Origin of the sequence: Desulfuromonas soudanensis, assembly GCF_001278055.1 — a bacterium.
Classification (GTDB): Bacteria; Desulfobacterota; Desulfuromonadia; order Desulfuromonadales; family WTL; genus Deferrimonas; species Deferrimonas soudanensis.
The window spans coordinates 2742408-2797781 of record NZ_CP010802.1 but is presented as its reverse complement, the minus strand read 5'-3'; the positions used below and the strand labels follow the sequence as shown (position 1 = coordinate 2797781).

Genomic DNA, 55374 nt, shown 5'->3' with positions numbered 1-55374 from the left:
TGCAGCCGATTCTGGCGCGCCATTTCGACGGGCGCTTTTTGATCATCAGCGAAAAGGAGTGACATTGTGAGACGGGTCAAAAACGGCGATACGGTGAGCATCCGCTACATCGGCACCCTCGACAACGGACGGATCTTCGACAGCACCGAGGATGCGGGGGCGCTCCGCTTCACTCTCGGCGCCGGCGAGGTCTTTCCCGCCCTCGAGGCGGCGGTTTGCGGTCTGGCCGTCGGCGAGGCGAAGAACGTGCTGATTCCGGCCTCAGAAGCCTACGGTCCGCGGCGAAAGGAAAACATGAAAGTCTTCCGACGAGAGCGCCTCCCCGCCGGTTTCGAACCGAAGGTCGGCCAAACGATGCAGATCCGCCTCGGCAGCGGCGAGGAGTTGGTGATGCGGGTGGTTTTGGTCGACGAAAAAGAGGTGACTCTCGACGGCAACCACGCCCTGGCCGGGCTCGACCTGACCTTCGCCCTGCAGGTCGAGAAGATCGAGTAGACTTTGCAGATTTCGACGCCGAGGGGTCGAAACCCCGCGCCGCCCCGGCCCCTCCGATTCTCCATGCTGCTGTAATCGTTGAGCGGAAAATCCGATTCCGAGCTCTCGAAAATATCCCTATCGCCCGGCGTCGAACTCGACTATAGTTTGCCGTCTGCGCCCCCTTTTTCGGCTTTGCCGCAAGGGGGTGCTTTTCGTTGCAGGGAGGTCGGATGGGGATTGAAACGACGGCGGATGTGCGCGCCCGGCTGATCGCCGGGAACCGGCAGGAATACGGCGAGGGGTACGAGGCCCTGAGATTTCCTTCTCCCGACGAGGCGCAGCGGGCAACCGAGCGCCGTGAAGGAGTGCTCTCCGGTCTAAAGGGGCGCGTGGAGAGCGGCTTCGGCGGCACCAAGCTCGACTGCGCCGACCTCTCTCCCGGCTGCCGGATCTGCACCGAGGGGGGCTGGTCCTGCCTCTTCATCAGCGGCCGCTGCAATTGCAGCTGTTTCTACTGCCCCACCTCCCAGGATGTCACGGGAGTGCCGACCACCAACGCCGTGGAATTCCGCACGCCCGCCGACTATGTCGGCTATCTGGAGCGTTTCGCCTTCGCCGGCGCCAGCATCAGCGGCGGCGAACCCCTCCTCACCCCGGCGCGCACCCTCGCCTTCGTCACGGCGATCAAGAAACGCTTCGGCGACGGACTCCACCTCTGGCTCTACACCAACGGCACCCTGGTCGACGGCGAGATCCTCGCCCGGCTCCGCGATGCCGGCCTCGACGAGATTCGCTTCGACATCGGCGCCACCGACTACCATCTGCACAAGCTGCGTCTGGCCGTCGGCGTCATCCCCACCGTCACCGTCGAGATTCCCGCCGTCCCCGAAGATCTCCCGCTCCTCAAAGAACGGATGATCGAGATGAGAGAAGCCGGCGTCGATTACCTCAACCTCCATCAGCTTCGGCTGACCTCCCACAACTACCCCCACCTCGCTGCGCGCGATTACACCTTCCTTCACGGCGAGAAGGTCACCGTCCTCGACTCCGAGCTTGCCGCCCTCGAGCTCCTGAACTTCTCCATCGATCGAAAACTCGGCCTGCCGGTCAACTACTGCTCCTTCGTCTACAAGAACCGCTACCAGGGTCGCGCCGGGCGCCTGCGCAACGCCCCCTTCCTCCTCAAGGGGCATGAAGTCCTCACCGGCAACGGCTACATCCGCACCCTGACCCTTCTCGGCGCTCCCGAAGCCGTCGCACGGCAGGGGGAGATCTTCCGCGAGATGGGGGGAGATTCCGCCCTCTGGAATTCCGGGACCACCAAGGAGCGGCTCCTCTTCAGCCCGCTCCTCTGGCCCCTGGTGGAGTTCGGCGACTGCCGCCTCCTGATCGGTTACGCGGCGGCCCGGCAGCTTTCGGCCATGACCTATCGCAATCCTTACGTCTCCGTCAGAGTCGGCGAAAGCAAACAGGTCGTCATCGAACGGTCCCGGATCGGACGAGAGTTCGAACTTTCCGACGGCGAAATCGCCGCCTTCGCCGGGGCGTTTCTCGGTGAGGGCAGGGGCCAGGGTGGGGTATTCGAGGGGACACTCTCGGAACTTGCCGGGTACGAACGGACCCCCGAGGGGTTGCAGGACTATTACTGACCGCAGGGTCTGGCTTAATTTTTAATTGTAGGAGCGCCTTTAGGCGCGATAGATCGCGGCTGAAGCCGCTCCTACAGGGAACCCTGTCACCAATCTCAAAAAACAATATTGCCCAAAAGCACCGAGACATTATCGGAACCATTATTCGCCACGACTAAATCGAGGGTTCCGTCGCCATTCAGGTCGCCCATGGCCACGGAATAAGATCCAATTCCTGTACCGTAATCGACTGCGGCCGTAAAGCTCCCTTGGCCGTTGCCCAGAAGCACAGAGACACTACCAGCATATATATTCGCTGTGGCTAGATCGATGATACCGTCGCCATTCAAATCGCCCATGGCCACGGAAGGAGCACGTTCAACACTATAATCGACTACCGCCGCAAAGGTGCCGTCGCCGTTGCCCAAACTCACAGAGATATTCTCTGAATACTCGTTCGTTCCGGCTAGGTCGAGGTCTCCGTCACCGTCCAGGTCGCCCATGACCACGGAAAAAGGTCTACTTCCAATGCCGTAGCCGTAATCGACCTTCGCCGCAAAGCTCCCGTCGCCGTTGCCCAGAAGTACAGAGATATTATCTGAAATACGGTTCGCTACCGCCAGGTCGAGGATGCCGTCGCCGTCCAGGTCGCCCAGAGCCACGAAACATGATCCACTTCCTGCCACGAAATCGACCGCCGCCGCAAAACTTCCGTCGCCGTTGCCCAGAAGCACCGAGACTTTATCGGAAAGACTGTTCGCTACAACCAAGTCAAGGTCTCCATCCCCATCAAGGTCGCCCATGGCCACGCAATAAGGTCCTAATCCTGCGTCATAAACGACCGCCGCTGCAAAACTCCCGTCGCCGTTACCCAGAAGTACCGAGACTTTATTGGAAAGACCGTTCGCTACTACCAGGTCAAGGTCTCCGTCGCCATTAAGGTCGCCCATGGCCAAGGAAAAAGGACCCTCCCCCGCGCCATAATCAACCGTCGCCGCAAAACTTCCGTCGCCGTTGCCAAGAAGCACGGAGACATTATCAGAACCATTATTTGCTACAGCCAGGTCGAGGTCTCCGTCGCCATTAAGGTCGCCAATGGCAAGGGACAAAGGTCTACTTCCTGCGGCGTAGGTGACCGCTGCCGCAAATGCTTCATCGCTGGCTGTCGGCTCGGTGTTGTCTCCTCCGCCACAACCTGACAAAATAAATAAAAAAATTATTAAAACAGCTAAACAACGCATCCTCTCCTCCTCCTTTGATTAAATTGTTATTCGGATAAATACACCCATTGTCAAAAGCGAAGACAGGTGTCAGCGTTCTCCACTAAGCAGACTACGATGGAAGGGGGCAACGCTATCTTCGGCAACCCGGCTATCTCTAAAAAAGTCCGTGGTGTCGGTTGGATTCTCGAGATGGTGTTTTCTATTCGGGAAGCATCCATGTTTATTCGTCCGTGTTCACCCTTGGGTTATACGCCACCATTTCTAACTGTTGGCCCAGAAAAACTTTTATCCTCGTAACATTCCTCGACAGAAGTATAAGAATCTCGAACCAATGATAAGTTGCAAAGCTTCTTTTTATATTTCATTCTGTTCTCACACGTATTATCAATTTTAAAGGCCTGCTCTTTTTCGAAACACGATTGGACGTTTTCATTTCCGAAATCATCTGTTTCAGCAAGGTACATGCAGTAATCCGCAACCCAATGAAGAACGTCCCCTTTGGCCGGGCACTCATTTTCATTTGCAGAACAGCAAAGAGGCACAAGTAGAAGAATTGTTAGAAAGACGAAAATTTTCATATTCGGCTCCATTTTTAGCGTATATCAGATTAAGAGTTTTTGCGACGCGGAGCAGCTCTATGGAATTTTTAAAGATATTTTTGTGAGCGGCCGCTAAAGATCCTATTCGTTTTGATCATCTTTGACAACGCAGAAGTGCCTCCTCTCGCTTTTTCAGGTAGGCAGTGCGGTTCGACTGCGTAGATTGGATGATCGATGGTGTTTTTTGCTGTTCGAGACGACCGGATTCCTTTCCTCCGGCATGGGTAATGAGTTTGGCAGGTTCTTTTTAAATGTAGGAGCGCCCTTAGGCGCGATTGATCGCGGCTGAGGCCGCTCCTACAGGGTCGGCGCCCTTTGCATGTTTAACCGCCGGAGCAATAGATGTTCTGGTTGGTTAGTTCATTGAGATGATGGTCAAAAGGGCCGGAATTAATTTTCCTGAATCCGTGAGCAATAATCTCGCATCGTGATTTTCCTCCAGAAAAGTGAGTTCGGGAGGCTGGGGCTGTACAAATTTTGAAAAACCGGCTCTCTGAGAGCCTCTGTAACCTCCGCTCTTTGGCAGTTTGTCCGCTACGCACCGGTTTGTGCCGATTTCAGGACGAGTTCGGCTGTGAACACTGCGGTGCCCGGGTTTTTGCCAGGTCTGTTGGCCGAGAGAGTGGCCTAACCGTAGGCCAGGCGCCGATAGACCCGGTCGAACGCCGCGAAAGAGAGCCCGCTGTGGCGGCTGAAGCGCAGGTACAGCCGGTGACCCGTGGCGATCAGGCGCGCAGCCAGGTACATCAGCTCCTGGATGACGGTCTTGAGTCGCCGTCGTTTGGCGCTGTGTCGCACCGGGGTTTTGTCGCCCAGCAGGCCGAGCTGGCCGATGAAGCGCAGGATGTTGTAGGCGAGCGCGGCGCAGGCCATGACCAAGCTGTTCACCTCGAAATTTTCTGCGGGGAGCCGCTCCAAATCCATGTCGGTCTTGAGTTCGCTGTGAAACTGTTCGCTGGTGCCGTGATCCTCGTAGAGGGTGATGATCTTCTCGGCCGGCAGCTTCAGGGAGGTCCACCAGCCTTCCATCTCGATGTCGGGCTCCAGCAGCAGCTGCCCCTTCTTGTCGATAGTGCGCTCGATGACGCGCACGACCCGGCGGCAGGTGAGCTCCCGTTTCGTGCCGACCTCGTCGGTCCACTGATGGGTGTCCCGGACGCTCAGCAGCGCCACCCGTTTACCCGGGCGCGGCTCGCTGATGCGGCCTTCGGCAAAGGCCCGCCGATGCCAGAGCGTCTTGCCTTGCCCCCGGGGATTCCATTTGAGGATGTAGTCGACCCGCTCGTGGCCGGCCAGTTCGATTCGGGTCTCCCAGGCATCGTGGGCCGAGTCGATCCGCACCAGAAGTGGTTCGGCCGTCAGCTTCAGGGCCTTGTGCAGCACCCGGGCGAGAAAGGGGATAAAGTTCTTCTGGCTGTGCTGGGAGCCCTCGCGGTGCTCGATCTCCAGCAGCCACCCCTCCAGGGCCAGATAGGCGGCGATCGGGGCAAAGCCGTCGAAGCCCATGTAGGTGCGCGAGACGCCCTGCTTCTTGGTCCCGGAGTTGTCCATCGTGAACACGTCGATGTCCAGCGGCACGTGACCGGTAGCCAGGGCCGAGAACAGCGCTCCGGAGTTCTGCAGAAACTCGGTGACGCTGTAGTTGACGATGGTCCGAAACGCCTGGGCGTGCTCCTTCATGCGCTGGCGCAGGGTCGGTTCGGAAGGGACCTCCGCAAGGCCCAGAGCGTCGCGGAAGAAACGATCCTGGCGGAAGCCTTCGATGGCCGCGAAGTCGCTCTTGCCGAGACAGAGCAGCCCGATGTAGCCGCGCACCACATCGGCGTGGGCGATGGCTCCCTTTTTCAGTTTGGACACCCCGTATAATAGCTTGGTCAAAGGGGTGTAGCGGTTCAGACACAGCCCGATCAGAGCGGCGCCAGAGTGGGAGGTGTAGAACTCGTCCTCGGATTTCTCGATGATGAAACGCTTCATGGAATTCACCCGCCAAGTGAGATGTTGACGGGTTGCATGCTAGCAATAATTGACAACAAATTCAATGACTTGAATGCATTGGATGGCTAATTTATGACTATAATCTCACGGATTCAGGATTTTGTGAGATGAATTAGTCGAGGTACTATGGTTGGACGTTTCGACGACAGGGTATCGGGAGGGGAAAATGGCTGAGGACGGAAAAGGTGAGGGGAAGGAGCTGGCAGAAGGTCTGTGGATCATCCGCCGCCGTCGCCGGTATCTCTGGGGGCTGCTGCTGGTCTATATCCCGGCGATTTGGGTCTCCCTGGAGGTGACCGGCTCCGATCGCAAGACGGCCTACGTCTTTGCCGTCTGGTTCGTTCTCGTCTTCGCCGCCATTCTTGCCGCCGCCGTGGTCCGCTGCCCGCGCTGCGGCAACCCCTTTCACCTCAGCGGCGTGCTGCCGATGTTTTTTCGCTCTTGCCGCCACTGCGGACTCGGACTCGATGCCGACCGGAATAAATAATATTTTTCAGGGCCGTCCATTCCTCCTCATATTAATCCTTCCCCGTTCCCAATCCTAACGACGTGTTTTCAGCACCACGAATTTTGCATTGCCGGCGACCACCGTGCAGTTGCCGAAGAGCCGCTTGAGCTTCACGTGATAGCCGAGGTGGCGGTTGCCGACCACCCGCAGCTCCCCCCCTTCCCGCAAAACCTCCTTCGCCTCCCGGAACATCCGCCAGGCGATCTGGTCGCCGACGACGTTCTCCTGGTGGAAGGGGGGATTGTTGAGGATCAGATCGGCACTGCCGCGGGGAATTCCCGCCAGGGCGTCGGTGACGCGGAACTGCGCCTGGCGCTCCCCGAAGGCGGCGCGAAAGTTCTCCTCGGCCGAGGCCACCGCCATGAACGATTCGTCGGTGAAGACCAGGTGCGCCCGGGGATTGCGCCGGGCCGCCGTCACCCCGAGGACGCCGTTGCCGCAGCCGAGGTCGACAATCGTCTGCTCCTCGCTGGAGGCCGGGAGGTGGTCGAGGAAAAAGCGGGTGCCGATGTCGAGGCGCTCCCGGGAGAAGACTCCGGCGTGGCTGACGATGAGGTCACCGGTCTCCTCGAGCCGGAAACGGAGAGGGAAGGGGGAGGTTCCCGGGTCGAGGGCGGGATCGGGGGAGGAGAAGATCAGGCGCGCCTTCTTGCGGGCCAGGGAGGTCGTCGTCGGGCCGAGGATGCGCTCGAAGAGGGCGAGGGTGGAGGTGTGGATCGCCTTGGCCATCCCGGCGCCGATGATCCGGGTGCCGGGGTGAAGATGGGGGCGGAGGCGAAAGAGCTGATCCTCGAGGAGGGCGAGGGACTTGGGGATCTTGATCAGCACCAGGTCGCAGAGCCCCTCCGGCGCCTCCAAGGATGTCAGGAGGCGGACGCTCTCCGGGGGGAGGGCGCAGTCGGCGAGGTTGGCCTCCGTCCCGCGGTGGGCGAGGAAGGAGTCGGAGAGCATCCAGGGGCGATGGCGCGCAAGGGGGACCGTGAGGGCGCCGAAGGCATCGTTTGCGATCAGGAGAGGACCGGAGCCGGGGAGGCCTTCTTCAAAAAGGTGCTGCAGCAGATACTCGTCGGCGGCGTCCCAGGCCCGCAGGGGGTCCCGGGTCTGGCGGGGGTAGCGTCGCAGCGGGAAGGTCCCCTGGGGAACAATCAGTCTGTCCATGGCCTCTGCTTGGGTGAACGGGTGTCCGGCAGCACGTCCTGCTCAGAGAGATTTGGGAAGCTTCAGGCCGCCTTCGGGGAGGAAGGAGGCGAGATCGGCGGGGAGGGGGGCGTCAACGGCGAGGCGGGAGCCGGTGAAGGGGTCGGTAAAGGCCAGACGCCGGCAGTGGAGAAAAATGCGCGGCAGTCCCGGGGGGCAGGGACCGCCGTAGCGGCGGTCGCCGAAGATCGGGTGACCGATGTCGGCGAGCTGGCGGCGGATCTGGTGCTGGCGCCCGGTGTGCAGGCAGAGTTCGAGGAGCGAGGCCGATTCGCTGCGTGCCAGGGCGATAAAGGTCGTCAAGGCTTCCTTGTGCGTCCCCTTGGCCGGAATCATCGACGCCAGTTCGCCGCTGCCGGCCGTCTTGCCGCTGGCCAGGGCCAGGTAGTATTTGTCGACCTCCTGGCGGATGAAGAGTTGGCCGAGTTCGCCGCAGGAGAGCTTCCCCTTGCCGAAGAGGACCGGCCCCGAGGTTTCGAGGTCGAGGCGGTGGATCGGCGCCACCCTGAATTTGTCTCCCCGCCGGGCCAGGAGTTCGGCGACCCGGGCGGTGAGGTTGTCCCCTTCATGGCCGACGCCGGAGTGGATCGCCAGCCCGGCGGGCTTGTCGACGATGAGGATCTCGCGGCTTTCGAAGAGAATCTGAATTCCGGTGTCGGCGATGGCCTCCGGGGCGTCGAGAAGCTCCTGCAGACGCCCGCTGGCCGGGAGATTCACCAGGGCCCCGGCGGCGAGGTGATCGCCGGCGGCGAGGGGCCCGGCGGCACCGAGGACCTTCCCCTTTTTCAGGAGCTGGCGCAGGTAGGCGGAAGGGGCAGCGGGGATCCGCCGCTGCAGAAAATCGAGGGCGGTCAGGCCGGATTCGGTCGGTTCAACAGTCAGTGTTTTCATGGCGCCGAGAATACCCTTTGCCGCCCCGAAGAGCAAGGGGATTGCAAGGAGTCCGAACTAGCCCTGATCGCTCTTCAGGGCATCGCGGATCTCCCGCAGGAGCAGGATCTCTTCGCTCGGTTTTGCCGGTTCCGGCGGTTTGGCCTCTTCTTTTCGTTTCAGTCTGTTGATCCCCTTGACCAGCAAAAAGACGGCGAAGGCGATGATGGCAAAATCGATGAGCGTCTGGAGGAAGGAGCCGTAGTTGAGGGTGGGGGCGCCGGCTTCCTTGGCTTCGGCGAGGGTGGCGAAGGTCCTGTCCCCGAGATTGATGAAGAGTCCGCCGAAGTTGACGCCGCCGAGGAGGCGGCCGATCGGCGGCATGACGACATCGCTGACCAGAGAAGAGACGATCTTGCCGAAGGCGGCGCCGACGATGATGCCGACGGCCATGTCGATGGCATTCCCCTTGACGGCAAATTCCTTGAATTCCTTCATCATCCCCATGATCGCCTCCCCTGTGAGCAGTTTTTGGATCTTCCTGAAATTGTAGGAAGCATACTGGGTGTTGGAAAAAGTTCAATCTCTTCGAAAACTTCTTGTCGCCGGGGTAGGGGGCTTTCCTTTGAGGGCGCGACCTTCTAATCCCTGCCGCTGCGAACCAGGGCGAGAAAACCGGTCATCCCTTCGACGGCCAGGGCCTGTTCCACCATCGTCCCCTTGTAAAAGGTGCTCGCCAGGTCGGAGAGGATCTCGAGCTGGGCGCCGTCATCTTCGCGGGGGGTGAGAATCAGGCAGAGGATGTGGGCCGGTTTGCCGTCCGGGGCGTCGAAGTCGATCCCGGACGGAGAGAGGCCGACGGCGACCACCGGGCCGCCGAGACCGGGGAGGCGGGCATGGGGGGCCGCTACGCCGTTGCCGAGGCCGGTGGCCATGATGCGCTCCCGGGCCAGAACCGCCTCGGTGACTTTTTCGCGGTCGAGCCGGGCGCCGTCGGCGGCGATGGCGGCCAGCTCGCCGATGGCAGCGGTGCGGTTGGTGGCGGCGAGGGAGCGGATAAAACGGCCCGAGTCGAGAAAGTCGATGAAGCGCCGCGGCCTCTTCAGGCGCAGAATGCGCTGCATCATCGGTCCGCTGAGGAGGGAGGTGGCCAGGGCGATGACCACCAGGGAGACGAAGAGGCGCTGGCTGATGAGGCCGACCTGCAGGGCGAGGACGCCGAGGATGATCCCCATCGTCCCCTGGGCGCTCATGCCGAAGCCGATTCCCCAGGCCTCCCGCCAGGGGACGCCGCCGAGCCGGCCGCCGAGGAGGGAACCGAGGACCTTGCCGATGACGGCGATGAAGAAAATCATCAGGGTCAGCAGCGGGTCGAAGTGGCTGGCAAAGTCGATGCGCAACCCGATGCTGGCAAAGAAGAGGGGGGCGAAAAAGAAGGAGATGAACTGGTCGATGGTGGTCCGGGTCCGCTCGCGGAGGTGGGACGAATGGCCGATGGCGACTCCGGCGAGAAATGCGCCGAAGATGGCGTGCACGCCGAGCCACTCGGTGAAGGCGGCGGAAAAGAGCGCCAGGGAGAGGGCGAAACCGAGGACGCCCCCCGGCCAGCTCGTGTAGGCCTGGATCCAGGGGAGGATGCGGTGGATCAGCCAGGGAATCACCGTCAGCATCGCCGCGGTAAAGGCCAGGGTCGCCCCGACGGTGACGCCGAGGGAGAGGCCGTTGCCGTGGCCGGTCCCGAGGAGCCCGAGAATCATGGCGAAGACGAGCCAGCCGGCCAGGTCGTTGAGGACTGCCGCCGCGACCACCGTCACCCCGAGATCGCTGCGGTAGATGCGCAGGTCCATGAGGATCTTGGCGATGATCGGCAGGGCCGAGATCGACAGGGCGGTGGCGAGGAAGAGGGCGAAGGCGAGGCGGTGGGCCCCCGGTTCGTAGCCGAAGGAACCGGGGAGAAACCAGGCGGCGGAAAAGCCGAGGGCAAAGGGGAGGGCCATGCCGAAAAGCGCGACGCCGACGGCGGTCTTCCCCTGGCGCCAAACGGTGGAGAGATCGATTTCGAGACCGGCCACCAGCAAAAAGAGAGCGATGGAAAGGGTGGTCAGCCCCTGCAGGACGTAGGCGCCCCCCCCGGTGGCCGGAAAGAGGAAGGCGAAGAGGTCCGGAGCCAGGGTGCCGAGGCCCGTGGCGCCGAGGAGTATCCCGGCGAGAATCTCACCGATGACCGCCGGTTGCCCGGCGCGGCGGGAAATTTCGCCGAGGAGGCGGGCGCAAAAGAGCATGACCCCGAGGGCGAGGAACATGCCGGTGATTTCCCGGGGAGAGAGGGTGTCCATAAGACCTCGGCGGGGTTAAGGGGGGAAGGGAGCGCCACGGTTTCGAATCATAGCAGTCGCCACCCATTTTTTCCAGCAGGATGTCCTGGGTGCTCAGGGAGGCGGCAGCGTCTGCTTGTTTAATGGGCAATTGACCCTCTCCGGCGGACGGTAAAGGTGGCCGACGCCGGCGACACCCCCCGGCCGGACTCATGTTTCGGGGAGTCGAGGGAGTTGGCACGTCCCCTGCTATAAGGAAAGTCGTCAGGCGATTCATCGGGTACGACGGCGTACCCCTGGCAGCTTACGGCAATGACGCCCGCGGGAACCTTTTCCCGGCGGGTTTTTTTGTTCGGACAACATCTTCAACTGCGGCGCCACGGCGGAGCCGCAATGGGCAAGGAAGCCTCATCCGGATCGTCCGGGTGGGGCTTTTTTTATCGACACGAACGCCGGCTGACTCGGACACATCAATGCCGCTGCCGCTTCGGGAACAGTCAGCGATCGTCGTCACCCGACAGTTATCGAGAAAGGAACAAGACCATGGCTGAGAAAAAACTGCGTCAGATCGCAATCTACGGCAAAGGCGGCATCGGCAAATCCACCACGACCCAGAATACCGTGGCGGGACTTGCCTCCCTCGGCAAGAGAATCCTGATCATCGGCTGCGACCCCAAGGCCGACTCCACCCGCCTGATCCTCCACGCCAAGGCCCAGACCACCGTCATGGACAAGGTCCGGGAACTCGGCACCGTCGAGGATCTGGAGCTCGATGATGTCATGAAGCGCGGTTACGGCGAAATCATGTGCGTCGAGTCGGGGGGCCCCGAGCCGGGCGTCGGCTGCGCCGGCCGCGGCGTCATCACCGCCATCAACTTTCTCGAGGAAGAAGGCGCCTACACCCCCGACCTCGACTACGTTTTCTATGACGTCCTCGGAGACGTCGTCTGCGGCGGCTTCGCCATGCCGATCCGCGAGAACAAGGCCCAGGAGATCTACATCGTCGTCTCCGGCGAGATGATGGCCATGTACGCCGCCAACAATATCTGCAAAGGGATCGTCAAGTACGCCGCCAGCGGCAGCGTGCGCCTGGCCGGCCTGATCTGCAACAGCCGCAACACCGACCGCGAGGCCGACCTCATCGAGGCCCTGGCCGCCAAGCTCGGAACCCAGATGATCCACTTCGTTCCCCGCGACAACCAGGTGCAGCGCGCCGAGCTGCGCCGCATGACCGTCATCGAGTACTCCCCCGAGCACAAGCAGGCCCAGGAGTACCGCGAACTGGCCCGGAAGATCTCCGAGAACACCATGTTTGTCATTCCGACTCCCCTGGAGATGGAAGACCTGGAAGAGTTGCTGATGGAATTCGGCATCATGGAAGCCGAAGACGAGTCGATCGTCGGCGTGGCGGAGAACGCGTAGGGGCGACGCATGCGTCGCCCTGGGCAAGGCATGCCTTGCCCCTACGGGGAATTACGGAACCTCGACCAATTCAGGAGTATCCCATGTCTGAGAGAAAGCCCATTGCGGGCGTGACCAAAGAAAAAACCGAGAAGCTCATCAAGGAGACTCTGGCTGAAATGCCGGCCAAGGCGGCCAAGAAGCGCGCCCCGCACCTCGGCGCCAATGAGCCTTCCGCCTCTCCCTGCGCCGTCAAGTCGAACAAGAAGGTCGTCCCCGGCGTCATGAGCCAGCGCGGCTGCGCCTACGCCGGCGCCAAGGGGGTGGTCTGGGGGCCGATCCGCGACATGGTCCACGTCTCCCACGGCCCCATCGGCTGCGGCGTCTACAGCTGGGGAACCCGGCGCAACCTGATGCAGGGGATTCCCGGCGTCACCTCCTTCCCCATGGACTTCACCTCCGATTTCCAGGAGCGGGACATCGTCTACGGCGGCGACAAGAAGCTCGAGAAACTGCTGCAGGAGGCCGACGAGCTCTTCCCCCTCAACAAGGGGATGTCGATTCTCTCCGAGTGCCCCGTCGGCCTCATCGGCGACGACATCAACGCCGTCGCCAAGAAGATGGAGGCCGAACTCGGCAAGCTCGTCGTCCCCTGCAACTGCGAAGGGTTCCGCGGCGTCTCCCAGTCGCTGGGACACCACATCTCCAACGACTCGATCCGCGACCACATCATCGGCAAGTTCGCCTTCCCCGATCCAGTCGGCCCCTACGATGTCGCCCTGATCGGCGACTACAACATCGGCGGCGACGTCTGGGCCGCGAAGCCGATCCTCGAAGAGATCGGCCTCAACGTCAAGAGCGTCTGGACCGGCGACGGCGAGGTGGAGAAGATCGGCGCCACGCATCAGGTCAAGCTCAACCTGATCCACTGCTACCGCTCCATGAACTACATGTGCAAGGTCATGGAAGAGAAGTGGAACATCCCCTGGCTCGAGTACAACTTCTTCGGTCCGACCAAGATCGAGGAGAGCCTGCGCGCCATCGCCGAGCGCTTCGACGACACCATCAAGGCCAACGTCGAGAAGGTGATTGCCAAGTACAAGCCGGTCATGCAGACGGTCCTCGACGAATACAAGCCGCGCCTCGAGGGGAAGACCGCCATGCTCTTCGTCGGCGGTCTCCGTCCCCGGCACACCATCGGCGCCTACGAGGACCTCGGCATCCAGATCACCGGCGCCGGTTACGAGTTCGCCCACCAGGACGACTACGACCGCACCGCTCCGGAGATGGCCAGGGGGACCCTGATCTACGACGACGTCTCCGAGTTCGAACTCGAGAAGTTCGTCGAGGAGCTCAAGCCCGACCTCGTCGGCTCCGGAATCAAGGAGAAGTACGTCTTCCAGAAGGCCGGAATCCCCTTCCGCCAGATGCACAGCTGGGACTACTCGGGCCCTTACCACGGCTACGAGGGGTTCAAGGTCTTCGCTCGCGACGTCGACATGGCGATCAACTCACCGACCTGGAAACTGGTGAAGAGCCCTTTTTAAATCCAATTCGTCTCAGGCAAAGCCGCGAAGACGCAAAGAAAACCAGAAGTGGTTTTATAAACCTAAAGGCCCGACCTTGATCCTCTTTGCGACTTTGCGTCTTGAGAGAGCAACGCGAACGGGCGTGAGAATGACCAAAAAGGAGTTAAAGCCATGAGCGCTGAAGCAGCAGTGAAAATAGTGACCGAGCACTCGCCCGAAGAAATCGCGCGGGTCAAGGAATGGATCAATACCGAAGAATACAAGGAAAAGAACTTCGCCCGCGAGGCGCTGGTGGTCAACCCGGCCCATGCCTGTCAGCCTCTCGGCGCCCAGATGGTCGCCACCGGCTTTGCCGGGGCGCTCCCCTTCATTCACGGATCCCAGGGGTGTGCCTCCTACTTCCGCAGCACCTTTTCCCGTCACTTCCGTGAGCCGGCAGCGGCGACCTGCGATGCCATGACCGAGGACGGCGCCGTCTTCGGCGGCCAGAACAACCTCTTCGAGGGGCTGGAGAACGCCTACGCCCTCTACAAGCCGAAGATGATCCCGGTCTTTACCACCTGTATGCCCGAGGTGATCGGCGACGACCTCACCGCCTTCATCAAGAATGCCAAACTCCAGGGACATCTTCCCGAGGAGGTGCCGACCCCCTACGCCAACACCCCGAGCTTCAACGGCAGCCACATCCACGGTTACGATTCCATGCTTAAGAGCATCCTCGAAACGTTGACCGAAGGAAAGAGCATCGAGGGGAAGTGCACCGGCAAGCTCAACCTCATCCCCGGCTTCGACGGCAACACCGGCAACCTCCGGGAGTACAAGCGGATTCTCGAGCTCTTCGGCATCCCCTACACCCTGATGGCCGACATCTCCGAAGTCTTCGATACCGTCTGCGACGGCACCTACCGTCTCTATCCCGGCGGCACAAAACTCGAGGATGCTGCCGAGTCGGTCAACGGCAAGGTGACCATCGCCCTGCAGAAATACTCCACCACCACCACCATGAAGTGGATCGAGGAGACCTATACCGGCGAAAAGGTAACGATTCCGATGCCCTTCGGGATCAAGAAGACCGACGCGTTCCTGATGAAGCTCTCCGAGCTCTTCGGCAAGCCGATTCCGGAGAAGCTCAAGGAAGAGCGCGGCCTGGCCGTCGACGCTCTCACCGATGCTCACCAGTACCTGCACGGGAAGAAGTTCGCCCTTGCCGGCGACCCCGATTACCTCATCGGCCTCGTTTCTTTTCTGCTGGAGATGGGGGCGATCCCCTACCATATCCTCTGCTCGCGCACGACCAAGAAGTTCGAGAAGGAGATGAAGGCGCTCCTGGCCACCTCTCCCTTCGGCGCCCAGGGGAAGGTCTACATCAACAAGGACCTCTGGCACATGCGCAGCCTGCTGGTCACCGATCCCGTCGACGGCATCATCGGCGACACCCACGCCAAGTGGGCGGCCCGGGATGCCAGGATCCCCCTCTTCCGCATCGGCTTTCCGATCATCGACCGGGTCAACCTCCACCGCAATCCGGTGGTCGGCTACCAGGGGGCGGTCAACATCCTGACCATGATCGCCAACAAGTTCCTCGATATCAAGGACGAGACCTGCGAAGACCAGTGGTTCGAGATGATGCGCTAAAACTTGCAACCAACCACAGAGGCACAGAGTCACAGAGGAGGTTCAAAAAACCAGGATCGTAGGCCTTTGTTTCAGGCTTTAACAAAAAACCGGGTTAAAGGGTTTCCTCTGTGTCTCAGTGTCTCTGTGGTGAAAGGTTTTAAGATGGTTAGAACGCGCCGCTTCGAAATCATCGACGGTAACAGAAAGCGAGGTCTGTACATGAAAGTCGCATTCGCCAGCACCGACAGAATCCACGTCGACGAACATTTCGGCCGTGCCGAAGTCTTCTACCTCTGGGAGATCGGGCCCGAGGAGGCGGAGTTTTCCGGAATGGTCCAGGTCCGCACCGAAGGGGACGACGAGGCCGACCGCATCGAGGCCCGCTGTGCCGGCCTGAGCGACTGCGCCCTGGTCTACGTCGCCGAGATCGGCGGCCCGGCCGCGGCCCGGCTCGTGGCCAAGAAGATCCACCCCATCAAGAGCAAGGAGCGGGAACCGATCACAGTGGTGGTGAAAAAACTCCAGGAGGTGCTGCGCGACACCCCTCCTCCCTGGCTGCGCAAGGCGATGCTCAAAAACGAGCGCCCGGCCTTCGTCTCGTAGGGGCTCAATTCATTGGGCCATGGGCGTGATGAATCACGCCCCAACACATTAATCCTTAAGGAGAATCACCATGGCATATTTGACCGGGAAAACCCGCGGGGGAGCCGACTGGACCCCGACTTTTGCCGAGGCCATCGACCCGGCCAAGTGCATCGGCTGCGGCCGCTGCTACAAGTCCTGTTCCCGCCAGGTCCTCGGCCCCGAAGACCTGATCGATGAAGAGACCGATTCAACCCGCATGATCATGACCATCGTCAAAACTGACAATTGCATCGGCTGCGCCGGCTGCGGCGTCGCCTGCCCGAAGAAGTGTTTCAGCTTCAAGCCGATGGCCGTCTAATACTCTGTTCACCACAGAGACACTAAAGACACAGAGGAAACCCTCTAACCCGGTCTTTTGTTCAAGCCTGAAACAAAGGCCTGCGATCCTGGTCTTTTGAACCAACTCTGTGACTCTGTGGTCGTCAACTGGGAGAATATCATGCGCATCGCCGTCGCATCCAAATCCGGCACCGAAGTCGATCAGCACTTCGGCCATGCCGAGCGCTTCCTGATTTACGATTTTCACCGAGGGGAGGCGAAATTGCTCGAGGAGGTCGCCGTCGAAAAATACTGTTCCTTCGACGAGGGGCATCCGTTCCGCAAAAATCAGTTCATGGCCATTGTCGAGGCCGTCGCCGGCTGCAAGGCGGTGATCACCGCCATGATCGGCGACTACCCGCGGCAGGAGCTGGTCAAGCAGGGGATTGAAGCCGTCACCGCAGAGGGGCCCATCGAAGAGGCCCTTCGCGCCGCCCATGCCACTCTCTGCGGTTGCGACTGCGGCGGCAAAGAAAAGTGTTCCAAGTAAGAGTTGCTGGGTTGTCCGCCTCCTGATTAAAAATTGGTCGGATCCAGAGCTGCAATTGCCTCAGGCATGGGCAGGGAGGGCTGTGAGGGAACCTTCCTGCCCTATTTTTTGCCGATTTTCCTCTGGCATGGTGAATGCATTTCTTGACAGCAGACAAGATGAACAAACTATCGCGGTACAACGTAGTACTGCAGACCGTTTAAGGCAAGGAAGCCCCGGGGAGGAAAATTCCCGGGGCTTCTCCAGTTAACGGCACCAGCAAGGGCGCTTCCGGGACAACCGGGAGTCCCTTTTTTTGTGCCATTTAAAATAAGGAGACTGATCATGGCCAGCGGCTGCCCGATGATGACGATGAAGGCCCAGACAGACCACCCCTGTTTCGGCGGAGACCACAGCAAGGCGGGACGGATCCACCTCCCGGTCGCTCCGGGGTGCAACATCAAGTGCGGCTTCTGCGAGCGCAAGTTCGACTGCGCAAACGAGAGCCGTCCCGGCGTCACCAGCAGGGTGCTGACCCCCGAACAGGCGGTGGCGCGGGTGCGCCTGGTCCAACGGCACATGGAGCGGCAAGGGGGGGCGCAGCTTAAGGTGGTGGGGATCGCCGGCCCCGGCGACCCGCTGGCCAATCCTCGGACCTTCGAGACCTTCGCCCTGGTGCGCGAGGCCTTTCCCGAGATGACCCTCTGTCTGTCGACCAACGGACTGCGCCTGCCGGAGATGCTCGGGACGATCCTCGAGAACGACGTGCACAGCCTGACCGTGACCATCAACGCCCTGACCCCGGAGACCGGCGCCAGGGTCACCGAGTGGATCATGGTCGACGGCCGGCGCCTGACCGGCATCGATGCGGCGGCCATACTTCTCTCCCGGCAGTTGAAGGGGCTGGAAATGGCCGCCAAAGCCGGGTTGCTGGTCAAGATCAACCACGTCTACATCCCCGGAGTCAACGACCACGAGACCCTCGACTTGGCGGTCAGGGTGCGCAACCTCGGCGCCTCGATGATGAACATCATGCCGGTGATCCCCGTCGGTCTCTTCAAGGGGGTCGAGCGCCCCTCCGAGGCGGTGATGGAGATGGTGCGCAACCAGGCCGAGCTGATCCTCTCCCAGGCGCGCCACTGCAAACAGTGTCGTGCCGACGCTGCCGGAGTGGTAGGCCAGGATCTCGATCTCGACGCACTCGAATCGATGGCGGGGTGAAGGGACGTCCTGCCGCGGGAGGGGATGGACCGGGATTTTTGTCGAAGAAAAAAACAGGCTCCCCGAATTTGGGGGAGCCTGTTACGGTTTTGCGGGGGGGGAAGCAGACGGGCGGATTTTTGCCTTGAGCCAGTCTGGCCAGGTGCTTTGATCCTCGGACGGATAGGTCTGCAACTCCTGCCCTTGCGGGTTAAGGAGTTCGGGCCATTTGCAGTCCAGAATCGACGCCGCCCCGTGCAATCCGGAGACGGCCGCCCCGGACACTCCATGGGCGACCGTGCTCGCTCCCACGAGTCGCAGACCTTTTATTTCAGTCCCGACCCGATAGCCCAGGGGGCCAATCTGCGAATAACTTTTCTCTGTCCCGTAAGAGCATCCGTTTGTCGCCGCCGTGTAGTGGGCATGGGTAAGGGGCGTTCCCAGTTCGCAAAACACAACGTGCCGGCTAAGGCCCGGGATCACTTTTTCGAGGGTTTTGAAAAACATCCCGACTATTTTCTGTTTGAGAATTTCGTATTCTCTCGGTCGGGATCCGGGTTCGGTCCCTTCAAATTGCCGGAAGGCGTCATAGCCGACGAAGGTGACGACTTCAAGGGTATGCCCTCTGCCGTTATAACTGGTCGGATCCTTCAGGGTCGGAGCCGAGATGAAGAGTGCCTCGAAGGAATCCCTGTCGTAGAGCCCGGGATCCTGAGCGTTCAGGAAGACTTTGTCAAAATCGGGTTCCGAGGAATACCAGATATTTCCGGAGTCCAGACCTGCGGCGGCCACATCCATGTCGACAGCTAAAAACAAAACGAGAGAGGGGAGGGAGTAGCGGGTTTTGTCCAGACGTTTTTTGAGTTTTCTGCTCAGGTGCTCGACTCCCACCAGGCCATGGAACGTCCTGTGGGGATCGGCATTGGAGATGACGTGCCTTGCCCGCAGTTCCCTGCCGTCGGCCACCCGAACACCCAGCGCCCGACGTCCCCCGCCCGTTGATTCCGTGAGAATTTTTTCTACAGAGACCCCCGTCAGGATGTCGCTGCCGGCGCAGCGGAGGGCCTTGACCAGGGCCCGGGGTATGGCGCCACCCCCCCCGCGCGGATAGTAGCCGCCATGCTCGTAATGCCGGGCCAGTCCGGCATGCAGCATCATCATCGTCCTGGAGGGGGGCAAGCCCTGATCGCCGCACTGCACGGAGAGAATTCCGCGAACCACGGGGTCGGAAATCAGGCCTTCAAGGATCCGTTTCAAGCTGTAGAGTCCGTAGCGACCGATATGCCGGGTTCGATAGGGCATCAAAAGGACATCTTTGATGCTGTCGATCTCAAGGAGGAGGGGAAATTCGTACACGAGGTTCCGGAGAAGCTCCATGTACTTGCCGATACCCTTGCCCTGCGCGGGAAACCTTTGCAAGAGGCGGTCGGTCAGGGTGGGGAGATCGGCGTGGTAGTCGAATTTCACCCCGGAAATATGGCAATGCTCGTAGTGCCGGGGATTCTGCTCAAAAAAGATCAGATCGTTGGCCGCGCCGAGACCTTCATAGATGGCCCTGGTTTCGCCTCCCGGTCCCAAACGGCCGACATAGTGCACGCCGGGACTGAAGGTAAAGCCGCCCCTGGAAAAGTTTTGGCACCAGCCCCCCGGGGCATGGTGCTGCTCCAAAACCAGGACCTTTTGCCCGGCCCGCGCCAGGGCAAGAGCCGACGTCAATCCGCCTGAGCCCGAGCCGATTACGATTGTATCCGCGTCAAGATTGGCCATCTAAACCCTATACTTACTGTTCTTCACCCGGGCCGGATTCATTTTTTTCGTTCTGAATGAAGGTATTGTCCTGGTTTATTTGCTTGGCCCCACTCGGTTTTTTGCTCCGGTGACCGGGCTTGGCCAGAATTTCCAGATAAAAGGATTCAAGTTCTTTTGCTTCTGCCTCGGAAATGAATTTGTTAATGGCCGACACATGAATAACTTCACTGCTTGCTTCATCCACACCAAAACGGCAGTCGAAGTCCCAGAAATCTACGTTCGGAGGCAAGGCTTTTCCACGCTCTCTCTTGATATATTTTTTGGCTTCGAATTTAATGGCTTCAACAAGTCTTGGAGTTTTGATCTTGGGGTGGCTCATTTGGAACGTTTTTTTCATAGAAATTCCATGGTTTAGGATTGATTTTGTTGAAAACAAAACTTATTGCTGTCTATCATATCATGAAGAAGATTTTTTTTAGTATTTTAATGGGCAAAGGTTCTAACCTGCTAATCTTGTTCACAATGTTGCCGCTTAACCTTCCGGCGCTCCCCGGCACTGTCTTCGGTCACGATTTTTAGGGTAAAAATGATGAAAATCGGTGCATCAAAACGCGTCTTGTTTTATTATCGGGGGGATTGCAGAGGAAGGCACCCCTCAGACAGGGGTCCGCGCCATGCACCAGGCCGTTATTTTCCGGCAAATGAATTCATTAGAGAACCGCAACCCCTTCGTAAAGACCTCCGGCCCAGGGCGCCCACGTCTGCGAAGAAGAAGGGTTGCTTTGTACGGATGTCCGGGAATCGCTCCTGGCTCCCCCGAGAAAGGTTAATCATGGGAATCGACAAGAAAAAGGTGCTGCCGGTGGTGGTTGACGAATTGCGCCTTCTTGCCGAAGAACAATTGGCGGAGAGAACCTCTTCGGTGGAATTCCCCCTCGGCGAGGATGAGGCGCGAAGGCTCGTTCATGAACTCGAGGTCACCCAGGTCGAGTTGGAAATGCAGAATGATGAACTCCGCCACGCCCAGGTGGAACTCGAGCGATCACGGGACAAATATCTTGAACTCTATGATTTTGCCCCCATCGGCTATTTCACTTTTGATGAGCGCGGGCTGATTCGCGAGGTCAATCTGGCCGGCTCCCATCTCCTCGGCATCGAACGGGGTCCGTTGGCCAGGGCGCCCATGAGTCGATTTATCGTTGATGCGGAGGGGAGGACCGTATTTTCCCGGCACCTCAAAAATGTTTTGCAAAAAGAGGGCATGCAGGAGTGCGAAGTCAAGCTCACTCGGTCCAACGGCTCCGTCATCCACACCCGGATTCAGAGCATTGCCGTGGCCTCCGGGGAGAATCGGAACCGGGAGATCCTTTCCTCCATCCTCGACGTTTCGGTTGCCAAACAGTTGGAACTTGCAAATCGGGAGGCCCGGGAATTTGCCGAAAACATCGTCGAAACCCTGCGCGAGCCGTTGGTGGTGCTCGAAGCCGGGCTGAAGATTCTCACCGCCAATCACTGTTTTTACGAGATGTTCCAGGTGACACCGGAGGAAACGGTCGGAAAATTCATCTACGATCTCGGCAACCGGCAATGGGACAATCCCCGGTTGCGTGTTTTGTTCGAGGAAATTCTCCCCCGGCATACCGTGATCAACGACTATGAAGTCGAACACGATTTCCCCCATATCGGTCACAGAATCTTTCTGCTCAATGCCCGCCAGATTTTTCGCGGGGATATCGGTTCCGACGTTATCCTTCTGGCCATGGAGGATATTACCGAGCGAAGGCAGCTGGGAAATGACCTGCAAAAGGCCCATAAAGAATTGGAGTCTGTCGTACTGGAACGGACGGCTGAGCTGACCCGAGCCAATAAGCAGCTCACTGAGGAAATTGCGGATCGAAAAAAGGCCGAAATGTCCCTCCAGGAGGCCTATGGGGAAATAAAACTGTTGAAGGACCGCCTCCAGGAGGAAAATATCTACCTGCGGCAGGAGGTTGACAAGAAGTATAACTTCGGCGAGATCATCGGCCAAAGCCAGGCCCTCTCCATCATATTCTCCCAGGTTCAGCAGGTCGCCCCCATGAACGCCACCGTTCTCCTTCTCGGCGAGACCGGCACCGGCAAGGGGGTGGTGGCCCGGGCTATCCACCGCAGCAGCACGCGCAAGGACCGGTCGCTCATCACCGTCAACTGCACGACGCTGCCGGCCACCCTGGTGGAGAGCGAACTCTTCGGCCGCGAAAAGGGGGCGTTCACCGGTTCGGACGCCCGGCAGATCGGCCGCTTCGAGCTGGCCAACGGCGGCACCATCTTCCTCGACGAAATCGGCGAAATGCCGCTGGAGCTGCAAAGCAAGCTCCTCCGCGTCATTCAGGACGGCGAGTTCGAGCGGCTGGGGAGCCCCCGCACCATCAAGACCGACGTGCGGATCATCGCGGCCACCAACCGCAACCTCAAGGAGGAGATTCGCAACGGCAAGTTCCGGGAAGACCTCTATTACCGCCTCAATGTCTTCCCCATCACCCTGCCGCCCCTGCGGCAGCGCAAGGAAGACATCCCCCTGCTCGTCGATCATTTCGTGACCAAATTCAATGCCAAAATCGGCAAAAAAATTGAGACGGTTTCGTCCAACACCTTGACTCTCCTTCAGAAATACCACTGGCCCGGCAACGTGCGGGAGCTGGAAAGTGTCATCGAGCGGGCGGTCATCACCAGCCAGGGGAACTCTCTTCAGGTTCTGGACCGCTTCGAGGTCTTCCCGGTGGCAGGCGAACAGACAGACAGGACTGAGGAGGGTGGACTGGAGGGGAGGCGGTCGGGTCAGGACGTCAAGGGGCTTGTCGAGGTGGAACGCGACCATATTGTCAGGGTGTTGCAGAAAACCGGGTGGCGCATTGAAGGGAAGAACGGGGCTGCCTTGATCCTGGGCCTCAATGCCAGCACCCTGCGCGCCCGGATGCGAAAATTCGGTATCGTCAGGAAATAGAAAAAACCTGCAGGTTGCACAAGTCTTTGTCGAAAAGCGGCTCGTCGGGAGGGAGGGGCGGGGAAAGCGGGGACACCACTTCGCTTTCCCCGCCCCTCCCTTTTTTATCCTGCGCCCCCCTCCCTCCTCATTGCCTGCCCCCTCCATCCTGTGCGCCGGCAGCCGGACGCTGCGGCATCAGAAAGCTCAGGAGAAAGACCAGGCAGGCGGCGACGACGATGGACGGTCCCGCCGGGGTGTCCCAGGTATAGGAGCCGTAAAGTCCGCCGATCACGGCGAGGCAGCCGATCAGGCTGGCGAGAATCGCCATCCGCTCCGGATTCGCGGCAAAGCGTCGCGCCGTGGCCGCCGGGATGATGAGAAGAGAAGTCACCAGCAGCAGACCGACGACCTTCATCATCACGGCTACCAGCAGGGCAATCAGGGCGAGAAAGATCCAGTTGACGCGATCCACCGCCACCCCCTCGACGCGGGCCAGATCCTCATGAACCGTGATCGCCAGGAGCGGTTTCCAGAGCCAGAGGAGTCCTCCCAGGGCCAGGCCGCCGCCGCCGAAAATCCAGGCCAGGTCGGCGGAACCGATGGAAAGGATGTCCCCGAAGAGGTAGGAAAAGAGGTCGACCCGGACCTGCGGCATGAAGGCCAGGGTGACCAGCCCCAGGGAAAGGGCGCCGTGGGAGAAGATCCCCAGGAGCGTGTCGCTGGCCAGCTGTTTTTGTCGCTGGCCGAAATAGAGGAGGAGCGCCAACAACTGGCAGACGACCAGAATCCCCAGTGTGAGATTGATGCGGAGCAGGAAACCGAGGGCGACCCCGAGGAGGGCCGAATGGGCCAGGGTGTCGCCGAAATAGGCGAGGCGCCGCCAGACGACGAAGGAGCCGAAGGGTCCGGCGACCAACGCGACGCCGAGACCGCCGAGGAGGGCGCGGAGGAGGAAGTCACTTAACATCGGCCCCTCCCGAACTGTCCTGGTGCTGGCTGTGATTGTGGCTCGGGTCGTGGGTATAGACGGCCAGGTGGCCGAAGAGCTCCAGGTAGGCCGGGTCGAGAGTGACGACTTCGGGGGTCCCGCTGCAGCAGATGTGGCGATTGAGGCAGAGGACGCGGTCGGTGGCCGCCATCACCAGGTGCAGGTCGTGGGAGACCATCAGCACCGCGCACCCCTGTTCGAGCCGGATGGCGCTGATCAGCCGGTACAGCTCCACCTGTCCCCGCACGTCGACCCCCTGGACCGGTTCATCGAGAACCAGCAGGTCGGGGTTGCGGATGAGGGCCCGGGCCAGCAGCACCCTCTGCATTTCGCCGCCGGAGATATTCTGCAGCGGCGATTCATAGACATGGGGGGCACCGACCTGCTCCAGCAGGGAGCGGGCCCTCTCGGGCTCCCCTCCGGCCATGGCCAAAAAGCGTTTGACCTGCAAGGGGAAGGTCGGATCGATCTGCAGGCGCTGCGGCATGTAGCCGACGGTGATGCCGCTCTGGCGATAGACCTTTCCCGAAGTCTGCGGCAGCAGCCCCAGGGCGATCCGCAGGAGCGTGGTCTTGCCGGCGCCGTTGGGGCCGATGAGGGTAACGATTTCCGCCCGTCGGACCTGCAGATCGACCCGCTCCAGCAGGTGGCGCCGGCCGAGGACCAGGTCGACGGCGCTGAGTTCGAGCAGCGTTTCGCCGGCGCTCACGGCGTGCTCCGGTTGCGGCAGCCGGGGCAGAGCCCCAGGATCTCCACGGTGTGCCGGTGAGGCTTGAAGCCCGAGGCGAGGGCCCCCTGTTCGATGGCGCCGGAAATTTCCGCGACCTGGAGTTCGGCCAGGGTTTTACACCCTTCGCAAATGAGGAACTGGCCGTCGTGCGGTTGCCCCGGATGGGCGCAGCCGACGTAGGCGTTGAGGGAGGCGATGCGGTGCACCAGCCCCATCTGCTGTAAAAAATCGAGGGCCCGGTAGACCGTCGGCGGCGCGGTTCTTCCTTCCTGCTGGAGCGATTCCAGGACCTCGTAGGCGCCGATCGGTTTGTGCTGCTGCACGACGATCTCGAAAACCCGGCGGCGGATGGCGGTAAAGCGCTGCCCCTGCGCCTGGCAGAGGGCCTCGGCCGTGGCCAGGGCCTCGGCGATGCACTTCTGATGATTGTGATTCTTGCCGTGAAAGGGGGACGCGGGGAGCGGCGACATGATCTCTCCAGTTCGACTTGATTTTTGCGATGTTATATTATAACGTTTTGTCGCGAGCAATCAACCCCGTTTTCCGGAGGCCGGCGATGAAAAAAACCCCCCTGATCGTTTTGTTTTTGCTCCTGTTGGCCGCTCCCGGAATTTCCGCCTGGGCCGAAGCCCCCAGGGTGGTGGTGAGTCTCAAGCCGCTGCACGCCCTGGTCGCCGGGGTGATGGCCGGGGTCGGGGAGCCGCAACTGCTGATCCAGGGGGGCGGATCGCCCCACGGCTATACCCTGCGCCCCTCGGAGGCGCGGATGCTCTCCGAGGCGCAGCTCGTCGTCTGGGTCGGCCCCGGGCTCGAAACTTTTCTGGGAAAATCCCTCTCCACCCTGGCGGGCAAGGCCCGACTGCTCGAATTGTCCCGGGAGCTCAAAGCAGAGATGCTGCCGGTGCGGGAAGGGGGGTTCTGGGAGACTCATCCTTCGGAGGACGAGCACGGTCCCGGAGTTGCCGGAGGGCCGGGGCATGACCTGCATGGGGAACGCAATCAGCACCTCTGGCTCGACCCGCTGCTGGCCAAACGGATCGTCGCCAGAACCACCTCTGCCTTGACGGATATCGACCCGGTTCACGCAAAAGAGTATCAGCAGAACGCCGCCCGGCTGCAGACGCGTCTCGATACCCTGCATGCCGAATTGAAAGCCCGCCTGGCTCCGGTCAAAAGTATCCCCTATATCGTCTTTCACGATGCCTACCAATATTTCGAAGCCGCCTACGGGCTCAGTGCCGTCGGATCCGTCACCCTCTCCGTGGATCGCAAGCCGGGCGCCCGGCGGATCGAGGAGATCCGGGAAAAAATAAGGGAGCTCAACGCCCGCTGCGTCTTCAGCGAGCCGCAGTTCGAGCCGCGACTGGTGGCGACGGTGATCGAAGGAACGGGCGCCCGCACAGGGATTCTCGACCCTCTCGGCGCCGCCTTGCCGAGCGGCGAGGAGTCCTACTTTCAACTGATGAACGACCTGGCCGACAATCTTCTGGCGGGGCTGCAATGAATCGGAGGGTCTTCGGCCCCGCCGGCCGAGCCGCGGCGAGGGGGGTCCCTCTCCCCTGCTGAGGTCAGCATGACCTCGCCTGATCGCTGAAAAAATGCCCTCCTCCCCTGTCCTCGATAAAATCCGTCACATATGGCGGTAGCGTCGAAAATGACGGATTCCGCTGCCGGGCTTCCTCTCACCCCGCATCCCGCCCCTCCCCCTATCCCCCCCATAAATAGCGCCTTTTCCTCCGGAAGTCGGAAAAATGCCTGTGGCACCCTCATTGCAGCCGTCTCTACTAAGAGGACAGGTATTCTGCCTATCTTCCCTTGTTGTTTTTCGAGAAATTTTTGCAACGAAAGTTGAAAGATTGACCGAGGAATAAAAAGGGGCAGAGAAGAAATTCACTTTTTTCAGGAGGTCATTTATGAAAAGTACAAGATTTCTGGTCTTGATTATCGCACTTGCTCTGGTCAGTCTCTCAGCCACGGCCTTTGCGGCGTTGGACTCGGACAGCTATATCGCCCTCAAGGGCGGGGTCTACTCCCCCAGCGACTCCTACGAGCTTGATAACTTCAACGCCGGCGAAACGACCCACCTGGACAGCAAAACCGGGTTTGCCGGAGAGGTCGTTATCGGGCACTACTTTTTGCCCGTCCTGGCGGTGGAATTGGGTGCCGGTTACTTTGAGAGCAAGGGTTCCCCGGCGGCAGCACCCGGAGAAGCGAAGCTTAAAGTCGTCCCGGTGGTCGCCACAGGGAAGGTCTTTCTCCCCCTCGGCCCCTTCGAGCCCTACGGACTCTTCGGCATTGGCGCCTACATTTCCGATCTGGAGCTGGATGGCAATACCGATAACTTCAGCGGTTCCACCGAGATCACCTATGGATTGCATGCCGGTGCCGGATTCAACATCAATCTGTCCAACGACTTTTTCGTCGGTTTTGAAGGGAAATACCTTTGGGCCGAACCTTCCTTCGGAGGGGACCATATCAAGCTGAACGGATTTGTCTCGACCGCCATGATCGGGACCAAGTTCTGAAATTGATTTAACCCTGCACCCGAACGACGGGTGCAGGGTTGATTTTGACATTGAGCAGTCCAATCGCCCAACCAGTGAGGTTATTCTATGAAAACCAAAAACAGTACGCAGGATCAGGTCGAAGGCCAATTTCACGAGGTGAAGGGCAAGGTCAAGGAAATCGCCGGACAATTGACCGACAATCCTAAATTGGAAGCTGAGGGTGTCGGTGAAAAGGTCGCCGGAAAGGTGCAGAAAAAGATCGGCGAGATCAAAAAGGTCCTGGGGAAGTAGCCCGACTTCAGAAGTCCCTGTCGGCCCCGGACTCCCCGCAGGTTGGAGTCCGGGGCCTGTTTTTCTCCCTCCTCCGTATTTTCCCCCGTCTGGCGAAACCGACTCCTTTCCCTGAAATTTCCTCCCCCAACCCTTCACCAGCGATCAGGATCGGGGAACAGACGCCTGCCCAGAATTCGGGTCGAAGGGGGTCCCTGTCGCGCGCTGTTGTCAGGATAAGACAACCGGACCGGTTGAAGAGGAGGGATTAAAGGGATGACTGCCACGATCGTGCTGGGCTATAATTCGACAGCAAAAAGTTGGCCGGGAGAAGGGAACGAACAGATGAAAGAATCAGTAGTCAACATTGGCTTGATCAACCCCAAAAGTCCGACAAACGTCGGTTCGGTGATGCGTGCTGCCGGCTGTTTTAAAGCCGACTCCGTTTTTTATACGGGGAAACGCTATGTCCGGGCGGCCCAGTACAATACGGACACCCAGCATGCCAGCCGGAGCGTTTCCCTGATCGGCGTCGACTCTCTGCTGGAAGACGTCCCGGCAGATATGAAAATAATCTGTGTCGAATTGGTCGAGGGGGCCGTTCCCTTGACCGAATTCCAGCATCCGGACAAGGCCTATTATATTTTCGGACCGGAAGACGGCACGATTCAACAGGAACTCCTGGACAAATCCGATTCGGTGATCTATGTGCCCACCATCGGGTGCCTGAATCTGGCGGCGACGGTCAATGTCGTTCTTTACGACCGCCTGGCCAAATCAAATTCAAACATCGCCAACGATGAACTGATTCGTCAAAGTCGGGACGTCAATAACAATAGAAAAGTCAAAAAGGGATAACGGGGAGGTACTCGTCCCTATGCAGGTTTTGAAAAAATGGAGGTTCTGAAATGACGAGGAAAACGATCTGGAGTGATTTGCAGAAACTGCGGGAAACGGCTCCCCTGGTGCATAACATCACCAACTTTGTGGTGATGAACACTACCGCCAATGCTCTGCTGGCCATCGGCGCCTCACCGGTAATGGCGCACGCTCCCGAAGAAGTCGAGGCCATGGTCGGCATCGCCTCTTCTCTGGTGATCAATATCGGCACTCTCAGCCGGGACTGGATTCAGGCGATGGAGCTGGCCATGCGGGCGGCGGCGAAAAAGGGGATTCCCATCATTTTCGATCCGGTGGGCGCCGGAGCAACGGCCTACCGCACCGAAACCTGTCTGAATCTGCTGCGAAAAACGGCGCCCTCGGTGATCCGGGGGAATGCTTCGGAAATCATGGCTCTGGTCGATTCCCGAATACAGACCCGGGGGGTCGACAGTTCGGCGGCGGCAAGTACGGCCGAATCCGCCGCGGAGGCCCTGTGCCATGCGTATGGGTGCGTGGTGGTGGTCAGCGGGGAAACGGATCTGGTGACGGACGGAGCCGAAAAAAAATACGTCAGAAACGGCCATGCGATGATGCCGAAAGTGACCGGCCTCGGCTGTACGGCTACGGCGTTGGTCGGTGCTTTTGCCGCAATCAACAGGGATATGTTGGCCGCGGCAACCCACGCCATGGCGGTCATGGGGATCTGCGGAGAGATCGCAGCGGAAACGTCCGCCGGGCCGGCTTCGCTGCAGGTGAATCTGATCGATTGCTTTTTCAATCTCAATGGCGAGCAGATATCCCGGTATCTCCGGTAGGCGAAAAAATGACATGAAGGATTTCAACCTGGATCTGCATCTGGTCACCGACCGGGGTCTCTCCTGCGGTCGACTTCTCCTGGAGATCGTCCGCGCCGCCGTCGCCGGAGGCATCAGTGTCGTTCAGTTGCGGGAGAAAGACTGCTCCACCCGGGATTTCCTCGACCTGGGGCGAGCTGTCGCTGCCGAATTGAAGGGACGCTCCGTGCCGCTCCTTATCAACGACCGGGTCGATATCGCCCTGGCCATCGGCGCCGACGGCGTCCATCTCGGGCAGAGCGACATGCCATACCCCATGGCCAGAATGCTCCTCGGGCCGGCGGCGCTTATCGGCCTGTCCGTTGAATCGGTGGCCGACGCCCTGGCGGCGGAGAGCCTGGATGTCGCCTACCTGGGGATCAGCCCGGTCTATTCAACGGCGACCAAAACGGATCTGAAAGAGCCGCTGGGATTGGCCGGGATCCGGGACATCCGGGCGATCTCCCGCCATCGGCTGGTGGCTATCGGCGGCATCCATGCGGGGAATACCCGAGACATTCTGGACGCCGGTGCTCATGGGGTGGCCGTGGTTTCGGCGATCTGCTCGGCCGGCGATCCGGGGCAGGCCGCCCGTGAAATCCGCCGGCAGATCAGTGCCGCCAGAGAAGGTAAAAGGAGTCATTCCGGCGCGGCCACCGCTCCGGAGTAGAACACTTCGCACTCTCCGCCGGGAAAGAGGTCTCTTCCCATCTCGAGCAGATTCAGGGCCGGTCCGGTGAGGGTCTTGAGAAAATTCGGCTTCTCCACCACCGGATTCTCAAAGGTGCCGTGGATTGTTTGCCGCACCCTGGGGCATCCCTGAGCGTCGATTACCGCGACGGTCACGTCATCAAACCGCTCATTGATAAAATCGAGCCGACCCTGGAGGGCGATGCGATTTTTCTCCGTCGCCATGGCCACGTCTTGGGCCTGCGCCAAGCCACCTTCGACCTTCCAGTCGGAGACGAGCGTCCGGATCTCGCTTTTACCCTCCGATCCTTGAAGGATGCCGGCAAAGTTGTACCCTTTGGTGACCGCCAGACCCACCGGCCCGGCAAGAAAAAAGGCACCCACGTCCACGAGATTGAAGCTCTGGCTTGACTCGAACCGGGAAAACGCCTCATCGAGATCCGTGCCATGGAGGATGAGATTCTTCCCCCGCAGGGAAAACTCCCCCTGCACGGTCGGTTTCATCTCCTTCAGGGTCCTCCCCTGCATCGACAGGTTCGCGGAGAAATCCATCGATCCTTCGGCTGCCTTCTGCGGCGACAGGGTATTGAGAATTCCCCCGATATCGAAGTGCGGAAGAGAGTAATGGACGTCATAAGCTGGGACTCCCCCCGAATAGTCCGCCTGAATACGCCCTGTTCCCTGGGAACCGAAGACACGCATGGTGACCGGGTCAAGGTCGATGACTCCGTTTTTCCCCTCGGCGGAAATCTTTAAATCGGCCACAGTGAAGTCCTTTTTCCGGATTTCCCCGCAGGAGAGTTTTCCGGAAAAGGAAAGGTTTTTCATCAGGCCCGGAAGGCTCCCTTCCGACAGCCGCAGAGGGTGAAGGCTGAGGTTGCAATCCCCGGCTTCGAATTCTTCCCCGGATCGCTTGTCTGCGTAGCGGAGCGTCCCGTCCTCTACGGTCACTTGCGCCAGGTTCATGGCCGGGAGCGGTTCCCGGGCTTCAGCCGTTTTTTCGAAGTTGAACTGACCCTCCTGGTCCCGCTCGATGGAGATCCTGGGGTTTTTAAGTACGATTTTCCCGATCCGCACCTCCTTTCGGAGGAGGGGGAAAAAATCGATGCCCAGTCTGGCCTCTTCGGCCAGAATGACGTCCGTCCCCCGATTGCGGATCTGCACGTCCTTCAGGGTGAGGTGCAGTCCCGGGGATAAGCCGCCCCCCAGCCGGCCGCCGACGCTGACCTCCATCCCCAGGGCTGACGATGCCGCCGCTTCCAGCCGGGGCTTGAAGGCTTCGAGGTCCACAAAAAGGAGGAATATCGCCAGAAGGAGGAGTCCTCCGAGAAAGACCCCGGCAGCGATGAGCGTAATTTTTAATGCTTTTGACATCGGTTTGATCCTTTTGGCATATTGGTTCAATCGTCTCCCTGCAGTCTGATGCCGAGGTTTTCCACGGACAGTATAGCGCTACTCGTTACGATTTCCTTTCTTCCCGAGGAAAGAAATGGGGTCAAGGCGGCAAAATGCCCTTGGGGAAAAGACCTTCCTGGACTATTGTTTACCGAAAGAGCGCAAACGGTGGGCGGCTTGAATTCTTGACAAATTGACGGTCCCATGAAAGGTTAGCCGGAATTTAAAGACAGGATTCCCCCTTAATATTCAACCCACTCAAGGACCTGCGATGAACATTTTTACGGATCGGATGATGCGCGCGGCGAAACTCGATGTCCATCTCTATGAAGAGGTGGAAGCCGACAAGGACAGTCTGAAACAGGCCATGGGGGTCGTCGTCCTTTCCAGCGTGGCCGCCGGGGTGGGGAGCGTCGGTAGCGTCGGGTTGGGAGGAATATTGATTGGGACCCTCGCCTCCCTGGCCGGGTGGTATATCTGGGCCTGGCTCACCTACTTCATCGGCACGAAATTCCTCGCCGAGCCGCAAACCGAGGCCGATCTCGGCCAACTGCTGCGCACCACCGGCTTTTCCAGCTCGCCCGGCTTGATTCGGATATTGGGGATCATCCCGGGACTGGGGACGATCGTCTTTGCCCTGGCGTCCATCTGGATGCTGGTGGCCATGGTGATCGCAGTCCGGCAGGCCCTCGATTACACCAGCACCTTCCGGGCCGTGGGCGTTTGCGCTATCGGCTGGATCATTCAGACCCTCATCCTGCTGCTTTTGTTCTCACTTCTCGGCGGTCCCCAGGCCCTCTGAGGTCCCTGCCGGGACGGAATCGCGCCATCGCCAGAAATCGGAAGCGGGGGAAAAGGGCTTTGTTCTCGACAATTCCCAGGGCTTGTTGTAAATCTTCTGCCGCGTCCCCGGACGGGCCTCCGTACGAATCTTCCCCGTTCTCACCGGAGCGAACGTGACCCTGCTGCACAACCAGATTTTTCTTCTGCTCCTCATTATCGTTATCGGCGAATTGCTCGGCAAGGTCCGCCTCTGGGGGGTCTCTCTCGGTCCTTCGGCGATCATCTTTGTCGCCCTGGCCTTCGGCCATTTCGGCGTCACGCTCCCCTCCGGCATCCAGGTCATCGGTCTGGCGATGTTCATCTATGCCGTGGGGCTGCAGGCCGGGCCCGGTTTCGTCAGCTCCTTCCGCAGTCACGGCCTGGCCATGGCCCTGACCGTCATCGCCATGGCGGCAACCGGCACCCTGGTGACTTTTGCCTGCTGCAAACTCTTCGGCTTCGACGCCGGCACCGGCGCCGGACTCCTCTCCGGGGCCATGACCAGTACCCCGTCGCTGGCTGCGGCGGTGGAGATCGTCGGCCACGACCGGGCACCGGCCGCTTATGGTGTGACTTACGGCTTCGGCGTCATCGGCGTCGCCCTGTTCATCAAGTTCCTGCCGCGCCTGTTGCGCATCAACCTGGAGGCCGAAGAAAAGAAGCTCGGCGATGAACTCAGCAGTGTCAATCCGCCGATCACCTTCCGCCATGTGGAAGTGACCAACCCGAACCTTTTCGGCAAGCGGGTCGATGCCATCTTCCTCAAGCAAATCGCCGCGGTGACCATCACCCGGCTTCTCCGCTGTGGTGCCGACGAGCCGGTTCTGGTCGGTGCCGATACGGTGCTGCAGGAGGGAGACCGCTTGCGGGTCGTCGGCCGCGATGCCGACCTGGACAAACTCGAACTCTTTATCGGCCGCCCGGTGACGGGGGAGATCGCCTTCGACCGGATCCTGACCAAAAAGAGCATCGTCGTCTCCAAACGCCGTTTCGTCGGCACCACCATCGGCTATTTCAACTTTCGCGAAACCTTCAACGTCCAGATTGCCCGCATCACCCGCAGCGGCATCGACCTCGTCCCGGACGCCAACACCCGCCTGTATCTCGGCGATGTGCTCCATTTCGTCGGCGATGAGCGGGCTCTGCGTAACATCGCGCGGATGCTCGGCAACGACGTCAGGGCGACCTACGACATCAGCCTGCTGCCGATCCTCGTCGGCCTTCTCTTCGGATTCCTCCTCGGCGGCCTGACGCTGCCGCTGCCGCTGGTCGGCCCCTTGAATCTCGGCACCACCGGCGGCACCCTGTTGGCCGGGCTTCTCCTCGGCGCCCTCTACCAGACCGGGCCGCTGATCTGGGACGTCCCTCTGGCCGGCAACCGTCTGATCCGCGATCTCGGGCTGGCCCTCTTCATGGCCGCCGTCGGCACCTCGGCCGGAACTACCTTTATCCCGACGCTGCAGGAGCGGGGGATGGCTCTTCTTTTCTCCGGGGTTCTGGTGACCCTGCTGCCGGTCGCCGTCGGCGCCGCCCTCGGCCTGTGGCTGCTGCGGGTGCGCTTCCTGCGCCTCCTCGGCGTCCTCGTCGGCGGCATGACCAGCGCCTCGGGGCTGGCGGCCGCCGGGACCCTCTCGGCCTCGACCTACGCCCCGGCCGCCTATGCCACTGTCTACCCCGTCGCCCTGATCGGCAAAATCCTGGCGGTCAAAGCCCTGTTGCTCCTCCTCCCGCCCCCCTGACGTCCCACCGAATCCCCTGTCCCGACGATTCCGCCCCGATCCCCGGTCGGAACGCGCGACATTTTTCGAGAAACGGCCCTATGTCCTTTTTGCCTCTCGGACTCTCCGAGCCTCTATTGCGCGTCCTTGCCGAGCTCGGCTATTGCGCTCCCTTTCCGATCCAGATCGAGGCGATTCCCGCTATCCTTTCCGGCCGGGATGTCATGGCCGCGGCCCAGACCGGCACGGGAAAGACCGCCGGTTTCACCCTGCCGCTCTTGCAGCGACTGGCCGGGGGCGCCCGGGTGAGGCCGAACCACATCCGCGCCCTGGTGCTTGCGCCGACCCGCGAGCTGGCGGCGCAGGTGGGGGAAAGCGTGGCCGCCTATGCAAAATATCTCCCCTTGAAGTCGGCCGTCGTCTACGGCGGCGTGAAGATCAATCCGCAGATGATGAAACTGCGGAGCGGAGTCGATGTGCTGGTGGCGACACCGGGGCGCCTGCTCGACCTTTTCAGCCAGAATGCCGTAAGGTTTTCCCAGGTCGAAACCCTGGTGCTCGACGAGGCCGACCGGATGCTCGACATGGGTTTTCTCGGCGATATCCGCAAGATTCTCGCCCTGCTGCCGCAAAAGCGTCAGAATCTCCTTTTTTCGGCCACCTTTTCCGACGAGATCCGCAACCTCACCGCGGCTCTTCTCAAAAATCCGGTGCAGATCGAGGTCGGCCCACCGAACACCGCCGCTCAAAGTGTCGAGCAGCGGGCCTATGAGGTCGACCGGGGGAAGAAGTCTGCCCTCCTGAGTTTCCTGGTGCGCAGCAACGGCTGGGAGCAGGTTCTGGTCTTCGCCCGCACCAAAATCGGCGCTGACCGCCTGGTGCAGAAGCTCGATCGCGACGGCCTCAGCGCCGCGGCGATCCACGGCGACAAAAGCCAGGGGGAGCGGACCCGCGCCCTGGCCGACTTCAAGGCGAAGCGTATCCGGGTTCTGGTGGCCACCGATCTCGCCGCTCGCGGCCTCGACATCAGGGGGCTGCCGCAGGTAATCAATTTCGAGCTCCCCAAGGTCCCCGAGGACTACATCCACCGCATCGGCCGGACCGGCCGCGCCGGTTCCCAGGGAGAGGCGATCTCTCTGGTCAGCGCCGAGGAGGTCCAGCTCCTCTCCGGGATCGAAACCCTGCTCCAGCAGCTCCTGCCGCGGGAGGTTGTCCCCGGTTTTGTTCCGACGGAACAGGTTCCCCTTACCCGGCAGTTGACGGTGCACCCGAAGAAGCCGAAAAAGCCGAAACGGGAAAGGGGTGTCCCCTGAGACCTTGCCCCGCAGTCCATCGTGCGACGAAATCCGGTGCCAACCCTAAAACGGAAGAATCATGGCGAACATAAAAAGTGAAATACCGCCCCCGATTTACATGACCCCCGCCTGCGCCCGGAGATTGAGAGAAGAACTCAAGGAGATTCTCTACCGGCTGAGACCCGAAATGGTCAAGACGGCGGCCTGGGCGGCAGGCAATGGCGACCGGAGCGAGAACGCCGATTATCATTACGCCAAAAAAAAGCTCCGGCAGTACGACGGGCGCATCCGTTTTCTGACGAAACGGCTGGAATCGGCGACGGTCGTCGACCCTGTGGAACAGGAGAAAATCGCCGGGGGAAAAGTCCTTTTCGGCGCTACGGTTACCGTGGAAAACGAGGAAGGTGAGGAGAAGGTTTTCAGCATTGTCGGCGCCGATGAACTGGATCTTTCCCGCGGTTACCTGAGCTGGGTTTCCCCCGTCGGCCGCGCCCTTCTCGGTTCATCCGAAGGGGATGTGGTGACCATTGAGACGCCCGGAGGTCGGACGGAACTGGAGATTGTCCGAATCGAGTACAAAGCCCTCGATTAAGTGTCCCGACTGGTTCATTCCGTCCATTAATTCTGGTCCTTTTGGCCGCTCCCTGCGTTGGGTCTCTTCGGCTCAAGCCATGTGCTAGGCCAGCGTCGACCCGCCTTGGCAGCGACCAAAATACCTCAGAATTATCTGAATGGACTAACCAAACGGCACACTAGGCAAAAAAAGGCGAGCCCCGGGGCTCGCCTTTTTTCCTTCAGCGACGGTCTGCTTCCTCTTCAGAGGGGCTTGGGCGCGCAGAGATTCTCGGCTTTGTTGACCCGCCCGCCGCAGTTGGAGCAGACAAACTTCGGCTTGTCGAAGAGTTTGTCGAAATCGGCGTTGTGCGGTTTGGCCTTGAGCTCGCACAGGTGCAGGTGATGTTCTTCGGGGGTGGGGCAGACGGGATTTTTTGCCATGGTGAATCCTTCCTGTTCGGGTTTATGGTTCGAAGGTCAGGGGGCGTCCCGTTCTATTTGGCTCGGGCCGCCCGCAGCACCGGGTAGTACTGGGTGAAGACCAGATCCTGGGCGGCGTTTTTCTGGTGGCAGGGGCTGCAGGCCGCAGTCTCCTGCGCCCGCGCACTCTCCTTGAGTTTCCCCCCTTCGCCGCCGAAATTGAAATATCCCCAGTTTCCCGGTTCGTCGGCGAAACGCGATGAGCTTTTCACCGCCACCGCCAGGCCGTTGAATTCGCCGGGAAAGTAGCCGTTGCCGCTCGCTCCCTTTTTCCCTCCGACTGTCGCCAGTTCCTTGACGATGACCGTTCCGTCGCGGAACTTGCCCGTTTCCTGGTACAGCTTGAAGCTCCCCGGGTCGATGTAGACATGGTGGAACTCGGGGAAGGCGGCCTTGCCGCCGTTCATGTCGTTGGGGGTCACGGGGGCGCCGACAAAGACCCACCGGCGATAGTCCTTCGGCAGCATCAATTTCCCCTGCGGATCGAAGCTGGCCGCGCCGATCATCCCCTTTTCCTTGGCCACATCGGTGATCATCTCGACCATCCCCTTTTCTGCGGCCAGGGCCGAAGCGGCGGCGAGGGCGAAGAGGACAACGAACCCTGCGATCATGGCGGCGGATCGACACTGCGAATATTTCTTTTTCATCTCTGTCTCCCTTGGTCATCGGGTTTACGAGGGGCTTTTTTTCGGGAACGGTTGACAGTTAAACAGCTTTTTGGTCCCCGTCAAGGAGGGTTGCAGGGCGATACGGACTTCGAGGTTGACATCTCAGGATACGCCGGTAGAATAAGGGACCAAATTGGTCATCTAAAAAGGAGACGAACAATGCCTGAAATCACCATCGAGGATGCCGTCAAACGGGCGATCCAGACCGAGAAGAACGCCATGGATTTCTACCGTCGCGGCGCCAGCTACATGAAGGACCCCGGGGCAAAGAAGGTCTTTGAACTCCTCGCCCGGGAGGAGCGGGAGCACGCCGAAACCTTCTACCAGGTCTATCCCGGCAAGGATATCGACGATTTTTCCGCCTTCATGGAGGCCGACCCGGCAGAGAAGTCGGGCTGGTTTGCCGAACTCGGCCTGGAATTGACCGAGCTCGACGAGCGCAAGGCGATGCTGGTCGCTCTCGACAAGGAAAAGAAACTCGAGGAATCTCTGCGCGAGACGGCGACCCGGATCAAGGATGACGCGGTACGGGCCGTCTACGAGGAGAACGCCCGCTCCACCCATCAGCACTACCTGCTGATCGAGTCCGAATACGCGCGCTTGATGGGGATGGTGCACGAGACCGACATCGACACCTACGTCCGCGAATAAAGGGCGGGAGAGAGTATTGAAAGAAAAAGGCGCCCGCAGGGGCGCCTTTTTCTTTTCAACCCATCCCTTTTTCGGCGAGTTCCGCCAGTGCTTCCGGGGTTTTGCTTAAATCGTCCAGTCCCATCCCCCGTAAAACGGCTGTCGTCTTGGTGAACTGGATGTCCCGGTATTGCACCACCTGGACGTGGTTTCCCCAGGGGTCGAGAAAATCGAGGCCGGGGCTCGGCAGGATCGTCGCCTTCGTCCCTTTGAGAGCCTGGCGCACTTTTTCCCGGTCGTCGACAACGAGTCCGAAGTGCCGTGCCTGATCGGGCTGCTGACTGCGCCTCGGCGAGAGATTGATGAACTGGTCGCCCAGGTCGATAAAGGCCATTCCGTCATGACGGCCGCGCAACTTGATTTCGAAGAGGCGGCCGTAAAATTCGAGGGCCGCATCGACGTCATCGACCTCAAGGGCAACGTGGTTGATCCCCACGGCCCGCGCCTTGTCACCTGTTTTATCCGGCATAAAATTCTCCTCTCGGGGTCAGCTTTCTTGCTGTCGATCCTGCAGGAGCGGCTTCAGCCGCGATTTGTGGCGGCTAAAGGCGCTCCTGCATTTAATAATTTAGCCACCCTGGCCATAGTATACAAAAAAGGGAAGCCCCCGCTTCGGGCGGAGGCTTCCGGAACGGGAAAAAACAGGGGGTCTAATTGAGCACCGGTTTCGGCGTCCGGCTGGTGCTGGGGGGAAGAACCGGATGAACGATCTGCGGCTGCTCTCCCGTCAGGGTCTGCAGGAAGGCGGTGATACTGCCGACCTCATCCTCGGAGAGGACCATGCCGAGCTGCGCCGAGCCCATGATGGAAACCGCATCGCGCAGGGGCCATACCGTCCCCGAATGAAAATACGGCTGGGTGATGGCCACGTTGCGCAGGGACGGAGAACGAAAAACATACTTGTCGGCCGCGGTATTGGTCACCTTGTAGCGGCCGAGGTCCCCGGGGGGGAGGACATCGGCCTCGGGTTTTTCCACCACACCGAAGGGGAAATAGCCGAGACCTCCGACGTTCATGCCATTATGGCAGCCGGCGCACCCTTTGTTCATGAATGCCGCCAGTCCCTCTTTTTCGCCGGCATTTAGAGCGCCGGCGTCTCCCTTGAGAAAGCGGTCGAAGGGGGCATTCGGGGTGATCAGCGTCGCCTCGAAAACCTCGATCGCCCGGGCGACGTTGTCGAAGGTCACCGCATCCTTTTCTGCGGGGAACGCCTTTTTGAAGGCATCCACGTAAGCGGGGAGGCTCTTGAGGGTGACAATCACCTGCTCGGGATTGTTGTTCATCTCCACCGAAGCCTGGACCGGTCCCTTGGCCTGTTCCGCCAGATCCTTGGCCCGCCCGTCCCAGAACTGGGCGACGTTAAAGACGGCGTTGAAGGTCGTCGGGGAATTGCGCGGCCCTCTCTGCCAGCCGTGGCCGGTGGCGACCTGCTGCAGATCCGCACCTCCCAATCCCACATTGTGACAGGTCTGGCAGCTGATCAGCTGCGACTTGGAAAGACGCGGCTCGAAATAAAGCATGTGGCCGAGTCGGACCTTTTCCGGGGTGGCGGGCTCTCCCTCGATCGCCGGCGGAGTCAGGGGGATCGGTTTGAACATCCCCTGGGCCCGTTTCATAAGGCCGTCGTCGTCGGCGCCGGCCACGCTCGTTATCAGCAACATCAGGGAAAACATTGTAAGAAATTTGCGGAACATCGATATGTCCTCCAATTAGGTTGATTCCATCGAAAACATGCAAGACTACCACTGAGTCACAAAACAAAATGAATGGTTACCTATTTTTTAATGCCGAGTTTCTCCATCTCCTCTTCCACTTCCTTTTTCCCCTGGTCGTAAAACGTCTGCTCCTCGGGATCGAGGTAGTGCAAGAGACGCAGGAACTCACCGACGTGCTGCCGTTCCTCGTTGGCCACGTCGGTCAAAACCTCCCTGGCCAGCTTGTCGTCGATCGATTCGGCCAGCTGCATGTAAAGCTGGATCGCCTCGTATTCCGCTGCGATATTGTAGCGGATGGCGCGGATCAGTTCGTCTTTCGTCAGTTTGCGTTCGCAGCGGTTTCCGGCAAAGGGATGAGCAAAATCAGGCATGGTTCGGCGTCCTTTCGACAGGATGAATGAGGACTTGATTCCTCACGATTATAAAGGGTTCACAACCATAACCCAAAACGGGGGGTTTTCAAGTCCGGGAGAGCTGTCGAATGGGTGTCGGCAGGGCGCGCATTTCAGGGAGACGGTGGGTGATGCCGGGTGCGACTAAGGGGGAGACTGGGCCCCGGATTTGGCACCCCGTACTCCCCCTGTTGAGCGGTGCGTATTAGAAGGAAATGCACCTCTTCCATCGCAGCATTTTTCGCACTACATGATCTTCCGGCCTTGAATGATCCGTACCAGGACTATGATTATGGCTATAACGAGCAGGATATGGATCAGCCCGCCCATGGTATAAGAGCTGACCAGTCCCAACAACCACAGTACGATCAGGATGACGACAATAGTCCACAGCATAGGCTTCCTCCTCTTGAATAAACAGGTGGCGCTGTTTCCTGCTGTCGGCTCCACCACCCTTGAAAGGGCCGAAAGAGCCGGCAGCGGACGGAGGTGCGGGTTGCGGGTCAGGAGGTCATTTTATGACCAGATCATTTTTGACTGAAACGACCCCCTTGACGCCCCGGGCGACCTCACCGGCTTTTTGGATGCTCTTGGCCGAATCGACAAAACCGCTTAACTGCACCACGCCCTTGAACGTTTCGACATTGATCTGCAGGAGTTTCAGCGACGGCTCGTCAAAGATGGCGGCTTTTACCTTGGTGGTGATGACCGAGTCGTCGACATACTCGCCGGTGCTTTCTCTTTTATCGGTCCCTGCACAACCCAGGAAAGCGGTGATTAATCCGACGCAGATCATGAACTTTAAAATGCCGTGCAATTTTTCCATGACTGTTTCTCCTTCCCGCAAACTGTAAAATTTCCCTTCAATCAAACCCGTTCTCCGCATCAGGCGGCGACAGGGGAGACGTTCGTTTTCGTCATCCACAACGAGCTGATGTTTCTTTTGTAAATTATCACTACTGTCCGGTTAACTTTGAATGTACGTCGATAACCTACTGAAAATTATAGTACTTTGGCTCAACTGTTCTTTTCTCGATTTGAAATCGCTTCACCCCGCCCGCGAGTGATATCTTCCTGACACTTCAGGAGGGCATCCATGAACGCTGGCCAGACCGTTTTCAGACAGCTACTTCAGTTTCTCCCGCGTCACGAGTTCAACCTCTGTGCCCGACGGTATCGCGGCGAGTACCGGGCCAAAAGCTTTACTGCATTTGACCAGTTCCTGTGCCTGGCTTATGCCCAGCTATCGGGTCGCGAGAGCTTGAGGGATATCGAAACGTGCCTGAACTCTCATCGGGAGAAGCTCTACCACATCGGATTTCGTGGCGCTGTCTCCCGCTCCACCCTTGCCGACGCCAACGAGCGCCGGGATTGGCGCATTTTTCAGGATTTCGGCCAAGTCCTGATCGGCATGGCACAGCAGCTGTACCGGGATGAGCCCTTGGCCATCGAGTTGAAGCAGCCACTGTTCGCCTTTGACTCGACGACCATTGACCTCTGCCTCACCCTGTTTCCGTGGGCCGAGTTTCGCACGACCAAGGCAGCGGTCAAGATGCACACGCTCATTGACTTGCGCGGCATCATCCCCACGTTTGTGGCCGTGACAACCGGCAAAGTACATGACGTCAAGATGCTTGACGAAATGCCCGTCACCGAAGAGGCCATCTACACGATGGACCGCGGCTACGTAGATTTTGCCCGGCTCTATGCCATTCACCGACAGGGCGCCTTCTTCGTGGTGCGGGCCAAGGACAACCTACGCTACCAGCGGTTGTACTCTTTGCCCAAGGACAAGGAGGCCGGCGTCCGAGCCGACCAAGTGATTGCCTTGGTCACCCAGAAATCGAAAAAGGGTTACCCGGAGAGATTGCGCCGGGTCAGTTATGTTGATAAAGAGCGAAACAAGCGGCTTGTATTCCTCACCAACCACTTTGAAATTGGAGCCACAACGGTTGCAGACATCTATAAACAGCGCTGGCAAGTGGAGCTATTCTTCAAGTGGATCAAACAGCATCTACGAATAAAAGCGTTCTACGGGACTTCTATCAATGCGGTCAAGAGCCAGATATGGGTAGCTCTTTGCATATATCTACTTGTGGCGATCGCTAAAAGGCAGCTTAGCATCAAATGTACTCTCTACACTTTTTTGCAGATCCTGGAGGTCAATCTGTTCGAGAAAAAGCCCATTTCATCGTTGGTTGCGGAAGCGCTCAAGCAGATTCCAGACACCCAAGATTATAACCAGCTGAATTTATTCGGCTATTAACCGGACAGTAGTGGTAAATTATATTATGGTTCGACCAATCAGGCTTTTTTGTTGAAACGTTTTCTGAAGACCACCAATCCCGCCATCCCGGCGCCAAGGAGGAGGAGGGTCGAAGGTTCCGGGACCGGAGCCGGCTCACCGCCGTTGCCCCCGGTGTCGCCGGTTCCGCCGCTGAAGCCGATGCTGCCAAAATCGCTTCGACCGGTGCCGAAATCTTCGGCGGTGTTGTTGTTGGAGATTCGATTGCTATCCATTGTCACGGCACCATTGAGTGCGATGGCTCGACCGCAGAGAATGTCCGCGGTGGTCGTCAGGGTGATGCTGTCGAGGGCGATAAGGTTGCCGGCAAACGTCGTGCTGGTACCGAGAGTCGCCGACCCGGTACCGGACCCGCCGGTAACGCCCATCAGCCAGTAAATGCCGTTAAATGCTCCTCCGTTGAGTACATCAACCGAAGAGACGCTTGCGGTGGTCAGCGCCGTTCCTATCTGAAAAATGAAGTCGGCATTGGGGTCGCCGAGAAAATCGAGAGTGAGACTTCCTGTCAACTGAGCCGAGGTGTCGAAAGAATAGACTCCCGGGGTGAGGGTGAGCCCGCCCAGGTCCTGGCCCGTTAAATTGTTCGTGAACGGCAGGGCCGCCAGGGTCGTGTAGGCCGTGAGGGCATCGTTCTGCGCCTGCTGGGCCACCCCGTCCGTTGTGTGTATCGAACCCCCGGTCACGACGGCCGGAGGAAAGCCTGTGATCGCGCTGCCTGGATAAACGCCGACACTTCCGTAGATGGTTGTCGAACCGGTGTTGGTCACCGTTGAGGCGCCCAGAACGGCGAAGTCCTGCGCCGTACCCAGATAGGCCGTCGCCGTTGCCTCGGGAGGGGAAAGAAAGAGAGCCAGGGCCGCTCCTGCAAAAAGAATCAATAATTTGCCCTTTATGACAGGCCTTTCTCCCCCTCTGCTCATACGAGTTGCTTTCGCCGACGAAGTTTTCATGATTTTCCCCCCTTTGTCCGTTCAGTTCGGATGCCGCAGTCGCTACAGGCGATAATGAGCAAATTACGTGCCTCATCCGGAGTTAATCCTAATGTGCTGAATTATAAGAACTTTTTATGGGCAAGGGGCGTTGTGCCGAGGGGGAGGCCGGGAATGTAAACCTATCCGACACCCCTTCGGCCATGTTAAGGGAGGAGCCGGGGTTGACATCTTCGTCCCGGGTGCTTATCTTCTCTCCCATTGCTCATCATCCTTACAGGAGGTACCTGATCCATGACCGCCAACAAGCATGTCTTCAAAGCCGAGGTGAACAAGATCCTCGACCTGATGATCCATTCGCTCTATTCCCACAAGGAAATCTTCCTGCGCGAACTGATTTCCAACGCCTCGGACGCCATCGACAAGGCCCGCTACGAGGCCCTCACCGATGCGTCCCTCGCCGAAGGGGGCGAGGAGTGGAAGATCCAGCTCATCGTCGACAAGGAGGCCGGCACGCTGACGGTGCGCGATAACGGCATCGGCATGACCCGTGACGAGGCGGTCGAGGCGCTCGGCACCATCGCCCACTCGGGGACCAAAGAGTTCATGAACCTTCTCGAGAGCCGCAAGGTGACCGATAACCCGGAACTCATCGGCCAGTTCGGAGTCGGCTTCTACGCGGCCTTCATGGTCGCCGACAGGGTCCGGGTCGTCACCCGCAAGGCCGGGGCCGACCCCGCTCACGCCGTGGTCTGGGAGTCCGACGCCGACGGCACCTATACCCTCGATGACACGGAGAAGGCGAGCAAGGGGACCGACGTCATCCTTCATCTCAAGGAGGACTCGAAGGAGTGCCTCGAAGAGTGGCAGCTGCGCAAGATCGTCAAGCAGTACTCGGACTTCATCGAGTACCCGGTGGTGATGGACGTGACCCGCTCCAAGCCCGATCCCGAGGACAAGGAGAAGACGATCTCCGAGACCAAGGAGGAGACCTTCAACTCGCGCAAGGCGATCTGGCTCAAGGACAAGGCCGAGATCACTGCCGAGGAATACAACGAATTCTACAAGCACGTCTCCCACGATTTCACCAATCCGGCCCGGACGATTCACTACCGCGCCGAAGGAACCACCGAGTTTTCGGCCCTCCTCTATCTCCCCTCGGCCCGCCCCTTCGACATCTACACCCAGGACTACAAGATCGGTCCGACCCTCTACGTGCGCCGGGTGCAGATCATGGACCACTGCGAGGCGATGCTTCCGCCCTACCTGCGCTTCGTCAAGGGGGTGGTGGAATCGTCGGACCTTCCGCTCAACGTCAGCCGCGAGGTCCTGCAGGACAACAAGGTCGTCACGGTAATCAAGAAGAGCCTGACGAAGAAGATTCTCGATACCCTGGCCGACATGAAGAAGGAGGACGCCGAGGCCTACGGCAAATTCTACGGGGAGTTCGGCCGCATCCTCAAGGAGGGGATCCATCACGACTTCGAGCGCCGCGAGACGATCGCCGACCTTCTCCTCTTCGAGTCGACCAAGACCGAAGCCGGCAAGAAGACGACCCTCGCCGAGTACATCGAGCGTATGCCCGAGGACCAGAAGGAGATTTACTACATCACCGGTGTCGACCGCGCCAGCACCGAGTCGTCCCCCTATCTCGAGGTCTTCAAGGAGAAGGACATCGAGGTCCTGATCATGACTGACGACATCGACGACATCATCATCTCCGGTCTCGGCGCCTACAAGGAGAAGGAGTTCCAGTCGGCGATCAAGGGGGACCTCGACCTCGGCGCGGAAAACAAGGAGGAGAAGAAGAAGGAGTTCGGCGATCTCCTCGAACTGATGAAGGAGGAGCTCAAGGACCAGGTGGCCGAAGTGCGCATCTCCGGCCGTCTCAAGGATTCGGCCGTCTGCCTGGTGGCCGGCGAGCACGACCTCGACCCGAAGATGGTCAAGATGTTCCAGGCCATGGGGCAGGAGCTCCCCAAGGGGCAGCGCGTGCTGGAGGTCAACCCCGACCACCAGCTCATCGCCCGCATGAAGGAGCTTTTTGCCGCCGACAGCAAGAGCGAGAAGCTCAAGGGGTACGTCGGCCTCCTCTTCGACCAGGCCCTCCTCCTCGAGGGGGACATGCCGCGGGACCCGGTGGCTTTTGCCAAGGCGCTCTCGAAGCTGATGGCTGAAGGGGTGAGCGTCGGCTGAGAAGGAAGAAGGAAGAAGGAAGAAGGAAGAAGGAAGAAGGAAGAAGGAAGAAGGAAGAAGGAAGAAGGAAGAAGGGACGGGCCGGGGATATCTCCGGCCCGTCTTCGTCTGATCAACGCTTTTTTGGTCGGGCCGGCGCAGGACGCCTTTTTGTGACAATTTTTGCAGTATATTCAGTATGTTGCTAATAATGTTGACAAGCAATCCGGATGCTCTTATTCTGCGTTTCATCTTGCTTTCCAACGTCAGTCAGGACCCATGCGCCGTTTGATTCCCAACTCCCGAATCCTCGCTTTCGCCCTCATCCTGGCGCTGCTGACCGCCCGTCTCGGCAGTCTCGGTCAGGAGGCATTTGTCCAACCGATTCAGGACGTCATTTTCAAAACCGCCCATATCAGCGCCGATGTGACCAAGGCCAAAACCTCCAGTTTTAAAGTGAAGCGCTTCGTCTCCGATGGGTTTTTCACCGATCCGCCGGTGCTGGCCGACTACTTTCCCCTGATCACCGAAGACGTCCGCCTCCTCCCCAGCGTCACCTTCCCCGAAGTTTACCTCGACATCTTTATCCCTCCGGAAGGAGTCGCCTGATTTTCTCCAAATCCGGCTGCTGCCACCGGGACCTCCACGGTCTCTCCGCCGGCCGTCCCCCCGCCGCAAGGGTACCCGGATGCATCCGTCAGGGAAGGGCCGGTCGCCTCTCGAAATCAACCGTAAAGGGATATTCCATGAAGAAAAATACCTGTTTTTCGCTCCTGATTGTCCTCGTACTTCTTCTTACTCTCAGCGCCTGCAGCAAAAAACCCCTTCCCGGGGCGACGCAATTGCCTCCGGCCGAGACGTCCCTCGTCGCCGAAGCGCCGATGGGAGAACCGGCGGCGCCGGCGGTACCCGTTTTAAAGCTGGAAAATATTTTTTTCGAATACGACTCCTTCTCCCTGACGCCGCAGTCCAGGGAAATTCTCGCGCGCAATGCCGAATGGCTGCTCCAGAACCCGACTGTCAAGCTGACCATCGAGGGGCACTGCGACGAGCGCGGTTCGGATGAGTACAACCTGGCCCTCGGCGAAAAGCGCTCCGAGGCCGTTAAAAAATACCTGACGACTCTCGGTGTCGTCGGCGAACGGCTCGTCACGATCAGCTATGGAGAAGAACGGCCGGCCGTCGTTGGCCAGGGCGAGGGCGCCTGGGCGCAGAACCGCCGTGCCGAGTTCATGTAGGCGTTCGATATCGCTTGTAGCATAGGGAAGAAGGGAGGGGGCGACCCCTCCCTTCTTCATTTCGTTCCCCATTAAATCCTGCCGGGTGCTGCTCCCAATCTTCGCAACAGGGAAACGGTTCCTGGCGGCCGTCCCAGCGAAGGGTTGAAATCCGGAAGGAATCCCTCTAATATCAACGCCGCTTGCAGGGAATCATTAAAACGTTCGGCCGCCGATGGGGCGACCCGGGGAGGATAGGTGAGGGTGGTGAAAAAAAAGGTGTTGGTGGATGTGTGTGGGCCGGTCGATCTGAGCGGTGACGAGGGGTGGGTGGCTTTCGATGCGCCGGCGCTGGTCGGGGCTTCGCTCCGTTTTGTTTCCGGGGAGCCGGATGGCAACCGCTACCGGGTGCGCTACTATCGGGACGCCGAGCAGCAGCTGCGGGCGCGGATCTGGTTCGGCCCGGAAACCGAGGGGCCTCCGGGGCATTCCCACGGCGGCGCCATGGCCGCCGTTCTCGACGAAGTTCTCGGCCTGGCCGCCTGGGCGGCGGGGCATCGGGTGGTGGTCGGCAACCTCAATATCAGCTTCCGCAACCTGCTCCCCCTCGAAGAGGTGGTCACCGTGGAGAGTACCGTCATCTCCGCCGCCGGGCGCAAGGTCATGGTCCACGGCCGGATCTGCCTAGGGGAAACGGTCTTTGCCGAGGCCGAGTGTCTCTGCATCACCCTTCCCGGCAAATGATTAAAACAGGGGTCGTTTCCCCTTGCAAGGGGGAGCGACCCCTGTTTTTCCCTTCAGGACCCCATGACCTCCAGCGCTGATCCCGACTCCTGCATCTCGACCCGCCGGGCCCTTCTGCAGCTCCTTGCCGGTTCGATCTGCATCAGCTTCTCGCCGATCTTCATCAAGCTGGCCGCCGTCGGCCCCGACGCCGCCGGCTTTTACCGCATGTTCTTTTCCGCGGCGTCGCTCCTCCTCTGGGTGGCGGTCGCCCGGGTCTCCCTGAAGATCCCCCGAAAAGCCCTTCTCGTCCTGATCCTGGGCGGACTCGCCCTCGGCGTCGACTTCATGTGCTGGCACCGCAGCATCCACCTCGTCGGCCCCGGCCTCTCGACGCTCCTGGGGAATTTCCAGGTCTTCTTCACCGCTCTTTTTTCCTGGCTCATCCTGAAGCAGAAGCTCTCCCCCCTCTTCCTCGTCGCCCTCGCCCTGGCCCTCGGCGGCCTCCTCCTCATCACCGGAGTCGACCTGGCGGCCCTGGATGCCGGATACCGCCTCGGTCTCCTTCTCGGCCTGGCCACCGCCCTCTGCTATTCGGCCTACATCCTCTTCATCCGGGCGGGGATGCAGCATCCGGCGGTGAGCGGCGTCTCGGCGATGCTCGTCATCTCCCTCGTCTGCACGGTATTTATGGGGATTGCGACCGCGGCTTCCGGCGCGTCCTTTGCCATTCCCGATACCGCTTCGCTTCTGTCCCTCATCGCCGTCGGCGTGCTCAGCACCACCCTCGGCTGGTCGCTGATCTCCACGGCGCTGCGCCATACGCCGCCGACCCTCGCCTCCCTCGTTCTTCTGCTGCAGCCGGCCCTTTCCTTCGCCTGGGACGTCCTCATCTTCGGCCGTCCCACCAGTGGCCATGAAGTGCTGGGGATCGGCCTGATACTGACGGCGATCTACCTCGGCTCCCGGCAACCCTGAATTCGGCTTATTTCTGCTCGTCCTCTTCCGCGTTGTGTTTTTCCACAATCTCCTTGAGCCAGCCGATCTCCTCGGGGACGAATTCCTTGGAGAAACTCGTTCCGACGTTCACCGCCCAGTGCAGGTCGGGGGGAGTCATCGCTGCAATGGCATGCCCGGGGAGGACCACATAGGCGACGGCGCTTTTCGCCCAGGCGCTGAGACGCTCCTCGCTGTCGAAGAGCATCAGATAGGACTTCCCCTCGGCTTCGAGGACGATCGGGTTGATGGTGTCGTTTTCTATCACTGTCGTCTTGCCGGCTGCGGTTTCGTCTTCGAGGGTGGGAATGTAGAAATTTGTGTTGAGGATCAGATCGTAATATTGGGCCTGTTCCTTGTCGTCCCGGATGAATTTATCCAGTGCCTGGTCGAGTTCCGTCATGGGTCGGCTCCTGTATTGGGTGGGACGGTCAGCAGCATTCCCGCTCGATGGCTTCGAGCAGGGCGAGGGCTTCGGTGTCGTCGTATTCCTCGAAAATTTCGTAGAGATTGTTGATGTAGGTGTGGATCAGAAAGAGCTCGTCGATGACGCGCCCCTTATTCTCCTGCGGATGGCCGACCCGGTCAAGTTTCTCCCTGAATTGTTGCCAGAAGGCGTTGCTCTTCGTCGGGTCGTCGATGTGCCGGCGCAGCAGCGCCAGGAGCTTTTTTGAATTCCCTGCGCAGTCGATGTTTTTGTAGGTGAGGTAGCGGTCGGTGCCGGTCGAGTGCATGGTCCCATCCTTTGGCAAGCTTCTGCTTGGGCTGGCGTAATCAGGAAAATATTCAGATATTGACCACAGAGGCACAGAGACACAGAGTTGGAACTCTTGATTTTTAGATTTTCTCAGTGTCTCTGTGCCTCTGTGGTGAAGGCTTTTCACTCCTCCGGAGCAAAACAGAGCGCGTAGTCGCTGCAGGCACCGCAGGTGGGGGATTGGCACGACAGGCCGCCGCTGCGGTTGCAGATTTCCCTGAAGAGGTAGCGCTTCCAGCGCATCCCCTTGTCGTTGGCTGCGGCCAGGGAGGGGAGGTGGCGGGCGATGGCGGCGGTGAGCTGCGGGCGCTCGAAGAGTCCCATGGCGATCCAGAGATGGCCGGGGCGAGCGGCGCGGGCGGCGAGGCATTGCGCCAGCCACTGGGAGGAAGGGACCGGAGTCCCCTTCTGGTCTTTGGGGACATGGGTGAGGAGGAGTTTCCGAACCTCATCGTTGATCGCCGGCGGGGGCTCCGCGGTTCTCTTTGTGGACGGAGAGGAGGGGGGCGCCGCCGGGAAATAGACGGCGCGCAGTTCGGCGAGATCGTCGCTGCTGAGCCCCAGGGCGTCGGCGGGATTGGCCGCCTCCCGGGCGGCGACGGCGAGGAGGGAGGCGAAGAGGCGGCGGTCTTCCGAGGCGACTCCCCGGGGGGCGGGGCTCTCCATCAGGGCGCGGTAGACCGGATCCTCGGGGGTGATCAGGGGATGGTGGTCCTCTTCGCCGGCTCCGAGGCGACCGCTCTGCACGGCAGAACCCCCCCGGGCGCTCTCCAGGGCGGCCTGCAGGGCCGCGACGGCCAACTCGGCGCAATAGGAGCGCTCCTCGGGGAGTCCCTGCAGCTGTGCTTCGATCCGCTGCGCCGTGATGGCTGCGGCTTCCTCGAGGAGGCGCCCCTCGGCCAGTTCGGCCGCCGCGGCGCAGGCGGCGATGGTGAAGCCGCAGCCGAAGACCTGGAAGCGGATGGCCGCCACCGCGCCGTCGGCAAGGCGCAGCGCGAAACGCACCGCCAGTCGCCTCCCCGCCTCTTCGGCGCCGAGTCCGACCTCGCCGGTGCCGTCGGCGTCCGGGAGGGTGCCGGCGTAGCGGTCATCGGCGGCGTATTTTCGAATGCTGTCCGTGTAGTAGGTCATCTTTACTCTTCTTTTTTTTGATCCGACCGGTCGGATCCGACGTGGCCTTCCCGCGCTGCCGTTGCCGCATTGGCGCACTCGAAGAGGAAATAGGCCCCCCCCTCGTAGAGGACGTCGTTCTTCAGCTGGTTGCCGACCTCCTCCCAGTTGGGAAAGCCGCGCAGTACCAGAGCCTTGCAACAGCGGTGGGCCAGAGCCTCGCCGTGACCGTTGGTGACGAGGAGGTCGCAGGCGCCGCACAGCGCCTCGGCATCCTCCAGATCGCCGACCAGGACCCTGGCCGCCGGGATCCTCTCCAGCTGCGGCGAGTCGACGGTGCTGATGGCGACGGCGACCCGTCCCCCCGCTTCGTGCAGGGAGGCGCAGAGCCCGGCAATCTGGTCCGGTTCTCCGGCGACGAGGATTCGGGTCTGGCCGAGAGAGAAATGGCTGTCGAGCAGGGCGTCCTGCAGGCGTGCCCGCCAGCGGACGATGGCCGGGTGCGGCCGGCTGAGCCCCGTTTCCTGCAGGAGGAGTTCCACCAGGGCGTCGGTCGCCGCCAACCCCTGCAGGTGGGGAAAGTGGTGATGGCGAAGAAAGGGGTTTTTTTTCTGCAGCGCCGCCGCGCTGGGGAGCATGGAGTCGCCGACGCTGATCACCATTCCGGCCTCGGCCAGGCCGCGGATTTCCTCGACGCGGATGCCGCCGCTGGAGAGGGCCGCCTGCTTCTCTCCAAGGTGGCCGTCGAGTGAGGTGGAGAGGTCGGGGAGGGCCAGGACCTCGTAGCCGAAGGAGGCGATGAACTCCTTGATTTTCTCCACTTCGATGGGCGTCAGGGAGACGTGGGGGAGGAGAAGGACCTTGCTGTCGTCGATGGCCTCCGTCGGCTCCACGAGCTGCTCGATCATCGCCCGGGTCGCCTTCCCCCAGCCGCTCTCCAGCCCCCCTTCGTAGTCGGGGGTGTTGACCCAGACCAGGGGGAAGTCGATTTGGGAGGCGACCTGGCGGATGTCATCCCCCTTGGTTTCGGTGAGGCCGGTGGTATGCAGGCCGATGAGGCTCGGCGTGACCTTTCTGGTGATGTTCTTCACCGCCTCCACGATGCTGTAGTCGCCGCCGTCGAGGATTGCCGTGACGTCGGTGACCGCGGTGGTCTGGATGGCGATCGGTTCGGCAAAATGCCGGGTGTAGTAGACCTTGGCGAAGGAGGTGCATCCCAGGGCGCCGTGCATCAGCGGCATGCAGCCGTCCACCCCGAGAAAGGCCAGGGTCGCCCCCATCGGCTCCGAGAGCTTGATGGGGTTGACCTGCAGCGGCTTGATCGATCGATGGCTCACTTCTCCCATGGGGCCCTCCTGGCGACATTTTCGAAGACCGGATTTTCCAGGGCGTTTTTCAGATCTTCGGCGAGGTTGAGCAGGCCGTCGTAGCCGCCGTAGCTTTTCTTTTTTTCCTGGTTGACGTCGGCAAAGGCGATCCCCTTCTTGATGGCCGTGTAGAGGGAGCGCCCTCCGGCCAGCAGGAGATGCGCCCCGGTGTCGTCGATGATTTTGGCCTGTTCGGCGCCGGGGTTCATCATCAATACCCCGGCCTCCCCCAGGGTTTCCCGGGCCTTCTGGCGGTCGGCCTCGGTGGCCTTCTTCACCGCGGTGGCCACCACCTCGATCCCGAGATCCTGCAGGGCCGAGGCGATGGACCAGGTCTTGTTGCCGCCGGTGTTGAGGACCGCCTTCTTCCCCTTGAAGAGCTCCCGGTACGGTTGCAGTTTTCCGTCGAGCCGGGCCTCCTCCCGGGCGATGAGCGCTTTGGTGCGCTCGATGAGGCCTTCGTCTCCCAGGGCTTCGGCGATGGCCAAAAGGCCCGCCGAGGTGTCGCGCTTGCCGTAGAAGGAGAGGGAAATCGTCGGGATGCCGTAGCGCTCCTCCATCTTGCGGGTCAGGGAGATCAGGGATTTGGCGCAGACGATGACGTTGAGTCTGGCCCGGTGGGCGGTGCGGATCTCCTTGATCCGGCCGTCGCCGGAGAGGGTCGAGAGGATGCGGATCCCCAGTTCCCCGAGGAGGGGAGAGTACTGCCAGAGGTCGCCGGTGACGTTGTACTCGCCGATGAGGTTGATGTCGAAGGGGGTGGTCGTTTCCGGCTCTTTGGTGCCGATCAGATGGGCCAGGGCGGCCTCGCCGCCGATGCGGCTGCCGAGGTTCTTGCTGCCGACGAAGCCCGGGGCATGCACCGGAACCATCGGCACTCCGTATTTTTCCGCGGCGTGCCGGCAGACGGCGTCGATGTCGTCGCCGATAAGCGCCGTGACGCAGGTGGCGTAGACGAAGACCGCTTCGGGTGTGTAATGAGCCATGATGTAGTCGATGGCGGAGAGGAGCTTTTTTTCTCCGCCGAAGACGACGTCGCTGGTCGAAATGTCGGTGGTGAAGCCCATTTGGGTGAGATCCCGGCCGGGGTAGCTGGTTTTGGTGGCGCGGGTTTCCCAGGAGGCGCCGAGGCAGGTGATGGGACCGTGGACGAGATGGGCGGCGTCGGCGTAGGGGAAGAGGGAGATCTGCGCCCCCTCGAAGGCGCAGCCGCCGCTGGTCGCCCCCGGGGTCGGAGCGTTGCAGGGGCTCTGCTTGCTCTTGTTGTGGGCGCAGGCGCTCTCGTCGAGGAGTTCGCGGATTTTCGGTTTGTCGGCCAAGGTCTGATCCTTTCTGAACGGTTCTCCAGAGTGAAATCAGCCCCGTCACGTCGTTGGGAGGGGAATGAAACAGGGGGAGGGTGTCCTTCCTGTCCCATCGTATTTGCAAGAGTCTCGCCAGACCCTTCCGGAGACGCCGCGTCGCAGGCAATCTCCCAGCCGAAGTCTCCTGAATCACGCCCCTTTGGCCGAGGATCGAATCCCGCCCGAAGGTATCGGGAGGGGAGCGCCTCCTCCGGGGAGGTCTTTTATTGACCGCTGTCTGTTTAATATATGGGCAGAATCCGGAGAGGCGACCGGGACCTCCCCTTTGCCGGGGGCGATATCCCGGGGGGGAAGGGGGGGAGGAAAAAGCGCAGGGATTTGGCCCGATATATGCTATTCTCCCTATGCTTGAATTCAACGGAGGTGGACGCCCATGGCCGGAAAGTTGACCGTATTCTTGACCCTGCTGCTGTGCTGGAGCGCTCCCGCCCTGGCCGGCGAGGTCAGGATCTTTGCCGCCGCCAGTCTCAACAACGCCATGAAGGAGATCTCCTCCCAGTATAGGCAGAAGCACCCCGGGGTTGATTTTGTGGAGAATTACGCCGGTTCGGGGACCCTGGCTCGCCAGGTCGACGCCGGCGCCCCCGCCGATCTCTTCGTCTCCGCCAACCCGCGCTGGATCGAATATCTCCGCGAGCGCGGACTCCTGGCACCGGAGACGATCGGGGTCCTGACCCACAACGCGCTGGTGTTCGTCGCCCGGAAGGAGACCGCCGTCTCTTCGCTGGCCGAAACGGCCCATCTGCAGCGCATCGCCATCGGCTCCCCCAACAGCGTCCCCGCCGGAGAGTACGCCCGCCAGGCGCTGGAGACGGCGGGGCTCTACGAGAACCTGGCCGCCGCCGGCGCTCTGGTCTTCGCCAAGGACGTGCGTCAGGCCCTGATGTATGCCGACCGCGGCGAGGTGGACGGCGCCTTCGTCTATCGCACCGACGCCCTGCTGGCCCCTCATGCGACGATCCGCTTCGTCGTTCCGAAGGCACTCTATCCGCAAGTCACCTATCCCATGGCGTTGACCGCCCTCGGGGCCAAAAACCCCGAAGCCCAGGCCTTTTTTGTCTATCTCAAAGGGGACGAGGCGATGGCGGTGCTGGAAAAACACGGCTTCAAAGTGAACTAGGAACAAGGCAAAGACCATGGCACGCAAAGTCGCAAAGACGCTAAGAAAACCGAAAGCCTTGATTTTCCTGGCGTCTTTGCGGCTTGAGCGAGCCCTGCGAGCGGGCGCGAGGCGGGTTCAGATTTCAGGAAGGATTTCATGCTCGAGTTGACCCCCGCAGATTATCAGGCCATCTGGCTGTCGGCCAAGGTCGCCATCGCCGCGACGGTGCTGTCGCTCCCCTTCGGCTATGCCGTGGCCTGCCTCCTGGTCTTCTGCCGCCTGCGGGCCAAGGTGGTCATCGACGGGGTGGTCAATCTCCCCCTGGTGCTGCCGCCGGTGGTGGTCGGCTACCTCCTCCTCCTTCTCCTCGGCGAGCGGGGGTGGCTCGGCGGGTTGCTCAAGAGCTGGGACATCCGCATCATCTTCACCTGGAAGGCGGCGGTCCTCGCTTCGATGATTGTCGGCTTTCCCCTCCTGGTGCGCTCCATACGCCTCGGCCTCGAAGGGATCGACCCGAAACTCCTCCAGGCGTCGCGCACCCTCGGCGCGCGCTGGTACGACACCCTCTTCACCGTCATCATCCCCCTCTCGGGGCGCTCGGTCCTCGCCGGGGCGACCCTGATGTTCGCCCGCAGCCTCGGCGAGTTCGGCGCCACCATCGTCATCGCCGGCAACATCCCCGGAATGACCCAGACCATCCCCCTGGCGATCTACGACTACACCAACACCCCCGGCGGCGATTCCATGGCTCTGGCTCTCTGTGCCGTTTCCATCGTCCTCTCCTTTGCCGTCCTCCTGTTCAGCGAGGGGCTCCTGAGTCGCTTCGCGCGGAGGGAGCCATGAGGCTCGACATCTCCCTGCGCAAGAAGCTCGGTGATTTCACCTTTGATGCCGCCTTCGCCACGGAGACCGACCGGGTCGGGATCTTCGGCCGCTCGGGGAGCGGCAAGTCGACCCTGGCGCACATGATCGCCGGGCTCATCCCCCCCGACGGCGGCCACATCGAGCTCGACGGCGAAGTGCTCTACTCCTCGGAGCGGCGGATCTCCCTCCTCCCGGAGCGGCGGCGCATCGCCGTGGTCTTTCAGAACGCCCACCTCTTCCCCCATATGGACGTCGAGCGCAACCTCCTCTACGGCTACCGGCGCACACCGCCGGCACTGCGCAAGGTCGATCCCGCGGCGCTGATTGCCGTCCTCGATCTCGGCGCCCTCCTCGGTCGCCGCATCCAGGCCCTCTCCGGCGGCGAGCGGCAGCGGGTCGCCCTCGGGCGGGCGCTCCTGGCCAGTCCGCGCCTGCTGGTGATGGATGAGCCCCTCTCGGCCCTCGACGAGGCCCTCAAGTACCAGATCATCCCTTATCTGACGGCGATCAGCGAAGAGTTCCGGGTGCCGAGCCTCCTCATCTCCCATTCGCTCAACGAAATGCGCCTGATGAGCGAGGAGGTGGTGGTTCTCCACCGCGGCGAGGTCACCGGGCAGATGACCCCGGAAGAGCTGGCGCGGCAGCGCATGGGGTGGACGCGGGCCGGCTACATCAACCTGCTGCGCCTCTCTCCTCCCCAGGCCGTCGACGATCTCTACGGCTACGCCTTCGGCGACTGCCGGCTCCTCATGTGGGCCGGAAGGCGGGGAGAGACGACCTTCGAACTCTCCTCCAAGGACATCATGCTCTTCAAGGGGCATCCCGAGGCGATCAGCGCCCGCAATCTCCTGCACTGCACGGTGGTGTCCGTCTCCGCCATGGAGAACCGGGTGGCCGTCGAGCTCGACTGCGGGGGCCAGACGCTGATCGCCACGGTGGTGGCCCGCGCCGCCGAGGAGATGGGGATTGGCCCCGGGACGAAGATCTACGCCGTGATCAAGGCCTCGGCCTTCCGGCCGCTTTTCTAGGCTCCTAGTCAGGAGGAACCATGCTGCTCGTCATCCAGAACGATCCCCGGGTTCCGCCGGCCTTTTTCGGCACTCTCCTCATGGAGTGGGGGATTGCTCATC

At 60.5% G+C, this 55374-nt stretch carries 59 protein-coding genes and 1 pseudogene (2 of these 60 running past the window's edge); 34 read left to right on the top strand and 26 right to left on the bottom strand.

Going from position 1 to position 55374, the window contains the following annotated elements:
* The 3 genes from DSOUD_RS12590 to DSOUD_RS12580 all read left to right on the top strand — a co-directional run.
* A protein-coding gene (locus tag DSOUD_RS12590) for a macro domain-containing protein (protein WP_053551342.1) crosses the window boundary here: on the top strand, window positions 1–62 show its end. It extends 370 nt beyond the left edge of the window; only the last 62 of its 432 coding nucleotides appear in the window; its start codon lies off the left edge, out of view; its stop codon occupies window positions 60–62.
* 4 nt (window positions 63–66) lie between these two features.
* Window positions 67–495 (top strand): FKBP-type peptidyl-prolyl cis-trans isomerase, encoded by a 429-nt coding sequence (locus DSOUD_RS12585; protein WP_053551341.1) that lies wholly within the window; start codon window positions 67–69, stop codon window positions 493–495.
* A gap of 212 nt (window positions 496–707) precedes the next feature.
* Window positions 708–2126, top strand: coding sequence for a radical SAM protein (locus DSOUD_RS12580; RefSeq protein WP_053551340.1), 1419 nt, complete (start codon window positions 708–710; stop codon window positions 2124–2126).
* 95 nt (window positions 2127–2221) lie between these two features.
* Here DSOUD_RS12580 and DSOUD_RS12575 read toward each other — a convergent pair whose 3' ends face one another.
* The 3 genes from DSOUD_RS12575 to DSOUD_RS12570 all read right to left on the bottom strand — a co-directional run bounded on the left by DSOUD_RS12575 (window position 2222) and on the right by DSOUD_RS12570 (window position 5901).
* On the bottom strand, window positions 2222–3346 hold the full coding sequence (locus tag DSOUD_RS12575) for an FG-GAP repeat domain-containing protein (RefSeq protein WP_082351263.1): 1125 nt from the start codon (window positions 3344–3346) through the stop codon (window positions 2222–2224).
* Window positions 3347–3573: 227 nt separating this feature from the next.
* On the bottom strand, window positions 3574–3906 hold the full coding sequence (locus DSOUD_RS18535; RefSeq protein ID WP_157671866.1) for a hypothetical protein: 333 nt from the start codon (window positions 3904–3906) through the stop codon (window positions 3574–3576).
* 648 nt (window positions 3907–4554) lie between these two features.
* Window positions 4555–5901 (bottom strand): IS1380 family transposase, encoded by a 1347-nt coding sequence (locus tag DSOUD_RS12570; RefSeq protein ID WP_053551338.1) that lies wholly within the window; start codon window positions 5899–5901, stop codon window positions 4555–4557.
* Window positions 5902–6088: 187 nt separating this feature from the next.
* Between DSOUD_RS12570 and DSOUD_RS12565 the strand changes: the two genes are divergently transcribed.
* Window positions 6089–6409, top strand: coding sequence for a hypothetical protein (locus DSOUD_RS12565; RefSeq protein WP_053551337.1), 321 nt, complete (start codon window positions 6089–6091; stop codon window positions 6407–6409).
* Window positions 6410–6463: 54 nt separating this feature from the next.
* Here the strand turns inward: DSOUD_RS12565 and DSOUD_RS12560 are convergent, their stop codons facing one another.
* The 4 genes from DSOUD_RS12560 to DSOUD_RS12545 form a co-directional block, all read right to left on the bottom strand.
* Window positions 6464–7588: a methyltransferase gene (locus tag DSOUD_RS12560; protein WP_053551336.1), complete on the bottom strand. Its 1125-nt coding sequence runs from the start codon at window positions 7586–7588 to the stop codon at window positions 6464–6466.
* 42 nt (window positions 7589–7630) lie between these two features.
* A complete protein-coding gene (locus DSOUD_RS12555) occupies window positions 7631–8518 on the bottom strand; it encodes an RluA family pseudouridine synthase (protein WP_157671865.1) in 888 nt (295 codons plus the stop codon).
* Window positions 8519–8575: 57 nt separating this feature from the next.
* Window positions 8576–9004 carry a large conductance mechanosensitive channel protein MscL gene (gene mscL, locus DSOUD_RS12550; protein ID WP_053551334.1) on the bottom strand — a complete coding sequence of 143 codons (429 nt, stop codon included), beginning with the start codon at window positions 9002–9004 and terminating at the stop codon, window positions 8576–8578.
* Between the two features lie 134 nt (window positions 9005–9138).
* Window positions 9139–10833 (bottom strand): cation:proton antiporter domain-containing protein, encoded by a 1695-nt coding sequence (locus DSOUD_RS12545; protein ID WP_053551333.1) that lies wholly within the window; start codon window positions 10831–10833, stop codon window positions 9139–9141.
* A gap of 537 nt (window positions 10834–11370) precedes the next feature.
* Here DSOUD_RS12545 and nifH point away from each other — a divergent pair.
* The 7 genes from nifH to DSOUD_RS12510 all read left to right on the top strand — a co-directional run bounded on the left by nifH (window position 11371) and on the right by DSOUD_RS12510 (window position 18012).
* Window positions 11371–12234 carry a nitrogenase iron protein gene (gene nifH, locus DSOUD_RS12540; RefSeq protein WP_053552385.1) on the top strand — a complete coding sequence of 288 codons (864 nt, stop codon included), beginning with the start codon at window positions 11371–11373 and terminating at the stop codon, window positions 12232–12234.
* 83 nt (window positions 12235–12317) lie between these two features.
* The gene (gene nifD, locus DSOUD_RS12535; protein ID WP_053551332.1) at window positions 12318–13760 is read left to right on the top strand and encodes a nitrogenase molybdenum-iron protein alpha chain; all 1443 of its coding nucleotides are present in this window, start codon (window positions 12318–12320) and stop codon (window positions 13758–13760) included.
* 153 nt (window positions 13761–13913) lie between these two features.
* Window positions 13914–15377, top strand: a complete 1464-nt coding sequence (gene nifK / locus DSOUD_RS12530; RefSeq protein ID WP_053551331.1) for a nitrogenase molybdenum-iron protein subunit beta — start codon at window positions 13914–13916, stop codon at window positions 15375–15377.
* Between the two features lie 201 nt (window positions 15378–15578).
* Entirely contained in the window at window positions 15579–15962 is a 384-nt protein-coding gene (gene nifX / locus DSOUD_RS12525; RefSeq protein WP_053551330.1) for a nitrogen fixation protein NifX, read from the top strand.
* Between the two features lie 70 nt (window positions 15963–16032).
* On the top strand, window positions 16033–16302 hold the full coding sequence (gene fdxB / locus DSOUD_RS12520; RefSeq protein WP_053551329.1) for a ferredoxin III, nif-specific: 270 nt from the start codon (window positions 16033–16035) through the stop codon (window positions 16300–16302).
* Window positions 16303–16443: 141 nt separating this feature from the next.
* Window positions 16444–16812, top strand: coding sequence for a NifB/NifX family molybdenum-iron cluster-binding protein (locus tag DSOUD_RS12515; RefSeq protein WP_053552384.1), 369 nt, complete (start codon window positions 16444–16446; stop codon window positions 16810–16812).
* A 324-nt stretch (window positions 16813–17136) separates the two neighbouring features.
* The gene (locus DSOUD_RS12510; RefSeq protein ID WP_053551328.1) at window positions 17137–18012 is read left to right on the top strand and encodes a radical SAM protein; all 876 of its coding nucleotides are present in this window, start codon (window positions 17137–17139) and stop codon (window positions 18010–18012) included.
* Between the two features lie 81 nt (window positions 18013–18093).
* Here DSOUD_RS12510 and DSOUD_RS12505 read toward each other — a convergent pair whose 3' ends face one another.
* Entirely contained in the window at window positions 18094–19758 is a 1665-nt protein-coding gene (locus tag DSOUD_RS12505; protein ID WP_082351262.1) for a phytoene desaturase family protein, read from the bottom strand.
* Between the two features lie 13 nt (window positions 19759–19771).
* Window positions 19772–20137 (bottom strand): DUF6172 family protein, encoded by a 366-nt coding sequence (locus tag DSOUD_RS12500; protein ID WP_053551326.1) that lies wholly within the window; start codon window positions 20135–20137, stop codon window positions 19772–19774.
* Between the two features lie 189 nt (window positions 20138–20326).
* Between DSOUD_RS12500 and DSOUD_RS19200 the strand changes: the two are divergent.
* Together DSOUD_RS19200 and DSOUD_RS12495 are read left to right on the top strand one after the other, a co-directional pair.
* Window positions 20327–21139 (top strand): annotated as a pseudogene (locus DSOUD_RS19200) (PAS domain S-box protein); the annotation flags it as partial.
* Window positions 21140–21142: 3 nt separating this feature from the next.
* On the top strand, window positions 21143–22723 hold the full coding sequence (locus DSOUD_RS12495) for a sigma-54 interaction domain-containing protein (protein ID WP_053552383.1): 1581 nt from the start codon (window positions 21143–21145) through the stop codon (window positions 22721–22723).
* Window positions 22724–22850: 127 nt separating this feature from the next.
* Here DSOUD_RS12495 and znuB read toward each other — a convergent pair whose 3' ends face one another.
* The 3 genes from znuB to DSOUD_RS12480 are packed head-to-tail and all read right to left on the bottom strand — an operon-like array spanning window position 22851 to window position 24893.
* Window positions 22851–23672 (bottom strand): zinc ABC transporter permease subunit ZnuB, encoded by an 822-nt coding sequence (gene znuB / locus DSOUD_RS12490; RefSeq protein ID WP_053551325.1) that lies wholly within the window; start codon window positions 23670–23672, stop codon window positions 22851–22853.
* Window positions 23662–24402, bottom strand: a complete 741-nt coding sequence (locus DSOUD_RS12485; protein ID WP_053552382.1) for an ATP-binding cassette domain-containing protein — start codon at window positions 24400–24402, stop codon at window positions 23662–23664. Before DSOUD_RS12485 ends, znuB begins: the two co-directional genes overlap by 11 nt.
* Window positions 24399–24893 carry a Fur family transcriptional regulator gene (locus DSOUD_RS12480; RefSeq protein ID WP_053551324.1) on the bottom strand — a complete coding sequence of 165 codons (495 nt, stop codon included), beginning with the start codon at window positions 24891–24893 and terminating at the stop codon, window positions 24399–24401. Before DSOUD_RS12480 ends, DSOUD_RS12485 begins: the two co-directional genes overlap by 4 nt.
* Before the next feature lie 86 nt (window positions 24894–24979).
* Here DSOUD_RS12480 and DSOUD_RS12475 point away from each other — a divergent pair, with 86 nt between their 5' ends.
* The 6 genes from DSOUD_RS12475 (at window position 24980) to thiE (ending at window position 29585) form a co-directional block, all read left to right on the top strand.
* The gene (locus DSOUD_RS12475; protein ID WP_053551323.1) at window positions 24980–25927 is read left to right on the top strand and encodes a zinc ABC transporter substrate-binding protein; all 948 of its coding nucleotides are present in this window, start codon (window positions 24980–24982) and stop codon (window positions 25925–25927) included.
* Window positions 25928–26336: 409 nt separating this feature from the next.
* The gene (locus tag DSOUD_RS12470) at window positions 26337–26948 is read left to right on the top strand and encodes an outer membrane beta-barrel protein (protein ID WP_053551322.1); all 612 of its coding nucleotides are present in this window, start codon (window positions 26337–26339) and stop codon (window positions 26946–26948) included.
* 87 nt (window positions 26949–27035) lie between these two features.
* Entirely contained in the window at window positions 27036–27221 is a 186-nt protein-coding gene (locus tag DSOUD_RS12465) for a CsbD family protein (protein WP_053551321.1), read from the top strand.
* A gap of 324 nt (window positions 27222–27545) precedes the next feature.
* Window positions 27546–28058 (top strand): RNA methyltransferase, encoded by a 513-nt coding sequence (locus DSOUD_RS12460; protein ID WP_053551320.1) that lies wholly within the window; start codon window positions 27546–27548, stop codon window positions 28056–28058.
* Window positions 28059–28108: 50 nt separating this feature from the next.
* Entirely contained in the window at window positions 28109–28897 is a 789-nt protein-coding gene (gene thiM / locus DSOUD_RS12455; protein WP_053551319.1) for a hydroxyethylthiazole kinase, read from the top strand.
* Window positions 28898–28910: 13 nt separating this feature from the next.
* Complete coding sequence (thiE, locus tag DSOUD_RS12450; RefSeq protein WP_053551318.1) at window positions 28911–29585, top strand: thiamine phosphate synthase; 675 nt, start codon at window positions 28911–28913, stop codon at window positions 29583–29585.
* On the opposite strand, the gene DSOUD_RS12445 is transcribed toward thiE, so the two are convergent.
* A complete protein-coding gene (locus DSOUD_RS12445) occupies window positions 29555–30979 on the bottom strand; it encodes an AsmA family protein (protein ID WP_053551317.1) in 1425 nt (474 codons plus the stop codon). The two genes, thiE and DSOUD_RS12445, sit on opposite strands and share 31 nt — an antisense overlap.
* Before the next feature lie 292 nt (window positions 30980–31271).
* Here DSOUD_RS12445 and DSOUD_RS12440 point away from each other — a divergent pair, with 292 nt between their 5' ends.
* The 4 genes from DSOUD_RS12440 to greB all read left to right on the top strand — a co-directional run bounded on the left by DSOUD_RS12440 (window position 31272) and on the right by greB (window position 35427).
* Window positions 31272–31802 carry a YIP1 family protein gene (locus DSOUD_RS12440; RefSeq protein ID WP_053551316.1) on the top strand — a complete coding sequence of 177 codons (531 nt, stop codon included), beginning with the start codon at window positions 31272–31274 and terminating at the stop codon, window positions 31800–31802.
* A gap of 154 nt (window positions 31803–31956) precedes the next feature.
* Complete coding sequence (locus tag DSOUD_RS12435; protein WP_053551315.1) at window positions 31957–33561, top strand: aspartate:alanine exchanger family transporter; 1605 nt, start codon at window positions 31957–31959, stop codon at window positions 33559–33561.
* An 80-nt stretch (window positions 33562–33641) separates the two neighbouring features.
* Window positions 33642–34853, top strand: a complete 1212-nt coding sequence (locus DSOUD_RS12430) for a DEAD/DEAH box helicase (protein ID WP_082351261.1) — start codon at window positions 33642–33644, stop codon at window positions 34851–34853.
* Between the two features lie 61 nt (window positions 34854–34914).
* Entirely contained in the window at window positions 34915–35427 is a 513-nt protein-coding gene (gene greB / locus DSOUD_RS12425; RefSeq protein WP_198300311.1) for a transcription elongation factor GreB, read from the top strand.
* Between the two features lie 224 nt (window positions 35428–35651).
* On the opposite strand, the gene DSOUD_RS12420 is transcribed toward greB, so the two are convergent.
* Together DSOUD_RS12420 and DSOUD_RS12415 are read right to left on the bottom strand one after the other, a co-directional pair.
* Window positions 35652–35831, bottom strand: a complete 180-nt coding sequence (locus tag DSOUD_RS12420) for a hypothetical protein (RefSeq protein WP_053551314.1) — start codon at window positions 35829–35831, stop codon at window positions 35652–35654.
* Window positions 35832–35884: 53 nt separating this feature from the next.
* On the bottom strand, window positions 35885–36517 hold the full coding sequence (locus DSOUD_RS12415; RefSeq protein ID WP_053551313.1) for a cytochrome P460 family protein: 633 nt from the start codon (window positions 36515–36517) through the stop codon (window positions 35885–35887).
* A gap of 180 nt (window positions 36518–36697) precedes the next feature.
* Between DSOUD_RS12415 and DSOUD_RS12410 the strand changes: the two genes are divergently transcribed.
* Window positions 36698–37189: a ferritin family protein gene (locus DSOUD_RS12410; protein ID WP_053551312.1), complete on the top strand. Its 492-nt coding sequence runs from the start codon at window positions 36698–36700 to the stop codon at window positions 37187–37189.
* A gap of 55 nt (window positions 37190–37244) precedes the next feature.
* Here the strand turns inward: DSOUD_RS12410 and DSOUD_RS12405 are convergent, their stop codons facing one another.
* From DSOUD_RS12405 to DSOUD_RS12390, 5 genes are all read right to left on the bottom strand, one after another.
* The gene (locus DSOUD_RS12405; RefSeq protein ID WP_053551311.1) at window positions 37245–37697 is read right to left on the bottom strand and encodes a VOC family protein; all 453 of its coding nucleotides are present in this window, start codon (window positions 37695–37697) and stop codon (window positions 37245–37247) included.
* Between the two features lie 181 nt (window positions 37698–37878).
* A complete protein-coding gene (locus DSOUD_RS12400; RefSeq protein ID WP_053551310.1) occupies window positions 37879–38922 on the bottom strand; it encodes a cytochrome-c peroxidase in 1044 nt (347 codons plus the stop codon).
* Window positions 38923–39002: 80 nt separating this feature from the next.
* A complete protein-coding gene (locus tag DSOUD_RS12395) occupies window positions 39003–39314 on the bottom strand; it encodes a ferritin family protein (protein ID WP_053551309.1) in 312 nt (103 codons plus the stop codon).
* Window positions 39315–39581: 267 nt separating this feature from the next.
* Window positions 39582–39731: a lmo0937 family membrane protein gene (locus tag DSOUD_RS18530; protein ID WP_157671864.1), complete on the bottom strand. Its 150-nt coding sequence runs from the start codon at window positions 39729–39731 to the stop codon at window positions 39582–39584.
* A gap of 115 nt (window positions 39732–39846) precedes the next feature.
* Window positions 39847–40161: a BON domain-containing protein gene (locus DSOUD_RS12390; RefSeq protein ID WP_053551308.1), complete on the bottom strand. Its 315-nt coding sequence runs from the start codon at window positions 40159–40161 to the stop codon at window positions 39847–39849.
* A 270-nt stretch (window positions 40162–40431) separates the two neighbouring features.
* Here DSOUD_RS12390 and DSOUD_RS12385 point away from each other — a divergent pair, with 270 nt between their 5' ends.
* The gene (locus DSOUD_RS12385) at window positions 40432–41601 is read left to right on the top strand and encodes an IS4 family transposase (protein ID WP_053549677.1); all 1170 of its coding nucleotides are present in this window, start codon (window positions 40432–40434) and stop codon (window positions 41599–41601) included.
* A 38-nt stretch (window positions 41602–41639) separates the two neighbouring features.
* Here the strand turns inward: DSOUD_RS12385 and DSOUD_RS12380 are convergent, their stop codons facing one another.
* Window positions 41640–42518, bottom strand: coding sequence for a DUF3494 domain-containing protein (locus DSOUD_RS12380; RefSeq protein WP_053551307.1), 879 nt, complete (start codon window positions 42516–42518; stop codon window positions 41640–41642).
* Window positions 42519–42863: 345 nt separating this feature from the next.
* On the opposite strand from DSOUD_RS12380, the gene htpG reads away from it, so the two are divergent.
* From htpG to DSOUD_RS12355, 5 genes are all read left to right on the top strand, one after another.
* Entirely contained in the window at window positions 42864–44765 is a 1902-nt protein-coding gene (htpG, locus tag DSOUD_RS12375) for a molecular chaperone HtpG (protein ID WP_053551306.1), read from the top strand.
* Window positions 44766–45023: 258 nt separating this feature from the next.
* A complete protein-coding gene (locus DSOUD_RS12370) occupies window positions 45024–45353 on the top strand; it encodes a hypothetical protein (protein ID WP_053551305.1) in 330 nt (109 codons plus the stop codon).
* Between the two features lie 137 nt (window positions 45354–45490).
* Window positions 45491–45982 (top strand): peptidoglycan-associated lipoprotein Pal, encoded by a 492-nt coding sequence (gene pal, locus DSOUD_RS12365; protein ID WP_053551304.1) that lies wholly within the window; start codon window positions 45491–45493, stop codon window positions 45980–45982.
* 243 nt (window positions 45983–46225) lie between these two features.
* Window positions 46226–46705, top strand: a complete 480-nt coding sequence (locus tag DSOUD_RS12360; RefSeq protein ID WP_198300310.1) for a PaaI family thioesterase — start codon at window positions 46226–46228, stop codon at window positions 46703–46705.
* Window positions 46706–46768: 63 nt separating this feature from the next.
* Window positions 46769–47662, top strand: coding sequence for a DMT family transporter (locus tag DSOUD_RS12355; protein WP_053551302.1), 894 nt, complete (start codon window positions 46769–46771; stop codon window positions 47660–47662).
* Window positions 47663–47669: 7 nt separating this feature from the next.
* On the opposite strand, the gene DSOUD_RS12350 is transcribed toward DSOUD_RS12355, so the two are convergent.
* The 5 genes from DSOUD_RS12350 to nifE form a co-directional block, all read right to left on the bottom strand.
* A complete protein-coding gene (locus tag DSOUD_RS12350) occupies window positions 47670–48083 on the bottom strand; it encodes an SseB family protein (RefSeq protein ID WP_053551301.1) in 414 nt (137 codons plus the stop codon).
* A gap of 28 nt (window positions 48084–48111) precedes the next feature.
* On the bottom strand, window positions 48112–48414 hold the full coding sequence (gene cowN, locus DSOUD_RS12345) for a N(2)-fixation sustaining protein CowN (protein WP_053551300.1): 303 nt from the start codon (window positions 48412–48414) through the stop codon (window positions 48112–48114).
* A gap of 146 nt (window positions 48415–48560) precedes the next feature.
* A complete protein-coding gene (locus DSOUD_RS12340) occupies window positions 48561–49568 on the bottom strand; it encodes a nitrogen fixation protein NifQ (protein WP_053551299.1) in 1008 nt (335 codons plus the stop codon).
* Between the two features lie 2 nt (window positions 49569–49570).
* Complete coding sequence (gene nifN / locus DSOUD_RS12335; RefSeq protein ID WP_053551298.1) at window positions 49571–50893, bottom strand: nitrogenase iron-molybdenum cofactor biosynthesis protein NifN; 1323 nt, start codon at window positions 50891–50893, stop codon at window positions 49571–49573.
* Window positions 50881–52233 carry a nitrogenase iron-molybdenum cofactor biosynthesis protein NifE gene (gene nifE / locus DSOUD_RS12330; protein ID WP_053551297.1) on the bottom strand — a complete coding sequence of 451 codons (1353 nt, stop codon included), beginning with the start codon at window positions 52231–52233 and terminating at the stop codon, window positions 50881–50883. The genes nifN and nifE overlap by 13 nt, the downstream gene beginning before the upstream one ends.
* 418 nt (window positions 52234–52651) lie before the next feature.
* Between nifE and modA the strand changes: the two genes are divergently transcribed.
* From modA to DSOUD_RS12310, 4 genes are all read left to right on the top strand, one after another.
* Window positions 52652–53398, top strand: coding sequence for a molybdate ABC transporter substrate-binding protein (gene modA, locus DSOUD_RS12325; protein ID WP_053551296.1), 747 nt, complete (start codon window positions 52652–52654; stop codon window positions 53396–53398).
* Window positions 53399–53536: 138 nt separating this feature from the next.
* On the top strand, window positions 53537–54223 hold the full coding sequence (gene modB / locus DSOUD_RS12320; RefSeq protein WP_053551295.1) for a molybdate ABC transporter permease subunit: 687 nt from the start codon (window positions 53537–53539) through the stop codon (window positions 54221–54223).
* Window positions 54220–55272: a molybdenum ABC transporter ATP-binding protein gene (gene modC / locus DSOUD_RS12315; protein WP_053551294.1), complete on the top strand. Its 1053-nt coding sequence runs from the start codon at window positions 54220–54222 to the stop codon at window positions 55270–55272. The genes modB and modC overlap by 4 nt, the downstream gene beginning before the upstream one ends.
* A 20-nt stretch (window positions 55273–55292) precedes the next feature.
* A protein-coding gene (locus DSOUD_RS12310) for a type 1 glutamine amidotransferase (protein ID WP_053551293.1) crosses the window boundary here: on the top strand, window positions 55293–55374 show its 5' end (the start). 617 nt of this gene lie beyond the right edge of the window; only the first 82 of its 699 coding nucleotides appear in the window; the start codon lies at window positions 55293–55295; its stop codon lies off the right edge, out of view.

Coding starts and splice junctions, on each gene's coding strand:
- DSOUD_RS12580 (WP_053551340.1), top strand. CDS start 708: ATGGGGATTGAAACGACGGCGGATGTGCGCGCCCGGCTGATCGCCGGG.
- DSOUD_RS12575 (WP_082351263.1), bottom strand. CDS start 3,346: ATGCGTTGTTTAGCTGTTTTAATAATTTTTTTATTTATTTTGTCAGGT.
- DSOUD_RS18535 (WP_157671866.1), bottom strand. CDS start 3,906: ATGAAAATTTTCGTCTTTCTAACAATTCTTCTACTTGTGCCTCTTTGC.
- DSOUD_RS12570 (WP_053551338.1), bottom strand. CDS start 5,901: ATGAAGCGTTTCATCATCGAGAAATCCGAGGACGAGTTCTACACCTCC.
- DSOUD_RS12565 (WP_053551337.1), top strand. CDS start 6,089: ATGGCTGAGGACGGAAAAGGTGAGGGGAAGGAGCTGGCAGAAGGTCTG.
- DSOUD_RS12560 (WP_053551336.1), bottom strand. CDS start 7,588: ATGGACAGACTGATTGTTCCCCAGGGGACCTTCCCGCTGCGACGCTAC.
- DSOUD_RS12555 (WP_157671865.1), bottom strand. CDS start 8,518: ATGAAAACACTGACTGTTGAACCGACCGAATCCGGCCTGACCGCCCTC.
- mscL (WP_053551334.1), bottom strand. CDS start 9,004: ATGGGGATGATGAAGGAATTCAAGGAATTTGCCGTCAAGGGGAATGCC.
- DSOUD_RS12545 (WP_053551333.1), bottom strand. CDS start 10,833: ATGGACACCCTCTCTCCCCGGGAAATCACCGGCATGTTCCTCGCCCTC.
- nifD (WP_053551332.1), top strand. CDS start 12,318: ATGTCTGAGAGAAAGCCCATTGCGGGCGTGACCAAAGAAAAAACCGAG.
- nifK (WP_053551331.1), top strand. CDS start 13,914: ATGAGCGCTGAAGCAGCAGTGAAAATAGTGACCGAGCACTCGCCCGAA.
- nifX (WP_053551330.1), top strand. CDS start 15,579: ATGAAAGTCGCATTCGCCAGCACCGACAGAATCCACGTCGACGAACAT.
- fdxB (WP_053551329.1), top strand. CDS start 16,033: ATGGCATATTTGACCGGGAAAACCCGCGGGGGAGCCGACTGGACCCCG.
- DSOUD_RS12515 (WP_053552384.1), top strand. CDS start 16,444: ATGCGCATCGCCGTCGCATCCAAATCCGGCACCGAAGTCGATCAGCAC.
- DSOUD_RS12510 (WP_053551328.1), top strand. CDS start 17,137: ATGGCCAGCGGCTGCCCGATGATGACGATGAAGGCCCAGACAGACCAC.
- DSOUD_RS12505 (WP_082351262.1), bottom strand. CDS start 19,758: ATGGCCAATCTTGACGCGGATACAATCGTAATCGGCTCGGGCTCAGGC.
- DSOUD_RS12500 (WP_053551326.1), bottom strand. CDS start 20,137: ATGAAAAAAACGTTCCAAATGAGCCACCCCAAGATCAAAACTCCAAGA.
- znuB (WP_053551325.1), bottom strand. CDS start 23,672: ATGTTAAGTGACTTCCTCCTCCGCGCCCTCCTCGGCGGTCTCGGCGTC.
- DSOUD_RS12480 (WP_053551324.1), bottom strand. CDS start 24,893: ATGTCGCCGCTCCCCGCGTCCCCCTTTCACGGCAAGAATCACAATCAT.
- DSOUD_RS12475 (WP_053551323.1), top strand. CDS start 24,980: ATGAAAAAAACCCCCCTGATCGTTTTGTTTTTGCTCCTGTTGGCCGCT.
- DSOUD_RS12470 (WP_053551322.1), top strand. CDS start 26,337: ATGAAAAGTACAAGATTTCTGGTCTTGATTATCGCACTTGCTCTGGTC.
- DSOUD_RS12465 (WP_053551321.1), top strand. CDS start 27,036: ATGAAAACCAAAAACAGTACGCAGGATCAGGTCGAAGGCCAATTTCAC.
- DSOUD_RS12460 (WP_053551320.1), top strand. CDS start 27,546: ATGAAAGAATCAGTAGTCAACATTGGCTTGATCAACCCCAAAAGTCCG.
- thiM (WP_053551319.1), top strand. CDS start 28,109: ATGACGAGGAAAACGATCTGGAGTGATTTGCAGAAACTGCGGGAAACG.
- thiE (WP_053551318.1), top strand. CDS start 28,911: ATGAAGGATTTCAACCTGGATCTGCATCTGGTCACCGACCGGGGTCTC.
- DSOUD_RS12445 (WP_053551317.1), bottom strand. CDS start 30,979: ATGTCAAAAGCATTAAAAATTACGCTCATCGCTGCCGGGGTCTTTCTC.
- DSOUD_RS12440 (WP_053551316.1), top strand. CDS start 31,272: ATGAACATTTTTACGGATCGGATGATGCGCGCGGCGAAACTCGATGTC.
- DSOUD_RS12430 (WP_082351261.1), top strand. CDS start 33,642: ATGTCCTTTTTGCCTCTCGGACTCTCCGAGCCTCTATTGCGCGTCCTT.
- greB (WP_198300311.1), top strand. CDS start 34,915: ATGGCGAACATAAAAAGTGAAATACCGCCCCCGATTTACATGACCCCC.
- DSOUD_RS12420 (WP_053551314.1), bottom strand. CDS start 35,831: ATGGCAAAAAATCCCGTCTGCCCCACCCCCGAAGAACATCACCTGCAC.
- DSOUD_RS12415 (WP_053551313.1), bottom strand. CDS start 36,517: ATGAAAAAGAAATATTCGCAGTGTCGATCCGCCGCCATGATCGCAGGG.
- DSOUD_RS12410 (WP_053551312.1), top strand. CDS start 36,698: ATGCCTGAAATCACCATCGAGGATGCCGTCAAACGGGCGATCCAGACC.
- DSOUD_RS12405 (WP_053551311.1), bottom strand. CDS start 37,697: ATGCCGGATAAAACAGGTGACAAGGCGCGGGCCGTGGGGATCAACCAC.
- DSOUD_RS12400 (WP_053551310.1), bottom strand. CDS start 38,922: ATGTTCCGCAAATTTCTTACAATGTTTTCCCTGATGTTGCTGATAACG.
- DSOUD_RS12395 (WP_053551309.1), bottom strand. CDS start 39,314: ATGCCTGATTTTGCTCATCCCTTTGCCGGAAACCGCTGCGAACGCAAA.
- DSOUD_RS18530 (WP_157671864.1), bottom strand. CDS start 39,731: ATGCTGTGGACTATTGTCGTCATCCTGATCGTACTGTGGTTGTTGGGA.
- DSOUD_RS12390 (WP_053551308.1), bottom strand. CDS start 40,161: ATGGAAAAATTGCACGGCATTTTAAAGTTCATGATCTGCGTCGGATTA.
- DSOUD_RS12385 (WP_053549677.1), top strand. CDS start 40,432: ATGAACGCTGGCCAGACCGTTTTCAGACAGCTACTTCAGTTTCTCCCG.
- htpG (WP_053551306.1), top strand. CDS start 42,864: ATGACCGCCAACAAGCATGTCTTCAAAGCCGAGGTGAACAAGATCCTC.
- DSOUD_RS12370 (WP_053551305.1), top strand. CDS start 45,024: ATGCGCCGTTTGATTCCCAACTCCCGAATCCTCGCTTTCGCCCTCATC.
- pal (WP_053551304.1), top strand. CDS start 45,491: ATGAAGAAAAATACCTGTTTTTCGCTCCTGATTGTCCTCGTACTTCTT.
- DSOUD_RS12355 (WP_053551302.1), top strand. CDS start 46,769: ATGACCTCCAGCGCTGATCCCGACTCCTGCATCTCGACCCGCCGGGCC.
- DSOUD_RS12350 (WP_053551301.1), bottom strand. CDS start 48,083: ATGACGGAACTCGACCAGGCACTGGATAAATTCATCCGGGACGACAAG.
- cowN (WP_053551300.1), bottom strand. CDS start 48,414: ATGCACTCGACCGGCACCGACCGCTACCTCACCTACAAAAACATCGAC.
- DSOUD_RS12340 (WP_053551299.1), bottom strand. CDS start 49,568: ATGACCTACTACACGGACAGCATTCGAAAATACGCCGCCGATGACCGC.
- nifN (WP_053551298.1), bottom strand. CDS start 50,893: ATGGGAGAAGTGAGCCATCGATCGATCAAGCCGCTGCAGGTCAACCCC.
- modA (WP_053551296.1), top strand. CDS start 52,652: ATGGCCGGAAAGTTGACCGTATTCTTGACCCTGCTGCTGTGCTGGAGC.
- modB (WP_053551295.1), top strand. CDS start 53,537: ATGCTCGAGTTGACCCCCGCAGATTATCAGGCCATCTGGCTGTCGGCC.
- modC (WP_053551294.1), top strand. CDS start 54,220: ATGAGGCTCGACATCTCCCTGCGCAAGAAGCTCGGTGATTTCACCTTT.